Below are 56,446 nucleotides of genomic sequence, written 5' to 3' on the forward strand. Positions count from 1 at the left end.
CCAAGGTGAAGGGCAATCTGGTGGTGCGCCGCGCTCACGATGGCGAGACGCTGCTGGCGCTCGACGGCCGCACCTACACGCTGGATTCGTCGGTCTGCGTGATCGCGGACGATCACGGTGTCGAATCGCTCGCCGGCATCATGGGCGGCGAGTTGTCCGGCTGCTCGTCCGAGACCACCGACGTGCTGATCGAATCGGCGCTGTGGAACGAAATCAATATCGCCCAGTCCGGCCGCAAGCTCGGCATCAACACCGATGCGCGTTATCGCTTCGAGCGCGGCGTCGATCCGGCCTTCATGCTGCCGGGGCTCGAACTGGCCACCAAGCTGGTGATGGAGTTCTGCGGCGGAACGCCGTCGGACGTGGTCGTGGTCGGCAGCGCCTTCGGTGAAGACAAGATCATCGACTTCCCGCTCGCCGAGGTGAAGCGCCTCGCCGGCATCGAAGTGCCGCTGGTCGAGATTCGTCGCATCCTGACCCGCCTCGGTTTCGTCGTCGCCGGCCAGGGGCCGGTGGTGAAGGTCGCGGTGCCGTCGTGGCGCAGCGACGTTCACGGCAAGGCCGATATCGTCGAGGAAGTCGTCCGGATCGTCGGCGTCGACAAGGTGCCGCTGACGCCGTTCGAGCGTGGCGATGACCCGCGCAAGCCGGTGCTCACCCAGATCCAGAACCGCACCCGCCGCGCCAAGCGCGCGCTGGCGGCGCGCGGCCTGACCGAGGCGGTGACCTGGTCGTTCATTTCCAAGCCGTTCGCCGAAGCGTTCGGTGGTGGTCAGCCGGAGCTGGCGCTCGCCAATCCGATCGCATCGGATCTGTCCGACATGCGGCCGAGCCTGTTGCCCGGCCTGATCGCTGCCGCGCAGGCCAACGCCGATCGTGGCTCGCCGGATCTGGCGCTGTTCGAGGTCGGGCAGGTGTTCAAGGGCGACCAGCCGCAGGACCAGTTCATGGCCGCCAGCGGTGTCCGCCGCGGCGTCGCATCTTCGGCCGGCCTCGGACGTCATTGGTCGGGCTCGGCGCAGGCGACCGCGCTCGACGCCAAGGCCGACGCGTTCGCGGTGCTGGCCGCGGCCGGCGCGCCGATGGCGGGGCTGCAGATCGCCACCAACAAGCTGCCGGCCTGGCTGCATCCGGGGCGATCCGGCGCGATCCAGATCGGGCCGCAGAACGTGCTCGGCTGGTTCGGCGAATTACATCCGCGGGTGCTCGAACAGCTCGGTGCCGACGGTCCGCTGGTGGCGTTCGAAGTGATCCTGGAGAAGATCCCCGATCCGAAACAGCGCCCGACCCGCGCCAAGCCGGCGCTGGAATTGTCCGCGTTCCATCCGGTGTCGCGCGACTTCGCCTTCATCGTCGAGCGCAAGGTCGCGGTCGCCGATATCGTCCGTGCCGCGCAGGGCGTCGACAAGAAGCTGATCACCTCGGTGGGCGTGTTCGACGTCTATGAAGGCAAGGGCATCGATCCCGACAAGAAGTCGGTGGCGATCGCCGTGACGCTGCAGCCGCGCGACAAGACCATGACGGATCAGGAGATCGACGCGGTCGCCGCCAAGGTCGTGGCGGAAGTCACCAAGAAGACCGGCGGCAGCTTGCGCGGCTGAGCCGGTTCAGCGCCACCACGACGGAGTGCCGCTCGCCGGTGCCGGCGGGCGCTGTTCGCGCGGTCGCTGCGGCTGGCGCCGCGGCTTCTGCTTTCGCACCGGCTTCTCTGGCGCCGGCGCTTTGACAGGGCCGATCTTCTTCAGCGCGGCTTCGGCAGCCTGTTCACCGGACTCCCAGGCGCCTTGCACCGTGCCGAACAGCGTTTCGTGCGTCGCTTCACCGGCAAAGAACAGATTGCCGAGCGGCTCGCCGAGGACCTTGCGCGAGGGCTGGCCGCCGGGCTCCGCCGCCGACATTGCGCCGAGCACGTAAGGCATCTCGTTCCAGCGCGTCGCCGCCTTGCGCTCGACCGCATTGGCGATGTCGCTGCCGAACAGCTTGCCGAGCCACTCGACGGCGAAATCCTGCATCGCCGCTTCGCCCTGTGCGGCGAGCTGGCGTCCGAACGAGCCGGCGACGTCGACGGTACACAGCGAGGTGCCGCCGACATTGCCCACCAGCGTCGCGGTGCGGATGTCGTCGGCGCGTTCGATGATGGTCTCGTCGCGCGACAGCCCGAGCGGGTTGCCCTTGAACTGCAGCGCGATGCGGTCGGCGCTGCCGAGGCTCAGCCGCGCGGCGGCGTCGAGCTGCCGCTTCGGCAAGTCGGGGGAGAACGCCAGATTGCCCGAGGTCAGCACGCTGGTCGAAGCGGTGACGATGATCGCGCGCGCAGCGATCCGGCCCGCAGCCGTTTCCACCGCGAGGTCGCGACCGCTCCACACGATCCGTTTTACCGGGGTCGACAGCGCGACCGGCAGCGAAGCCGCGAGTTGGGTCAGCAAGCTGCCGACGCCTTGGGGGCAGCCGATCAGCGCGGTGCGGTCCAGCGTCCGCACCGCGTCCATCGCCGACAAGGCGCGAAGATCCTTGCTCGTTGCCGCTGGGCCGAGCACGTAATTGATGGTCGCCGCCCAATCGCCGAGGTCGTTCGGGAGCGCTGCGGCGCAGGAGATGTCGGTCTTGCCGCGCGACGCCTCCACGATCGCGCGGCTGGCGCGGACAAATGTGGCGAGGAAATCTTCGGTCTCGCGTGAGCGGGCGTTGCGGCGGCCGATCCGGATCTTCTGACCCGGCGATACCGGTGTCACCGCGAAGCCGGAGCTGCGGGCCAGCCGGACCAGCGGGTTGCTGTCGGGATTGTGCAGCCAGCGCGCGCCGCGGTCGAACGGGGCTGCGAAGCTGGTGGTATCGGTCACGCAGCGGCCGCCGATCTCCGAAGCAGCCTCGACCACGATCACCTTGCGGCCGGCCGCCACGATCCGCCGTGCCGCGGCGATCCCGGCGGCGCCGGCGCCGACCACAACGATCTCCGCCTCGCGTGGCAAAGCGGCGTTCGCCCGGCCCGCCAGAGTCGGCAGCAAAGCAAGGCCGGCAGTGGCGCCGAGCAGCCCCTCGAGCAGGCTGCGTCGCGAAATCGTCATGGCATGGTTTCCGAAAACTTGAAGGCGGCTGGCACGGTCGACTCGTGCAACCCACAGCGGCCGGCGCGGCGGGTGTCCCGAGAGGCGACGGCAAGGTGACGCGCGACTGTGACCAATGTCTTGAACTCCGTCGCGTTTAGCGTCGTGCGCCGACTGCTTCGATGGTGCCGCACGGCGCAGTCGACCGAGCCAACTTGCCGGAATCGCTCCCGCCCGGCAACCGTTCGTGGTGAACGATGCGTAGCCTTGCGAGGAACCAGATGAACTAAACTGCAACGGCTTTGCTCGACGATCGTCGACGACTGCGATGTGACGATGTCGCAGCAGTGACCCCGCAGGAGCGCAGCAATGGGCGTGGTGCTCAAGACCATCGGCAAGTTGATCGCCAGCTACTTGCAGAAGGAAGAGCCGGGCTACGAGCCGTTCACGCCCAGCGATCCCGATCATCTGCGCACCATCATGCAGCCCGGCGACGTCCTTCTGGTCGAGGGCAACAGCCGGATCGCCGGCATCATCAAGTATCTGACGCAATCGACCTGGTCGCATGCGGCGCTGTATGTCGGGCCGATCGACGGCGTGGCGGAGCCTGATGGCGAGCCGCACGTCCTGGTCGAGGCCAATATCGGCGAGGGCGTCAGTTCGTCGCCGCTGTCACGGCATCTCGCCTATCACACAAGGGTGTGTCGCCCGGTCGGTCTGTCTTACGAGGATCGCCACACGGTCTGCCGCTACGCGATCAACCGGATCGGCTTCGGCTACGACACCAAGAACATCATCGACCTGATGCGCTATCTGGTGCCGCTTCCTTTGCCGCAGCGCTGGCGACGCCGCATGATCGCGCTCGGCTCCGGCGATCCGACCAAGATCATCTGTTCGGCGCTGATCGCCCAGGCGTTCGAGGCGGTGCGCTATCCGATCCTGCCGAAGATCACCAAAGCCGGCAGCCGAGCCGCGCGCCGCGAGATCCTCCAAATCCGGCATTCGTCGCTGTACATGCCGCGCGATTTCGATATCTCGCCCTATTTCGAGGTGGTGAAGCCGACCATCGTCAACGGTTTTGACTACACGGCCTTGCATTGGGCCGACAAACCCAGGCTCGTCCCGGACGGCGATGGGCCGTTCAGGGGCTTTGCCGACGAACTTGAACCGGCCGCTTCGATCGCCGCACCTTCGGTCGCGCCGGAGCCGGCCGAAGCCGAGGCTCTGTGCGAGGGCGGGACGGCGCCGAAGCTCGACGCTGTCGCCTGACGCGGTGCTCAACGCACCTCACACCAGCCGTATCGATGAGCGCCGCCATAGGCGCGGGCGTAGCCGCCGTCCAGCAACGCGCTCGACACATTGGCTGTGCGGCGAGTCGCCACGTCGGCGACGACGCGGCCCTGATACTTGTCGGGGCCGATGTTGTAGATCGCAACCTCGCCCTCGGCGAGCAGCCGGCGCAGCGCCTCGGCAGCTGCTTCGGCCATCCGTAGTTCCCGGGCGCATTGCGCCTTCAGCTCCGGCGCATCGATGCCACGCAGCCGCACCCGCGTGCGCAGCTCCGCCCCGGGCCACAGATGCACCATGGCATCGAAGGTGTCGCCGTCGATCGTGTACAGCACGTCGACTGCATGCCGGGTGGTCGGATTGCCGGCGCGCCGCCACACCGTCTCGCTGTCATTGTCGACAGACTCTGATTCGAACGGCTTCATCCAGGGCAGATGCAGCCAATGCCGTGCTGGTAGCATGGTACCGGCCGCTACGCCGAGCACGAATACCCATGGCCACAGCCGCCTGCGCCAGGGCAGTCGCGAAATCCGGACCGGGTTCGTTCTCGGGTATGGGGACATATTCCTACTGTAGCCCGAGTCGGCCATCGCCGCAATACTCGGGCACAATCAACGGTTGCGCTCCGCCTCTCCGCTCGGCATAGCCTAAAAATCCGAGGCGATGCCTTTGACTTCCCAATCGCCGTAGCGGGTCGGCTCCGGGCCTTTCGGCCCCTGAAACTCCTTGGCGCGCGCTTCGGCGTGGCGTGCGGCTTCGACGCGGCGGGCTTCGGCTTCAGCGAGAGCGCGCTTGGCCGCTTCGGGGAGGTCCTTGTTGGGCGCGGCGACATCCGTCGTGGCGGATTTCGGATCGGGATTTTTCATCGGCGGACGCCTTTCTTCATCGCGCGGGGCGCAGACCATCACCGGCAGGTGCGACGGCGATTCTTATATTTGGCATATTCGAATGCCATCCACGGCAGACCAGCGCGCGGCCTCGCGCGGCGTCTATCCTCCTGCTGTGATACCCTCAATCCATGCCTGCTCCAAGATTCGCCCAAGCTTCCGAGGTGCCCGGCCTCGCTGCACGCCGCATTGCCGCGGATATTCTGGACGGGGTGCTGCAGAAGCGCCGCATGCTCGACGACCAGCTCGAAGGTCCGTCCGCACATCCGGGACTGAAGGCGCTGTCGGATCGCGACCGCGCACTGATGCGCCGGCTGGTTGCGACCATCCTGCGCCGGCTCGGCACGTTGGAAGGTCTGCTGGCGAGGCTGCTCGATCGAGGTGTGCCGACCGATGCGCCGCGCGCCAAGAGCGCGCTCTTGATCGGGGCCGCGCAAATTCTCTGGATGGACGTGCCGGATCACGCCGCAGTCGACCTATCGGTGCGGCTGGTCCAGTCCGACCGCCGCGCAGCCAAATATGCCGGCCTCGTCAACGCTGTGCTGCGGCGCTGCGCGCGTGAAGGCCAGCCGCTGGTCGAGGAACTGTCGGGCGGCACGCCCGACGTGCCGCAATGGCTGCTGGCACGCTGGAGTGCGCACTACGGAGCTGAAACCGCGCACGCGATTGCGCAGGCGATCAGCCACGAACCGTCACTCGACCTGACGGTCAAATCCGACCCGGCGCATTGGGCCGCGCGACTGCATGGCGAAGTGCTGCCGACCGGCACCGTGCGCACCTTGCTGCAGGGCTCGGTGAGGATGCTGCCGGGTTTCGCCGAAGGCGAATGGTGGGTGCAGGATGCCGCTGCCGCATTGCCGGTGCGGCTGTTCGGCGATCTTGAGGGCAAAGCCGTTGCCGATCTTTGTGCCGCCCCGGGCGGCAAGACTGCGCAGCTCGTGTCGGCAGGTGCGCGGGTGAGTGCGATCGATCGTTCGCCGGCGCGCGTTGCGAGGTTGCGTGAAAATCTCGCGCGGCTGTCGCTCGAGGCCGAAACCGGCGTCGCGGACGCGGCCGAATGGCGAGGCGATGCGATCACCGAGTTCGACGCGGTGCTGATCGACGCGCCCTGCGCCTCGACCGGCACGATCCGCCGCCATCCCGACGTCGCCTGGCTGAAGCAGGAGAGCGATATCGGCGCGCTCGCCGCGGTCCAGCACCGGTTGCTGACGAAAGCGGTGTCGCTGCTGCGACCCGGCGGTACGCTAGTATATTGCACCTGTTCGCTGGAGCCCGAGGAGGGTGAGCAGGCGATTGTCTCGCTGCTCGATGCCGAGCCATCGATGCGCCGTCAGCCGATCAATCCGGCGGAAGTCGCCGGACTCTCCGAGATCGTCACCCCCGATGGCGCGCTGCGGACCCTGCCGTGCCACCTCCCGCATGCCGATCCGCGGCTCGCAGGGCTCGACGGCTTTTACGCCGCACGGCTCGTGAAGTCGTTGTAATTTCTCAAGTTTGACGGCTGTCGGGAAGTGGCGCGGCAGCGGCCGTCCACATTCGCCTATCGCCAGGGTGTGTGGAGCCCAAATCCAGATTAAAAGGATTCGCAACGAATTTTCGTTAACTTGAGGTTGGTTTGGTTCCGAACATTCCTTCGTCTCCGCTGCGCGCATGTCTGCAGAGCCGTTTCAGTCGAAGCTGTACCGGACTGGACGATTGTCCGACGTCTTGCGCGACCTGACGTCGGCCGTCCGCAGGGGGCAGCAACGTGATGCGTACCAACGATCCGGGGCTCTAGCGCAGGTGTCCGCCGCGCCCCGCAGACGGATTTCGACGCTGATCATGGGCCGCTTCGCGCGGACCGTGATGGCGCGCGCCTCCAGCGGTTCGGTGGCGATGACCCGGCTGTGGCCCGGCCGCACCGACCGGCTGATCATTGCGCCGCACGATCTGCGCACTGCGGACGCGACCCGCGCTGCCGAGATCTATGCCGGCCGCTTCGTATTCGCCGGCAAGATCGTCACCTGCCACGGCCGCTCGATCTTCGACCTCGAACCGCCTTCCGACGATTGGGAAGCGGCACTGCTCGGCTTCGGCTGGCTGCGCCATCTGCGCGCCGCCGACACCGCGATTACCCGCGCCAACGCCCGCTCGCTGGTCGACGACTGGCTCAGCAATATGTCGCGCACCGGCCCGGTCGGACGGCGGCCGGACGTTTTGGCGCGGCGGGTGATCTCGCTGCTGTCGCAAGCGCCGCTGGTGCTGTCCGACACCGATGGCAAGTTCTATCGGCGCTACCTGCGCGGACTGACCCGCGAAATCCGCGCGCTGCGCTACGCACTGCTCGATGTGCAGGACGGCGTGCCGCGGCTGCAGGTGCTGATCGCGCTGTGCTACGCGTCGCTGTGCCTCGCCAATCAGGCGCGTCAGATCCGCGGCGCGACCAAGAAGCTGTCGGACGAGCTGCAGCGCCAGATCCTCCCGGACGGCGGCCACATCTCGCGCAATCCGGGCGCGCTGATCGAATTGTTGATCGACCTGTTGCCGCTGCGCCAGACCTTCGCGGCCCGCAACATCGCGCCGCCGCCGGCGCTGCTGAACGCGATCGACCGGATGATGCCGATGTTGCGGTTCTTCCGCCACGGCGACGGCAATTTCGCGCTGTTTAACGGCATGAGCGCGACGCCGTCCGATCTGCTCGCGACGCTGCTCGCCTATGACGACAGCCAGGGCACGCCGCTCGCCAGCATGCCGCATTCCGGCTACCAGCGGATCGACGCCGGCACGACGCTGGTGATCGTCGATGCCGGCGCGCCGCCGCCCGCCAATGTCAGCCAGGAGGCGCATGCCGGCTGCCTGTCGTTCGAATTGTCGTCGGGCCCGTGCCGGATCGTGATCAACAGCGGCATGCCGACCACCAATCGCGAGAGCTGGCGCGGGTTTGCCCGTTCGACCGTGGCGCATTCCACCGTCACCTGCCACGACACCTCATCCTGCAGTTTCGTCGAGCGCTCGGCGATGAAGCGCTTTCTGCACGGCGCGCCGGTGGTCGGCGGTCCGCGCCAGGTCGAAAACCGCCGCGAAGACGTCGCCGGCGGCGTGCTGCTGACGACGTCTCACGACGGCTACCGCGACAAATTCGGCGTGCTGCATCGGCGCGTCCTGATGGTGAAGCATGACGGCAGCCGGGTCGACGGTGAGGACAGTCTGTCCCCGGTGCAGGGCGGTCGCCACCGCGCCGCGCAGGCCGATTATGCCGTACGCTTCCATCTGCACCCGCTGGTCAAGGCCAGTCGTCTGCACGATGCGCGCGGCGTGATGCTGGTGCTGCCCAACCGCGAAGTTTGGACCTTCGAGGCGGCCGACGACAAGGTCGATCTCGAAGAGACCGTGTTCCTGGCCGGCAATGACGGGCCGCGGCGCTCGACCCAGATCGTGATCCGCCAGAATTCGATCGAGGCGCCAAACCTGCGCTGGAGCCTGATCCGCTCCAATGCCTCGCCGCAGGCGACCAGCGCCCGTCGCGCCGCCCGCCACGAGCCCGAACTGCCGCTCTGAAGCGCGTTCCTTAGAATATGAAGCTTGCGGCGACCTTGGTCGCCGTTGTCGAGGGCGGTGAAAACTGCTACCGAACCGACGCCTTGCGCGACTGGCGACGTTAGGATGGAGCACCATCGGGAAGCGCGGGACGTATCTGCCGCGCGCCTGGGCATAGCTTTCCTTCCAACAGAAGATCGTGCCCCATGACCCAGAATCCCCGTCGCGTCACCCGTGCCCTGTTGTCCGTCTCCGATAAGACCGGACTGATCGATTTCGCCCGTGCGCTCGCCGGCCACGGCGTCGAGCTCGTCTCGACCGGCGGCACCGCCAAGGCGATCGCTGCGGCCGGCCTGCCGGTCAAGGACGTCTCCGAGCTGACCGGCTTCCCCGAGATGATGGACGGCCGGGTCAAGACCCTGCACCCCAAGGTGCATGGCGGCCTCTTGGCGATCCGCGACAATGACGAGCACAAGCAGGCGATGGCGGCGCACGGCATCCCGCAGATCGACCTGTTGGTGGTGAACCTGTATCCGTTCGAAGCCACCGTCGACAAAGGTGCGTCCTACGAGGACTGCATCGAGAACATCGACATCGGCGGCCCGGCGATGATTCGCGCCGCGGCGAAGAACCACGACGACGTCGCGGTGGTGGTCGAAGCAAACGACTATCAGGCGGTGCTCGATGAGCTCGCAGCCAACAACGGCGCGACCACGCTGAACTTGCGCAAGCGGCTCGCCGCCAAGGCCTACGCGCGCACCGCCGCCTACGATGCGGCGATCTCCAACTGGTTCGCGCTGCAGCTCAAGACCGACGCGCCGGACTTCCGCGCGATCGGTGGGCGGCTGATCCAGAGCCTGCGCTACGGCGAGAACCCGCACCAGACCGCGGCGTTCTACGCCACGCCGGAGAAGCGCCCGGGAGTCGCCACCGCACGCCAGGTGCAGGGCAAGGAGCTGTCCTACAACAACATCAACGACACCGATGCGGCCTATGAGTGTGTCGGGGAATTCGACGCGGCGCGCACCGCTGCCTGCGTCATCGTCAAGCACGCCAATCCGTGTGGCGTCGCCGAGGGCGCGAGTCTGCTCGATGCCTATCGCAAGGCGTTGGCCTGCGACTCGGTGTCGGCGTTCGGCGGCATCGTGGCGCTCAACCGCACCCTCGATGCGGAAGCCGCGCGCGCCATCACCGAGATCTTCACCGAAGTGATCATCGCGCCCGACGCCACCGAGGAAGCGATCGCGATCGTCGCGGCGAAGAAGAATCTGCGGCTGTTGCTGGCGGGCGCACTGCCCGATCCGCGCGCCAACGGCCTGACCTACAAGACCGTCGCCGGCGGCCTTTTGGTGCAGAGCCGCGACAATGCGGTGGTCGACGACATGGCGCTGAAGGTCGTCACCAAGCGGCAGCCGACCGAAGCCGAGCTGCGCGACCTGAAGTTCGCGTTCCGCGTCGGCAAGCACGTCAAGTCGAACACCATCATCTACGCCAAGGACCTCGCCACTGTCGGCATCGGCGCCGGTCAGATGAGCCGCGTCGACTCCGCCCGCATCGCCGCCCGCAAGGCGCAGGATGCGGCGGCTGAGCTGAAGCTCGCGGCGCCGATGACCAAGGGTTCGGTCGTCGCGTCGGATGCGTTCTTCCCGTTCGCCGACGGCATGCTGGCCTGCATCGAGGCCGGCGCCACCGCGGTGATCCAGCCCGGCGGCTCGGTCCGCGACGACGAAGTGATCAAGGCTGCAGACGACGCCGGCATCGCCATGGTGTTCACCGGCACCCGGCACTTCCGGCACTGAGGCGTTTGATAGCTTGAGCTCTGAAGCGTCGGCAACAAACACAGCCTCATGGTGAGGAGGCGCGAAGCGCCGTCTCGAACCATGCGCCGCTGGCAATGCGTGGCCCCATCCTTCGAGACGCCCGGCTTCGCCGGGCTCCTCAGGATGAGGACTCAGTGCACCTTGGATCGTATCGCTTCACTCAAGTCCTGCAGCGTCCTAACAACAGATGCGAAAACGGGGGCAGCGACCCGAGGTCGCTGTCCCGCATTTAGCTGATCAAGCCGCAGCACCTTCCTGCTGAGCGCTACACCGCGCAGCTCGCCGGTTTTCGACCGCAGCGGCCAGCTCGTGCAGCACTGTTTCGGTCGTCGTCCAGTCGATACAGCCGTCGGTGATGCTCTGGCCGTAGCGCAGCGGCTGACCCGGCGCGACGTCCTGCCGCCCGGCCACCAGATTGCTCTCGATCATCACCCCAATGATGCGGGATTCGCCCGCCGCCATCTGGCGCGCGATATCGGCCGTGACCTTCGGCTGGTTGTTCGGCTGCTTGCTGCTGTTGGCGTGGCTGGCATCGATCATCAGCCGCGGCGTCAGGCCGATCTTGCCGAGCACCGCTGCGGCGGCTTCGACGCTTGCGGCGTCGTAGTTCGGCGTGACGCCGCCGCGCAGGATGACGTGACAATCGCCGTTGCCGGTCGTCGCCGCGATGGCGTTTCGCCCACCCTTGGTCACCGCCATGAAATGATGCGGCTGCGCGGCGGATTTCACCGCCTCCGCCGCAATCCGGACGTTGCCGTCGGTGCCATTCTTGAAGCCGATCGGGCACGACAGGCCCGAAGCGAGTTCGCGGTGGATCTGGCTCTCGGTGGTGCGCGCGCCGATCGCGCCCCAGGCGACGAGATCCGCGATGTATTGCGGCGTGATCAGATCGAGGAATTCGGTCGCCGCTGGCAGGCCGAGATTGTTTACGGCCGACAGCACTTCACGCGCCAGCCGTAGCCCCTTGTCGATCCGGAAGCTGCCATCGAGATCGGGGTCGTTGATCAGTCCCTTCCAACCCACCGTGGTGCGCGGCTTTTCGAAATACACCCGCATCACGATCTCGAGCCGGTCGGCCAGGGTCTCGCGCAGCGCCGCCAGACGGCTGGCATAGTCCATGGCCGCGGCCGGATCGTGAATTGAACAGGGGCCGACCACGACGAGGAGCCGGTCGTCGGCCCCCGTGAGGATGGCGTGAATCGCGCTGCGGCTCGCCGCAACGGTGCGTGTCGCGGTCAGCGTGCGCGGAATCTCGCCCATCACCTCGGCAGGCGTACTCAGTTCGGTGATTTTCTGAAGGCGAAGGTCGTCTGTGGTGGTCAACACGGCAGTTTGCTCCTGTTCAGGAGACCTGCCGGCTGAAACAAAAAAGCCGCCAGGTCTGGCGGCTTGTCGGATTTAATGCAGCAATCGTCAGATCGCGCGAAATCCTCCCGCCGCCAGCGAGCTGCTAAAGTAAAAGTACCAATACGAGGCGGTCAGGTGGATCATGCCCGCTCATATAGACCAGGTCGGCGTGTTTGTCCACGCACCGGCGCGATCAGTCCGCCGAGCCCCGAACCTGGGTCAGCAGCGCCAATCCGGCGACGAAGAACAGCACCAGCACGGCCATGCCGGCCTTCTGGCTGCTGGCCAACGCCGTGACGGTCGCGATCAGCAGCGGGCCGATGAACGACGTCACTTTGCCGGTAAGGGCGAACAGGCCGAAATACTGGGCGATCCGGTCCCGTGGGGCGATCCTGATCAGCAGCGTGCGCGATGCGGCCTGCAGCGGTCCGCCGGCGATGCCGATCAGGCAGCCGAGCAGCAGATAAGCGCGCTCCGCCGGTGACGCGAACAATGCGCCTCCCGGTTGCGGCGGAGTCACTTCGATCAACAGAACATGGCTGGGATCGATCAGCAGGATGCCGGCGATTGCGACCAGCAGGAGGAGCAGCGAGCCGGCAATCACCCGTTTGGAACCGAACGCATCGTCGAGGCGGCCTCCGACGAACGCGCCGATGGTGGCTGCGATCGCCAGGATGATGCCGAAGGTGCCGATCTGGATCGTGCTCCAGCCGAAGGTGCCGGTGGCGTAGATGCCGCCGAACGCGAACAGCGACACCAGCCCGTCGGTGTAGATCATGTTGGCGAGCAGGAAGATTGCCAGCGAACGACGACGCGGCAGATCGCGCAGCGTCTCGCGGAGCTCGCGCAATCCTTCGCGGATCGCGGCCCGCGGCGCCAGCTTGGCCGGGAAGTCCGGCGTCAGCAGAAACATCGGCAGCACGAACACCACGAACCACACCGCTGTGAGTGGGCCGCTGATCCGATCGCCTTCGTGCTGCGCCGGATCGAGTCCGAACCACGGTGCGATGCCGAGCAGCGTCTTGCCGGTGTCCGGGCTGGCGGCGAGGAAGCCGAGCACCAGGACGAGCGACAGGATGCCGCCGACATAGCCGGTCGCCCAGCCGGTGCCGGACAGTCGGCCGATCTTCTCCGGCGGCACCAGATTGGGCATCATCGCGTTGTTGAACACGGTGGCGAATTCGACCCCGATGGTGGCGATGGCGTAGGCGATCAGCAGCGGCAGAATCGTATGTGGTTCGCCCGGTTTGCCGAACCACATCAGCATCGATCCGATCACCAGCATGGCGCCGAACAGCGCGATCCAGGGCTTGCGACGGCCGCTGGCATCTGCAATCGCGCCCAGCACCGGCGACGCCAAGGCGATGACGAATCCGCTCGCCGCGGTGGCGAAGCCCCACATCGATTGGCCGGTTGCCGGATCGGGCGCCACGTAGGTGGCAAAATAGGGCGCGAAAATGAAGGTGGTGATCAGCGTGAAGTAAGGCTGCGCCGCCCAGTCGAACAGGATCCAGCCGACGACGGCGCCCTGCGACGGATAGCGGATCGGTTCACGAGTTTGCGCGATGCCTTCCGCAAGCGACGACGACATCTTGTTCCTTCCGCGGGCCGGACCGCGTTTTGCCTCGCGGCTTCGATTGCCTATAGGATTCGTCCGGCGCGTGGCAGCCTGCGCCGCAGAAATCGGAGCCGTTCGATGATCAGACTGCGCATCCCGCATCGCATTTTGATGACGCTGGCCGTGCTGGTGCTGGTGCTGGTGGTGAGTCCGCTTCCCGCGCCGGCCCAGGACATGCGGGGCGGCACGGCGCGCGAGCCGACCCAAGCCGTGGTCGCCAAACACGGCATGGTAGTGGCGCAGGAGCGGCTGGCCGCCGAAATCGGCGCGAGCTTTCTGGCCCGCGGCGGCAACGCGATCGATGCGGCGGTGGCGACCGGCTTCGCCATGGCGGTCACCTATCCGCGCGCCGGCAATCTCGGCGGCGGCGGCTTCATGGTGATCCATTCCGCGGCAAAGAATGAGGACGTGGCGATCGACTACCGCGAGACCGCGCCGCAGGCCGCCACACAGGACATGTTTTTGACCGACGGCAAACCCGACCCGGACAAATCACGCAAATCGGCGCTCGGCATCGGCGTGCCCGGCACCGTGGCCGGGTTGGCGCTGGCGCTGGACACATACGGCTCCGGCAAGTTCAAGCTGGCGGACGTGATCGCGCCGGCAATCGCGCTGGCACGGGACGGCATCGAGGTCGCCGACGACACCGCCGATACGCTGCCGGATTGGCACCGCTGGCTGTCGCGCTGGCCGTCGACACGCAAGGTGTTCGCCCGCTCCGATGGTTCGCCGCTGCAGTCGGGTGACAGGCTGGTACAGCCCGATCTGGCTGCAACGCTCGAGGCGATCGCCAAACAGGGGCCGGACGGGTTCTATCGCGGGCCGGTCGCCGAGAAGCTGTCGCGCGGCGTGCGCGACGCCGGCGGGCTGATCACGCCCGAAGACCTTGCCGGCTATCGGCCGGTGCTGCGCACGCCGCTACGCGGCAGCTATCGCGGCTACGATATCGTGGCGATGCCGCAGCCGTCGTCCGGCGGCGTGGTGCTGATCGAAAGCCTGAACATCCTGGAAGGCTACGCGATGCGCGACCTTGGGCAGGGCACGCCGCCGTCGCTGCATTTGCTAATCGAAGCGATGAAGCGCGCCTATGCGGATCGCGCCCGCTATCTCGGCGATCCGGCATTCAGCGCGGCGCCGGTGGCGAAGCTGCTGTCGAAAGACTACGCGGCTGCCCTGCGGGCCGGGGTCGATCCGGAGCGGGCCACCCCGGTCGCTGAGCCGCTGCCGCAGCCCCGCGAGGGCCAGAACACCACGCACTTCTCGGTCGCCGATGCCGCCGGTAACGCCGTCAGCAACACCTACACGCTGAACTTTTCCTACGGCGTCGGACTGGTGGCGGACGGCACCGGCGTGCTGCTCAACAACGAGCTCGACGATTTCACCGCCGCGCCCGGCGCCTCGAACGCCTATGGTCTGGTCGGATTCGCGGCCAATCTGCCGGCGCCCGGCAAACGCCCGCTGTCGTCGATGTCGCCGACGATTCTGCTCAAGGACGGCAAGCCGGTGCTGGTCACCGGTTCGCCCGGCGGCAGCCGCATCATCTCTGCGGTGCTGCAGGTGATCGTCGATGTGATCGATTACCGGATGAACGTCGCCGACGCCGTGGCGGCGCCGCGGCTGCATCATCAGTGGATGCCGGACGAGGTCCGGGTCGAAGCCGGCTTCCCCGATGCGACGCTCGATGCACTGCGCGCGATGGAGCACCGCATTGTCACCCCGCTCGGCCAGACCTCGGCGAACTCAATCTGGATCGACGGAGACGGCTTCCATGGCGCGCCGGACCCGCGAACACGGGGGGCGACGGCGGCGGGGAATTGATCGTAATGAGTAGTGCAAGGTGTCATTGCCGGGCTTGACCCGGCAATCCATCTTCGTCCGACTTTTTCTTGCGAAGAGGATGGATGCGCGGGTCAAGCCCGCGCATGACGCCAACAGGCGCAACCTCTCGCCGCAAGTTGACCCGGCGGGCGCCTGCTAGCCTTCCGATGACTTCGATTTTCAGAGAACCGGCGCTACCCTCGCGGGAGAACGATCCGGTTTGCACGAGGGAGAGGACGTCAGATGGCACCACTAAAGGGCAAGACGCTGTTCATCACCGGGGCGAGCCGGGGCATTGGGCTCGCGATCGCGCTGCGGGCGGCGCGGGACGGGGCCAATGTGGCGATCGCGGCCAAGACCACCGAGCCGCATCCGAAGCTGAAGGGCACGATCTACACCGCCGCCGAAGAGATCGTCGCGGCCGGCGGCAAGGCGCTGCCGCTGGTCTGCGATATCCGCGACGAAGCGCAGGTGATCGACGCGATCGGCAAGACGGTGGCGGAGTTCGGCGTCATCGACATCTGCGTCAACAATGCCAGCGCGATCAGCCTGACCAATTCGCAGGCGACCGAGATGAAGCGCTACGACCTGATGATGGGGATCAACACCCGCGGCACCTTCATGGTGTCCAAATACTGCATCCCACATCTGAAGAAGGCCGCCAATCCGCACATCCTGATGCTGTCGCCGCCGCTCGACATGAAGGCAAAGTGGTTCGCGGCGTCGACCGCCTACACCATGGCGAAGTTCGGCATGAGCATGGTGGCGCTCGGCCTGTCCGGCGAGCTGAAGCAAGCCGGTGTCGCCGTCAACGCGCTGTGGCCGCGCACCACAATCGCCACGGCGGCGGTCGGCAATCTGCTCGGCGGCGACGCGATGATCCGCACCAGCCGCACGCCGGAGATCATGGGCGACGCCGCCCACGCGATCCTGACGAAGCCGGCACGCGACTTCACCGGCCAGTTCTGCATCGACGACAGCGTGCTGTACGAGGCCGGCGTGCGCGACTTCGAGCCGTACCGGGTCGATCCGAGCGTGCAGCTGATGTCCGACTTCTTCGTCCCCGACGACGACGTTCCCCCGCCCGGCGTGACCGTCGCGCCGCTGCCGATGGGATAGGCTCTCCCCAAGCACAGAGCGCTCCCTCTCCCGCGAGCGGGAGAGGGAGCTGTCGTGCTTGGCGCGTCGATCGTTGTTTTCATCGAAGCTGTTACTTACGCCTTGCCGATCTCGTAAGGCCCGCCTTTTTCCAGCGCGCGGTTGTAGGCGGGGCGGGCGTGGATGCGTTCGAGCCAGGCCAGCGCCTTGGGATAGCGCTGGTCGAGACCGCCGCGTGAGGCGGCGGCTTCCAGCGGGAAACTCATCTGGATGTCGGCGGCGGTGAATTCGTCGCCGGCGAAATACGCGGCCTTGCCGAGTTCGCTCTCCCAATAATCCATATGCAGCTTGAGCTGCGGATCGACGAAGCCGGTCAGCGCGCCGGACGCCACCATCTTCACCAATGGCCGCACCAGCGCCGGCGCGCGCTTCGGCATCATCGAGAACAGCAGCTTCAGCAGCAGCGGCGGCATCGCCGATCCCTCGGCATAGTGCAGCCAGTAGGTGTAGCGCAGCCGTTCCGGAGTGTTTGGCGGCGGGATCAGCCGGCCGTCCCCGTAGGTGCCGACGATATATTCGATGATGGCGCCGGACTCGGCGATGGTGTTGCCGCTGTCGGTAATCACCGGGGACTTGCCGAGCGGATGCACGGCGCGCAGCTCCTTCGGCGCCATCATGTCCGGCTGCCGCTGATAGCGCTTGATCTCGTAAGGGGTGCCGAGCTCCTCCAGGAGCCACAGCACGCGTTGCGAGCGGGAGTTGTTGAGGTGATGGACGGTCAGCATGTCGCGAAGATCCCGGATGTCTGTCAGTGATTGAAGCGGCACCAGCCGTGAGAACGTGCTCCGCCTTAGCAGAGTTTCCGCGGCGCGGGACATCACAGTTCCGAAGATTGCGGACCTCGCCCCCGACCCGGTTGATCGGTCGCGGCAGACGCGCTACGGTCTTCGTAGAATGACGACAATCATATAAGGCGACCCCGCCGCTGCCGGAGGAGACCATGACCCAGCCCGCCCCGCAATTCCTGTTCGACTTCGGCAGCCCCAACGCCTTCCTGGCCCACGAGGCGATCCCGGCGATCGAGCGGCGGATCGGCGCCAAATTCGACTACGTGCCGGTGCTGCTCGGCGGCATCTTCAAGGCCACCAACAACAAGTCCCCGGCGGAGACGCTGGCTGGCATCAAGAACAAGCGCGAATTCCACGCGCTCGAAACCGAGCGCTTCCTGAAGCGCTACGCGGTCAAGCCGTATGTCTGGAATCCGCATTTTCCGGTCAACACGCTCAACCTGATGCGTGCCGCGGTCGCGGCGCAGCTCGAAGGCGTGTTCGAGGCGTATGTGGAGGCCGCGTTCCACCATATGTGGGTCGAGCCGAAGAAGATGGATGATCTCGAAGTCGCCGCGGCAGCGCTGTCGTCCTCCGGGCTCGACGGCAAGGCCCTGCTGACCCGTGCGCAGGAGCCGGAGGTGAAGGCGAAGCTGATCGCCAACACCGAAGACGCCGTGCAGCGCGGCGCGTTCGGCTCGCCGACCTTCTTCGTCGGCAAGGAGATGTTCTTCGGCAAGGAACAGCTTCGCGACGTCGAAGAGATGTACGGCTAGCTTCAATCGAGATCTGCGCTCGCAACGACGGGGACAACGGGAGACGCCAATGCAGCCACGCAACGCCACCGTCGCGGTGATCGGAGCCGGCGATTACATCGGGGCGGAAATCGCCAAGAAGTTTGCTGCCGAGGGCTTCACCGTGTTCGCCGGCCGGCGCAACGGGGAGAAGCTTGCGCCGCTGGTGGCGGAGATCGAGGCGGCCGGCGGCAAGATCGTCGCGCGCTCGCTCGATGCACGCAAAGAAGACGAGGTGACGGCATTCCTCAACGACGCCGACGCCCATGCGCCGCTGGAGGTGACGATCTTCAACGTCGGCGCCAACGTCAATTTCCCGATCCTGGAGACCACCGATCGGGTGTTCCGCAAGGTCTGGGAGATGGCGTGCTGGGCCGGCTTCGTGTCGGGACGGGAGTCGGCGCGGCTGATGCTGGCGCGCGGGCAGGGCAAGATCTTCTTCACTGGCGCGACCGCGTCCCTGCGCGGCGGCTCGGGCTTCGCCGCCTTCGCCTCCGCCAAATTCGGGCTGCGGGCGGTGGCGCAGTCGATGGCGCGTGAGCTGATGCCGAAGAATATCCATGTCGCGCATCTGATCATCGATTCCGGCGTCGACACCGCCTGGGTGCGCGAGCGCCGCGAGCAGATGTTCGGCAAGGACGCCCTCGCCAACCCAGATTTGCTGATGCCGCCGGCAGCCGTCGCCGGCGCCTATTGGCAGCTCTATCAGCAGCCGAAAAGCGCCTGGACCTTCGAGATGGAGATCCGTCCCTACGGCGAGAAGTGGTGAGGGGCATTTCTGCCGCCAGGTGCGCTGGCGCGGCTGCGGCCTGTTGCGTGCCGAGGAGCATGTCGAAGGCGTTCTGGGATCGACCGGTCAGGGGAGGCGAGGCGGCCAAGCCGCCGGTGATCCAGTCGCGAGTAAGGAGTGCCGCCCGGCTCGGTTCCGTGGCTGCGGTTGATCCATACTCGTCTTGAGGCCTGCGCGCTGGACTGCGGCGGAGCGTCAGCGCACCCTCGAATGGGCGAATGAAAGTCATTCGCTGAGTTTTGCCTCATTCTTTGGTCTAGGGCCGTGATCCGGCGCTCCGGCCAACCTCGTGCGCAGCCGAGGGTGACAGACGCAAGTCGTGATGGTTCTTGCAATTTCGAGGCATTTCATCGAAAAGCACGAGGTGTCGATCGCACCGCACAAAACGCCCATTGCAGTGGCGCGAATTTGGGCATTTTGATCTCGATCAAACGTGCGGTCCCGAAACCGGGGATGGTGCAGTCACCTGCCCGCCGAAGAAAAGATTGATCAGATGAATCAAGCCCTGAATTCGAAGCGGATCACCCTTGGCGAGGGTGGTCTCACGGTCGTGTTCGCATTGACCACGGTCCTGTCCATCTACGCGGCGATCTTCGCCAAGGATGCTCCCTTCGCATTTCATGCCGCGCTCGCGGCTGCGTTCAGCGCCTGGGCGGTGTTCGCGATCATCGTTCGGCACCGCAGCCGCTCGGGGCTGCCGCCGCAGGAGATCAACGGGGTTCCGAATTACAACCTCGGACCGATCAAGTTCATGTCCTTCATGGCGATGTTCTGGGGCATCGCCGGCTTCACCGCCGGCCTCTACATCGCTCTGGAACTGGCCTATCCCGGCCTCAACATCGCCCAATGGGTGAATTTCGGGCGGCTGCGGCCGCTGCACACCTCGGCGGTGATCTTCGCCTTCGGCGGCAACGTGCTGCTGGCGACCTCGTTCTACGTCGTCCAGAAGACGACGCGGGCGCGCCTCGCCGGTGACCTCGCCCCCTGGTTCGTCGCCATCGGCTACAACTTCTTCATCGTGATCGCCGGCACCGGCTATCTGCTCGGCGTCACCCAATCGAAAGAATACGCCGAGCCGGAATGGTACGCCGACCTGTGGCTGACCATCGTCTGGGTCACCTATCTGCTGGTGTTCCTGGCGACGCTGATGAAGCGCAAAGAGCCGCACATCTACGTGGCGAACTGGTTCTATCTCGCCTTCATCATCACCATCGCGGTGCTGCATCTCGGCAACAACCCGACGCTGCCGGTCAGCCTGCTCGGCTCGAAGTCCTACATCGCCTGGTCGGGCGTGCAGGACGCGATGTTCCAGTGGTGGTACGGCCACAACGCGGTCGGCTTCTTCCTGACCGCCGGCTTCCTCGGCATCATGTACTACTTCATCCCGAAGCGGGCGGAGCGGCCGGTGTATTCCTATCGGCTGTCGATCATCCACTTTTGGGCGCTGATCTTCCTGTACATCTGGGCCGGTCCGCATCATCTGCACTACACGGCTCTGCCGGATTGGACGCAGACGCTGGGCATGACGTTCTCGATCATGCTGTGGATGCCGTCCTGGGGCGGCATGATCAACGGTCTGATGACGCTGTCGGGCGCGTGGGATAAGCTCCGCACCGACCCCGTGCTGCGCATGATGGTGGTGTCGGTCGCCTTCTACGGCATGTCGACCTTCGAAGGTCCGATGATGGCCATCAAGGCGGTCAACTCGCTCAGCCACTACACCGACTGGACCATCGGACACGTCCACTCCGGCGCGCTCGGCTGGGTCGGCTTCGTGTCGTTCGGCGCGCTGTACTGCCTGGTGCCGTGGATCTGGGGCCGCAAGCAGCTCTACAGCATCCGACTGGTGAACTGGCACTTCTGGATCGCCACCCTCGGCATCGTGCTCTACATCTCGGCGATGTGGGTGTCGGGCATCCTGCAGGGCCTGATGTGGCGAGCCTACACCTCGCTCGGCTTCCTGGAATACTCGTTCATCGAGACCGTCGAAGCCATGCATCCGTTCTACGCCATCCGCGCCGCCGGCGGCGGGTTGTTCCTGATCGGCGCGCTGATCATGGCCTACAATCTCTGGATGACGGTTCGCGTCGGCGAGTCGTCCGAGGCCGAGCCTCGGGTCGCCCTGCAGCCCGCCGAGTAAGGAGAGCAATTCATGTCTATCTGGGCTCGGCACAAAATCTTCGAGACCAACTCCGTCGTTCTGATCGTCGGCATTCTGATCGTCGTCGCGATCGGCGGTCTGGTCGAGATCACGCCGCTTTTCTACCTGAAGAGCACGATCGAAAAGGTGGACGGGATGCGTCCCTACACCCCGCTCGAGCTCGCCGGGCGCAACGTCTACATCCGCGAGGGGTGCTATCTGTGCCACTCGCAGATGATCCGTCCGCTGCGCGACGAAATCGAGCGCTACGGCCACTACTCGCTGGCCGCGGAATCGATGTACGATCATCCGTTCCAGTGGGGCTCCAAGCGCACCGGTCCGGACCTCGCGCGGGTCGGCGGCAAGTACTCCGACGACTGGCACGTGGCGCATCTGAAGAATCCGCGCTCGATCGTGCCGCAGTCGGTGATGCCGAACTACGCCTTCCTGGCCGACAGCAAGGTCGATCTCGCGAGCCTCGCCGATCACCTCAAGACCAACCGCACCCTCGGCGTTCCCTATACCGACGAGGACATCGCCAAGGCGGCGTCCGACGCCAAGGCGCAGCTCGATCCCGAGGGCGCCGAAGCGGCGGACCTGATGAAGCGCTACCCGAAGGCTGTGGTGCGCAATTTCGACGGTCAGTCCGGCGATCCGACGGAGCTCGACGCGCTGGTCGCCTACCTGCAGATGCTCGGCACCCTGGTCGACTTCAAGCTGTACGACGAAAAAGCCAACCTTCGCTGAGGCGGCGACATGAAAGCGATCATCTACTTCGACAATATCGCGTCCAGTCTGGTCACGAGCTGGTGGACGCCGCTGTTCATGGCCATCTTCGTCGCCATCGTGGTGTATGCGCTCTGGCCGAAAAACCAGAAGGCGTTCGACGAGGCCGCCCGGATGCCGCTGCGAGAGGACTGAGACGTCATGGCTGACCACGCACACCACGCCGAAATCGACAAGGTTACCGGCACCGCCACCACCGGCCACGAATGGGACGGTATCAAGGAACTGAACACGCCGCTGCCGCGGTGGTGGATCTGGACCTTCTACGCCACCATCATCTGGTCGATCGGCTACTTCATCGTCTATCCGGCCTGGCCGATGATGAATGGCTATACCCGCGGCCTGTTCGGCTACTCGTCGCGCGCGGAGCTCGATGTCGATCTGGCCAAGCTGAATCAGGTTCGCGGTGAGAAGATGGCGGCGCTGTCGACCGCCTCGCTCGAGGAGATCGAGAAGAACCCCGCGCTGCTGGCGCTGGCTCGTGCCAAGGGCAAGGTGGTGTTCGGCGATAATTGCGCGCCGTGCCACGGCTCCGGTGCCGCCGGCGGCAAGGGGTTCCCGAACCTGAACGACGACGATTGGCTCTGGGGCGGCTCGCTCGAGCAGATCGAGAAGACCATCAAGTACGGCGCCCGCTCCGGCAACGACGATGGCCACATGGGCAACATGCTGGCGTTCGGCAAGGACGGCGTGCTGACCAAGGAGCAGATCGTCGAGGTCGCCAACTACGTTCGTTCGCTGTCCGGTCTGTCGACCCGGCCGGGTGTCGATCTCGCCGCCGGCAAGCAGGTCTTCGCCGACAATTGCGTCGCCTGTCACGGCGAGGACGCCAAGGGCAATCAGGAGCTCGGCGCGCCGAACCTGACCGACCGGATCTGGCTGTACGGCAGCGACGAGGCGACGATCATCGAAACCGTCACCAACGGCCGTGCCGGCGTGATGCCGGCGTGGATCGGACGTCTCGATCCGACGACCATCAAGGCGATGGCGGTCTACGTCCACTCGCTCGGCGGCGGCAAATAGCCGCCGCTCCGACGGGCGCGCGGGACCTGCGTGTTGGGGGGCACGCGAGGATTTGATCCGCGCGCTCGGAATAGAGCTTGCGCTCGACGCTGGAAGGGAAAAGAACCCTCGCTATGAACAAGCCCCTGCGCGCGGCCGATCTGCAGCCCGACGACGATGGTCCGCTGTACACGGCACAGAAGAAAATCTTCCCGCAAAGCGTCTCCGGTCCGTTCCGGCGGATCAAATGGATCCTGATGGCGGTCTGCCTCGGGATCTATTACTTTTTGCCGTTCGTGCGCTGGAACCGCGGTCTGGGCGCGCCCGATCAGGCGGTGCTGATCGACCTCGCCAACAACCGGTTCTATTTCTTCGCCATCGAGCTGTGGCCGCAGGAAATCTATTATTTCACCGGCCTGCTGATCGTCGCCGCCATCGTGCTGTTCCTGATGAATGCGCTCGGCGGCCGGGTGTGGTGCGGCTATCTCTGCCCGCAGACGGTGTGGACCGACCTGTTCTACGCGGTCGAACGGTTCGTCGAGGGCGACCGCCGCGAGCGGATGCGTAAAGCCGGCGAAGGCTTCAAGCTGCAGCGCGCCGCTGAAGTGGCGCTCAAGCACTCGATTTGGCTGATGATCGCCTGGTGGACCGGCGGCGCCTGGGTGTTGTACTTCGCCGATGCGCCGACCCTGATCAAGGAACTGGTCACCTTCGACGCGCCGATGGTGGCATATATCTGGATCGGCATCCTTACCTTCACGACCTACACGCTGGCCGGCTTCATGCGGGAGCAGGTCTGCGTCTACATGTGCCCGTGGCCGCGAATCCAAGCGGCGCTCACCGACGAATGGGCGCTCAACGTCACCTACAAATACGACCGCGGCGAAAAACGCTCGTCGCTGAAGAAGGCGGCGCAGCTGCGCGCGCTCGGGGAGCCGGTCGGCGATTGCGTCGACTGCAACCAGTGCGTCGCGGTGTGTCCGACCGGGATCGACATCCGCAACGGGCCGCAGCTCGACTGCATCCAGTGCGGCCTGTGCATCGATGCCTGCGACAACGTGATGAAGAAGATCGGCCGCCCGACCCGGCTGATCGGCTACGACAACGACATCAACATCCATCGCAGGATGGAAGGCAAGCCGGAGATCTTCAAGCCGATCCGCGCCCGCACGGTGGTTTACACGCTGATCATCGTCGCGATCGGCGGCGCCATGCTGTACAAGCTGGCGAACCGCACCCTGCTCGACGTCAACGTTCTGCACGACCGCAACCCGGTCGCGGTGCGGCTGTCCGATGGCTCGGTCCGAAACGGCTACACCATCCGCTTCCTGAACAAGCGCGGATTCGATCGCGTCGTCGCGGTCGACGTCGAGGGGCCGCCGAACGCGGTGATCCACGTGGTCGGTGCGGACTCGATCACCCCGGATCGGCCGATGATCGTGCTCGGGCGCGACACCACCACCGAACTGCGGGTGCTGGTCGACTCCAATACCAATGCCAATGACGACGTGCCGCAGTCGGTACCGGTGACGTTCCACGTCACCGATATCGGACTCGGCGAGGTCGCCTCCACCAAGGATGTGTTCGTCACGCCCTGATTCGAAGTCGGAGCCGTCTCATGAACCGATCGGAACCATCGCCTCGTCCTCTCACCGGCAAGGTCGTCCTGGCGCTGCTCGTCGCCTTCTTCGGCATCGTGTTCGGCGTCAACGGACTGATGATGGCGCTGGCGATCAAGACGCTGCCGGGCACCGAGGTCGACAGCGCTTACGCCGCCAGTCTGGCTTACGAACGCGAGATCATCGCCGCGCGCGACCAGGATCGGCGCGGCTGGAAGGTCGACGCCAAGGTCGAGCGCAAACCGAACGGCGCCGCGGTGCTTCAGGTCGAGGCGCGCGACAAGGCCGGCCTGCCACTGGCCGGTCTGAGCTTCTTCGGCCGTCTGGAGCGGCCGTCCGACAAGCGGTTCGACCGCGAGGTGACGTTGGCGGAAGTCGGCGGCGGGATCTATCGCGGCAACGCCGATAGTGTGCTGCCCGGGCGCTGGGATCTGGTGCTGGAAGGGGATCAAGGCGGCATCCGCATGTTCCTCTCCAAGAACAAGCTGTTGCTGAACTGACGCCGATCCGGCAGGCGTGACGAGGATCGCCGAATGCTGCAGACGCGGGATTTCTCTCATTACGTGAAGGATGTCGACGGCCGGATCGCGCATCTCGACCTCGCGGTAGAAGGCGTGCACTGCGCGAGCTGTATGGCCAAGATCGAGCGCGGGTTGCAATCGATTCCGGACGTGACTCTCGCCCGCGTCAATCTCACCGATCGCCGTCTCGCGGTGGAGTGGAACAAGGGCAGCGCGCTGGAGCCGGGCCAGTTCATCGATCGCCTCGCCGAACTCGGCTACAAGGCCTATCCCTACGAACCTGTGCGGGCCGAGGTCGAAGAGGCCGAGCGCAGCAAGTACTTGCTGCGCTGCCTCGGCGTCGCAGCCTTCGCCACCATGAACGTGATGATGCTGTCGGTGCCGGTGTGGTACGGCGGCGATCTGAGCCCCGAGGCGCGCGACTTCTTCCATTGGCTGTCGGCGCTGGTGGCGCTGCCCTGCGCCGCTTATGCGGGTCAGCCGTTCTTCCAGTCGGCGTTCCGCGCGCTCAAGGCCAAGAGCGTCAACATGGACGTGCCGATCACGATCGGCATCACGCTGGCGCTCGGCATGTCGCTGGTCGAGACCATCAATCACGCCGAGCACGCGTATTTCGACGCCGCCGTGATGCTGATCGCCTTCCTGCTGGCGGGTCGTTTCCTCGACCAGAAGATGCGGCAGAGGACACGCGCGGTCGCCGGCAATCTGGCCGCGCTGAAGGCCGAGACTGCGACCAAATTCGTCGGCCCCGACGAAATCGCGGAGGTGCCGATCGCCGCGGTGCGGTCCGGCGACATCGTGCTGCTGCGGCCGGGAGAGCGCTGCGCGGTCGACGGCACCGTGGTCGACGGCCGATCCGAAATCGACCAGAGCCTGATCACCGGCGAGACGCTGCATGTGCCGGCCGAGCGCGGCACCCAGGTCTATGCCGGTACGCTCAATATTTCCGGAACGCTTCGGGTCCGGGTGGCCGCGGCCGCGGAAGGCACCCTGCTGTCCGAGATCACCCGGTTGCTCGACCATGCGCTGCAGGCCCGCTCGCGCTATGTCCAGCTGGCCGACCGTGCCTCCCGACTGTATGCACCGGTGGTGCACGCCACCGCGCTGCTCACTATCATCGGCTGGATGTTGGCCGGTGCGAGCTGGCACGATGCGATCGTGATCGGCATCGCAGTCCTGATCATCACCTGTCCCTGTGCGCTCGGCCTGGCAATTCCGGCGGTGCAGACGGTCGCCTCCGGCGCTATGTTCCGGGCCGGGGTGCTGCTCAATGCCGGTGACGCGATCGAGCGAGCCGCAGCCGTCGACACCATCGTGTTCGACAAGACCGGCACGCTGACGCTGCCTGAGCTCGATGTCGTCAACGCGGCCAGCGTGCCGCCGGACGTGTTCGACCTCGCCGGCCGACTGGCGCTCGCCAGCCACCATCCGGTCGCCGCCGCGGTGGCCCGCGCAGCGCAAGCCAAGTCGCCGCTGGCCGGCGTGGTGGAAGAGCCGGGCCGTGGTGTCCGCGCCTTGTTCGGCGGTGAGGAACTGCGACTGGGCAGCCCGTCGTTCTGTGGCGCGGATGCCGAGGCCAACAAGATCCTCAGCGAAGACCCGGAAGTTTCGGTGGTGGCGTTCAGTCGCGGCGAACACAGGGTAGTGTTCGCGGTCCGGCAGCTGCTGCGGCCCGATGCCGCCAAGACGATCGACGCGCTGACCAACCGCGGGATCGCCGTCGAGCTGTTGTCCGGCGATCGCGAACCGGCGGTGCGCCACGCCGCTGACGCGCTCGGGGTGTCCGCCTGGCGCGCCGGGGTCACGCCCGCTGAGAAGATCGCCCACATCGAGGCGCTGAAGAAACAGGGCCGGACCGTGATGATGGTCGGCGACGGCATGAACGACGCGCCCTCGCTCGCCGCCGCCCATGTGTCGATGTCGCCGATCAGCGCCACGCATCTCAGCCAGGCCACCGCCGATCTGGTGTTCCTCGGCAAGGAGCTGGCGCCGGTGCTTGCGGCGGTGGATTATTCGCGCAAGGCGATGGCGGTGATGCGCGAGAACCTCGGTCTTGCCATAGGCTACAACGTGCTGGCGGTGCCGATCGCGATCGCCGGTTACGCCACCCCGCTGATCGCTGCGCTGGCAATGTCCGGATCGTCGCTGCTGGTGATGCTGAATGCGATGCGGGCGCGCCGTGTCCGCCAGGGAGGCGCACCATGGAAGTGATGGTGATCCTGGTCCCGCTGGCGCTCGGGCTCGGCCTGCTCGGACTGATCGGGTTTCTGTGGTCGCTGAAGAGCGGCCAATTCGAAGATCTCGACGGAGCCGCCTGGCGAGCCATCGCCGACGACGATCCGCCTTTGCCGCCGCCGGCCGAATCGCCGGCAGAAAAGCGAGGCTGACATGGCGATGCTCGCCTATGACGACCTGCCACGGGTCGCCCCCATGGTCGCCCCCGTGGAACGCGCCGCCGGCCCCGTGGAGCTATCTCCGCCTGCCGAACCCGAATTGTCGATCGAACCCGATGACGACGTGCAGGAACGCTGGCTGCAGGCGCAGCCGTGGCCGCGCCGCTGGTTTGCACGGTTCTACCGGGCGCTACGCAAGCTGCAGCCGGCGTTTCCGCCGATGTCCTGCTGCTGACCGGCCGGTTCCCTCCGCCTCGACACATCGTCGCAGGATCAAAGCTTTAAGCGGGTTTCATTCGGCTGAAACAGTGCGGGGCTATCAGGCCGGCGTACCGCTCGATCGGGCGAGTCGCCGACCAAAGAAGTGCCGCCATGTCCCATGCCTTCATTATCGAAGTCGATTCACGCGCCGCAGGTATCGTGGTGCGTGACGGCCGCAGCTTCCGTTTCCATTCCGCGTGCGACGACTTCTCCGGACTCGAGGGGCAGGGCTTCCGCTCGCCTGGCGACGCCCAGAAAGCGGCGGTCCGCCATCTCGAGACATCCCCTCGGAGCCGCGGCCCCAAGCTCCAGGTCGCCTGAGCGGCAGCAAATCGCCCTGCTGCAAGACGGTCCGGGAAGCCCTGCTCCCGGAACTTGCAACTTGCGGGAAATTTTCTTCCACTTATGATGCTACGAAACATCATCTTTGGAAGAAAGTTCTCCATCAAATGGCTGAGACCGAAAGCAGTGCCGCCGAGCCAATTCGACGGCTTGATGCCATCGACCGCAAGATCCTGGCGGTGCTGCAGCAGGACGCCTCGTTGTCAGTGGCCGAAATCGGCGACCGGGTGGGCTTATCCTCGACGCCGTGCTGGAAGCGCATCCAGCGGCTCGAAGCCGATGGCGTGATCACCAAAAGGGTGGCGCTGGTCGACCAGGACAAGATCGGGCTGGGGTTGTCGGTGTTCGTCTCGATCGAGAGCGGCGATCACTCCGACGCTTGGCTCGAGGCCTTCGCCGACGCCGTCAGCGCGATGCCCGAGGTGATCGAATTCTATCGGATGGCTGGAGACGTCGACTACATGCTGCGTGTCGTCGTCGCCGACATGCGCGCCTACGACCAGTTCTACAAGAAGCTGATTGGCACCGTGCCGCTGAAGAACGTCACGTCGCGTTTCGCCATGGAGAAGATCAAGTCGGTGACGGCGCTGCCGGTGCCGCCGCCGGGTGCTGGTTAGGGCGCCGGAACACCGGTTCGCAGGCACGATCGGCGCCGCCGTTCGCGAGCGCGATCCCGACGATGGTCTGCTGGCGACGTTGCAAGGCCGCTCAGGCTGTGAGCTGGCCCTCAGCTTCCGCGATCATTGCCCGCAACTCTTCGGGCACGCGAACCGTCGCGTGTGTGGTCTGGTCGGTGTACACCCACACGATCTCGCCAATGGCGTAAAGCCTGTCGTCGCCTTTACCGAAGATCGCCAGATCGAAGCTCAGGCTGGAATTGCCGATCCGCCCGACCCGCACCCCGACCTCGATCTCCTGATCGAAACGGATCGGCGCCTTGTACTCGACGAGCGATTTCACGGTGTGGAAATCGACACCGGTGGTGTTCACGGCGGCGACGTAGTCGTAGCCGAGCCGGCGGAAGAATTCGGTGATCGACGTGTCGTAATACGTCAAATAATGCGCGTTGAAGACTACCCCCTGGCCGTCCACCTCGGAGTATCTGACCCGGAACGGAAAGAAGAACCCGAAATCCCCGCGTTGCATGTTGCCCCCTTGCGCATTGCGTACAGTGTCTCACACCGCCGCGATAAGGCGCAAGCAGCGCGGCCGCGGGCCGCATCAAATGGGGTCGCTTGCAGGTTCGTGGTCCGTCGGGATGTTCGCCAGCTCTGCGGGCCGGTCGTAGCCCGCCGATCTCGCCGCGGGAGTCAGGTAGCGTCGACACCTGATGATCGTCGCCGTAACGCAAGAGTCGCGAAATCGTTCCGCGCCGGAGGCTCAGGATTTTCGCTTCGCGTGCTCTAGGCAGCGAGTTCCTGTTCTCTTACAACTCGGAAAACGAACCTGTGTTGTGATGGCTGACGGCATATCCAAATCCCTGACGGGGATCGAAGGTTTCGACGATCTCACCCTCGGCGGCTTACCCTCCGGGCGGCCGAGTCTGGTCTGCGGCTCGGCCGGCTGCGGCAAGACGCTGTTCGCCTCGACCTTTCTGATCAACGGCGCCCGGCTGTATGGCGAGCCCGGCGTGTTCGTGACCTTCGAAGAGCGTCCGGTCGACATCGTCGACAACGTCGCATCACTCGGGTTCGATCTGCAGGGGCTGATCGAGCAAGAGCGGGTTCTGATCGAGCATATCGCGCTCGATCCGACCGAGGTCGCCGAGGTCGGCGATTACGACCTGGAAGCACTGTTTCTGCGGCTCGAATTCGCGGTCGATCAAATCGGCGCCAAGCGGATCGTGCTCGATACCATCGAGAGCCTGTTCTCGGCCTTTCAAAATCCGGCCGTACTGCGCGCCGAAATCCGTAGGCTGTTCGATTGGCTGAAGCAGAAGGGGCTGACCGCGGTCATCACCGGCGAGCGCGGCGACGGCACGCTGACCAGGCAGGGCCTCGAAGAATATGTCTCGGACTGCGTCATCCTGCTCGATCACCGCGTCGACAATCAGATTTCCACTCGCCGGCTGCGCATCGTCAAATATCGCGGGACCGCGCATGGCACCAACGAGTACCCGTTTCTGATCGACGAAGACGGCTTCAGCGTGCTGCCGGTGTCGTCGCTCGGCCTGTCGCACAAGGTCTATCAGGACCGGATTTCGACCGGCGTCGACGACCTCGACGCGATGATGTCCGGCGGAGGTTTCTTTCGCGGAACCAGCGTCCTGATCAGCGGCGTCGCAGGCTCGGGCAAGAGTTCGCTGGCCTGCATGATGGTCGATGCCGCCTGCCGCCGCGGCGACAGGGCGCTGTATCTGTCCTTCGAGGAATCGGAAGCTCAGACCGTCCGCAACATGAGGTCGGTCGGCACCGATCTCGAACGTTGGCTGCAGGGCGGCAAGCTCCGCTACATCGCGGCCCGCCCGACCTTCTACAGCCTGGAAATGCATCTGGCGGTGATGCTGCGCGAGGTCGCGCGCTTCAAGCCGGACATCGTGGTGCTCGATCCGATCTCCGCATTCACCGAAAGCGGGCAGATCGGCGAAGTGCAGGCGATGCTGCTGCGCATGGTCGACTATTTGAAATCCAAAGGCATTACCGGCGTGTTCACCCATCTGGCGCACGGCGCTCAGACCGAGACCGATGCCGGTCTGTCGTCGCTGATGGACGCCTGGATCCTGCTGCTGAATCGTGAGGCGCATGGCGAATTCAATCGCGAGCTTTATCTGCTGAAGGCGCGCGGCATCGCGCACTCCAATCAGGTGCGCGAATTTGTGATGTCCAATGACGGTATTCATCTGCTGCCGCCGTATCTCGGCGACGGGGGCGCAGTGACCGGATCGGCACGCCGAGCCGAAGAGGCCAAGGCAAGACGCGCCGAGAACGAGCGGCGCACCGAGGTGGCGCGTCTGCAGGATCAGATCGAGCAGCGCCGCCGCCGTGCACTCGCGCAGATCGACGCGTTGCAGGCGGATCTCGCGGTGGACGAAGCCGAGTTGCGCCGGCTGACGCAGGCCGAAGCCAGTTTCCGCGCGCAGAGCGAACGCGATGCGTCCGAGATGGCGCTGAGCCGGGGCTTCGCCGGGTCGGCCGGCGGTACGGAGTAAGGGACGACGATGGCCGATCCGATCAAACTTGTGCTGTATGTCGCGGGCGAGACACCCAAATCGCTGGCCGCGATCCGTAATCTCGAAAAGATCTGTGCCGAGCACCTGGCCGGCAAGTACCGGGTCGAGGTGATCGATCTGAAGAAGTCACCTCAGCTCGCCCGCGAGCACGGCATCGTCGCGATCCCGACCCTGGTGAAGGAGCTGCCGGTGCCGATCCGCAAGATCATCGGCGACCTGTCCGACACGCCGAAAGTGCTGGTCCATCTTGCGGTGGAGGAATCGTCCTCGTGACATCGGCGGTCGCGGCGCTGAGCAGGGCGGAGTTGGAGGCTCGGCTGGAAGAGGCCGAGGAAACGCTGCGGGCGATCCGTGACGGCGAAATCGATGCGGTCGTGGTACGCGGCGCCGACGCCGAGCAGGTGTTCACGCTCGAAGGCGGTGGCCAGTCCTATCGCACCTTCATGGAGGCGATGGATGTCGGCGCCGCGGCGTTCGATCAGGACGGGCAGCTGCTTTACGCCAACCAGGCGCTGTGCGCGTTGCTGGATTGCGCGCACGGTTCGCTCACCGCGCCAGCGCTCATTGCCCTGCTGGATCCGGTCAACCAGGCGGCGTTCCGAGGTCTGCAGGCGCAGGCGCAGCGCGAGCGGCAGTCGGCCGAGATCCATCTGCGGGTCGGCGATGCCGAGCGCAGCATGTTGCTCACCGGCACCCCGCTGGAGTTCGGCGTGGTCCGCGGGGCCGCGATCACCTTCACGGATATCAGCGAACGCGAGCAGGCCGCCGCGGCCCGGGAGTCGGAGCGGCTGGCGCGCGCGATCCTCGCCTCCGCCAATGAGGCGGTGATCGTCTGCGACCGGGCCGGCCGCGTCACCCACCTCAATGGCGCGGCAACGCGGATCTGTGCGGAGGCCCCGGTCGGCAAGACCTTTGCGGAGGCGATCGCGCTCGGCTTTCCCGAAGCGTCCGAGCTGATGAGCAGCGATGATATCGTCGCGATGGCGACCGCGGGTCTTCCGGTGCAGGGATTGGAAGCGGCGGTCCGCACGCCGTCGGCGACGATTACCGATGTGATGATCAGCGCGGCGCCGCTGATGGTGTCCGGCGAGCGCACTCAGGGCTGCGTCGTCACGCTGATCGATCTGTCGCAGCGCAAGGCCGCCGAGCGGCACCAGGCGCTGCTGATGGGCGAGCTCGACCACCGCGTCAAGAACACGCTGACGATGGTGATGGCGATCTGCGCGCGGACCGCCGCGCACGAGCGCACCATCGAGGACTTCCAGAAATCCTTCACCGGCCGGATCCAGGCGCTGGCGGCCACGCACACGCTGCTGTCGAACGCCTCGTGGCAGAGCCTGCAGATCAGGGACCTGCTCGCTGCCGAACTGGCGCCGTTCGCGTCGCTGTCCGGCGGCCGGATCGTCACCGAGGGGCTCGACATCGCGGTGGAGGCGAGGACCGCGGTCTCGCTGGGACTGGTGTTTCACGAGCTCACCACCAACGCTGTCAAATACGGCGCGCTGTCTGTCCCGTCCGGAAGGATATCGGTGCGCCGGGTCGAGACCGGCGACGAGTCGCTGACCATCGAGTGGCAGGAACATGACGGACCGCCGGTCGCGCCGCCGCAAAGCTCAGGTTTCGGGCAAACGTTGATCTCGCGCAGCCTCGGCAGCGGCGGGGCGACCTTGGAATTCCGCCCTGCCGGGGTGGTCTGCCGCATCTCGATCCCACGGAGCTGATCGACGACGGCCCCGGCGGGGGTGATCAGTCTCCAGGGAGCGCCGGGCGAATCAACCGTTCGCGAGCTGCTTCAGCGGCAGCCGCGCGCTATCCTTGAGGCGGTCGAGCACGATCGACGAGCGCACATGCGCGACGCTCTGGTGCGGCATCAGCACGTTGTTGACCAGGTCGGACAAGCCCTTGAGGTCGCGCAGCACGGCCTTGAGCACGTAGTCCGCGTCGCCGGTCAGGGAGTAGGCCTCCTGGACTGCATCGATGCGGCCGACCAGTGACCGGAACCGCTCGGCATTGTCCGGTGAGTGGGTCGCCAGCGTGATCTGGATGAAGGCGACCACACCGAAGCCGAGCGCGTCGCTCGCCAGCTCGGCCCGATAGCCGGTGATGACGTTGTCCTGCTCCAGCCGCATCCGTCGCCGCGAGCATTGCGACGGCGACAGCTGCACGCGGTCGGCCAGCTCCTGGTTGGTGAGGCGGCCGTCGTCCTGCAGCGCGCTCAGAATTTTCAGATCGAAGGCATCGACCGATATCATGCGCAGAAGCCATCCTTGATGCATGGATCGTGCACAAGCTAGCGCGAACGGCTAGCATTTGCACGCTCCTTGCGTGTCGTGCGGATCATACTACCGGCTAAAGAACCAACCTGGAGGAGCCGCCGATGGGACCATTTCCGCACGATGCGCAGCCGGCCACGATCAGCGCCGACAATCCGATGGGCACAGATGGGTTCGAGTTCGTCGAATTCGCCCATCCTGATCCGGCGCAGCTCCATGGCTTGTTCGAGCTGATGGGCTTCAGTCTGGTGGCGAAGCATCGCGCCAAGGCGATCTCGGTCTATCGCCAGGGCGACGTCAACTATCTGGTCAACGAGCAGCCCGGCACCCACGGCACCGACTTCGTCACCGCGCACGGCCCGTGCGCACCGTCGATGGCGTTTCGCGTGGTCGATGCGAAACGGGCTTACGAACGCGCGATCGCACTCGGCGCCGAACCGGCGGGTGTCACGCCTGCGCAGGCGACGATCGACGTGCCGGCGATCAAGGGCATCGGCGGCAGTCTGCTGTATTTCGTCGACCGCTATGGCGCCAAGGGCTCTGCCTACGACACCGAGTTCGACTGGCTCGGCGCCCGCGATGCTCGGCCCGCCGGCGCCGGGCTCTACTACATCGATCATCTGACCCATAACGTGCACCGCGGCCGGATGGACGTGTGGACCGGGTTTTACGCCAAGCTGTTCAATTTCCGGCAAATCCGCTTCTTCGACATCGAAGGCCGCGCCTCCGGCCTGTTCTCGCGCGCGCTGACCAGCCCGGACGGCAAGATCCGGATTCCGATCAACGAGGACGCCGGCGACTCCGGCCAGATCGAAGAATATCTGACGCTGTATCGCGGTGAGGGCATCCAGCACATCGCCTGCGGCTGCCGCGACATCTATCGCACCGTCGAGGACCTGCGTGCCAGCGGCCTGCCGTTCATGCCGTCGCCGCCCGAGACCTATTTCGAGCGCGTTGATGCTCGGCTGCCGAACCACGGCGAGGACGTCGCCCGGCTGCAGCAGAACGGCATCCTGATCGATGGCGAAGGCGTGGTGAACGGCGGCCAGACCAAGGTGCTGCTGCAGATCTTCTCGGCCAATGCGATCGGCCCGATCTTCTTCGAGTTCATCCAGCGCAAGGGCGACGACGGCTTCGGCGAAGGGAACTTCAAGGCGCTGTTCGAATCAATCGAAGAAGACCAGATCCGCCGCGGCGTTCTGAAAGCGGAACGGGCGGCGTAGCTTCGCGAAGCGCGACGCCGATCGAACGGTCCTAAGTGTTTTCGCGTCATGGCCGGGACGAGCCCGGCCATGACGGGTCAAACGTAGCGACGTTCCAAGCGCAAGACCTGCGCACTCGAGGCTCGTGTCGAGCCTCGAGGATGCGAACCGTCTACACGTCCACCGTCGCGCTTAGCGAGTTCTCCTGGATGAACTCGCGGCGCGGTTCGACGACGTCGCCCATCAGTTTGGTGAAGATGTCATCGGCTTCGTCGACCTCGCGCACCTTCACCTGCAGCAGCGAGCGAGCGTTGGTGTCGAGCGTGGTCTCCCAGAGCTGATCCGGATTCATCTCGCCGAGGCCTTTGTAGCGCTGCAGCGTCACACCCTTGCGGCCGGCGTCGGTCACCGCCTCGAACAGGCTGACCGGACCGTGGATCGCGGTTTCGGCGTCCTTGCGACGCAGCACGCCGGGGCGCGGGTAGATTTCCTGCAGGATGGCCGCGTATTCGTCGAGCTTGCGCGCGTCTGCGGAGCCGAGCAGCGCGTCGTCGATCATTGCGACTTCCTTGACGCCGCGGACCGTGCGTTCAAACTGAAAGCCTTCGCCTTCGACGAAACGGCCGACCCAGCCGCGTTCGACTTCGTCGGCCAGGGCGTCGAGCCGCCGCGCGATGTAGGCGGCGGCCTCGTTGGCGGTAGCAATGTCCCCGGTGATGCGTGGGCTGAGTACGCCGGCGATCGCCGCCTGCTCGACGACGCTGCGATTGTAGCGGCTGTGCAGATTGTGCAGCGTGGAGCGGATCACGCGCGCGTCTTCGACCAGCTTCAGCAGATCGCGGCGGCCGCGCTCCTCGCCGCTCGCCAGCTTGAACACGCAATCGTCGAGGCCGGTGGCGATCAGATAGTCTTCGAGTGCGCGTTCGTCCTTCAGATATTGCTCGGACTTGCCGCGCGTCACTTTGTAAAGCGGCGGCTGCGCGATGTAGAGATAGCCGCCTTCGATCAGCGCCGGCATCTGCCGGAAGAAGAACGTCAGCAGCAGAGTCCGGATGTGCGCGCCGTCGACGTCGGCGTCGGTCATCAGGATGATCTTGTGGTAGCGCAGCTTCGACAGGTCGAAGTCTTCGCGGCCGATGCCGGTGCCGAGCGCGGTGATCAGCGTGCCGATCTGCTCGGACGACAGCATCTTGTCGAAGCGCGCGCGTTCGACGTTCAGGATCTTGCCCCGCAGCGGCAACACGGCCTGGAATTCGCGGTTGCGGCCCTGCTTGGCGGAACCGCCTGCCGAGTCACCCTCGACGATGAACAGTTCGGATTTGGCCGGATCGCGTTCCTGGCAATCGGCGAGCTTTCCGGGGAGCGAGGCGATGTCGAGCGCACCCTTGCGCCGCGTCAGTTCGCGCGCCTTGCGGGCGGCCTCGCGGGCCGCGGCGGCTTCGACCACCTTGCCGATCACAGTCTTGGCCTCGGCCGGATGTTCTTCCAGCCACGCCGCGAGCGCTTCGTTGATGACGTTCTCGACCACCGGCCGCACTTCCGAGGACACCAACTTGTCCTTGGTCTGCGACGAGAACTTCGGATCCGGCACCTTCACCGACAGCACAGCGGTGAGGCCTTCGCGGCAGTCGTCGCCGGTCAGCGCCACCTTCTCCTTCTTGGAGCCGGCCTCGGCATAGCCGGTAATCTGCCGCGTCAGTGCGGCGCGAAAGCCGGCCAGATGCGTGCCGCCGTCGCGCTGCGGGATGTTATTGGTGAAGCAAAGCACGTTCTCATGATACGTGTCGTTCCACCACAGCGCGGCTTCGACCGTGATGCCGTTCAACTCGGCGCCGATCACGACCGGCACGGGTACGATCGGCTTCTTGTTGCGGTCGAGATACTTGACGAATTCGGTGACGCCGCCCTCGTAGCGCATCTCCTCGCGCTTCTCGACCGCGTGGCGCATGTCGGACAGCACGATGTAGACGCCGGAATTGAGGAAGGCGAGTTCGCGCAGCCGGTGCTCCAGCGTGGCGAAATCATACTCGATGTGGGTGAAGGTTTCGGCCGATGCGTAGAACGTCACCTCGGTGCCGCGCTTGCCGCCTGCGTCGCCGACCACCTTGAGCGGCGCAACGGCGTCGCCATGGGCGAATTCGATGTAGTGCTCCTTGTCGTTGCGCCACACCCGCAAGATCAGCTTGCTCGATAGCGCGTTCACCACCGAGACGCCGACGCCGTGCAGGCCGCCCGACACCTTGTAGGAGTTCTGGTCGAATTTTCCGCCGGCGTGGAGCTGGGTCATGATGACCTCGGCCGCCGACACGCCTTCGCCCTTGTGGATGTCGACCGGAATGCCGCGGCCGTCGTCACGCACCGTCACCGAACCGTCGGCATTCAAGATGACTTCGACGCGGCTGGCATGGCCGGCGAGCGCCTCGTCGATGGCGTTGTCGACGACTTCGTACACCATATGGTGCAGGCCGGAGCCATCGTCGGTGTCGCCGATATACATGCCCGGCCGCTTGCGAACGGCATCGAGGCCCTTCAGCACCCGGATCGATTCCGCGCCATATTCGGCCGGCGCGGGATGCACGGATTCGGCAGAGGGCTGCCGGGCAGGTTCAGTCATGCAGGGACCTTCAGAATTGCGATCGAATCGGCGTGCGCCATTCGGAGCGAAGCGCTCTTTTGTGCCACGAAAGGAGAGGCGTCACCAGTGCAAAGTCGTGGCATTCAAACCTTTGAAGATATAAGGTTTTTTGTCGTCGACGCAAGGTGCTCCAAGGCCGATTCGGCGTCCGCAGCGCACAGCGGCGAAGCGGCCGCTTGTGCGCGGCTCGAACGCTCATCCGCGCGGCGTGATTCGGCTGTTCTCGACGTCGAAAATCGCCGCCGCCGGCCCGATCTCGGCGAACGCCAAAGGGTCCGCGCCGGTCATCCAGACCTGCGCGCCGAGCTTGCCGAGCTCGGCGAACAGCGCTTTTCGGCGGTCGGGGTCGAGATGCGCCACCACTTCGTCGAGCAGCAGCAGCGGGATGATCGAGGTGGTCTCGGCGACGAGCTGGGCGTGCGCCAACACCAGGCCGATCAGCAGCGCCTTCTGCTCGCCGGTGGAAGCGTCGCGCGCCGGCATCGCCTTGGGCGCATAGACGACTTCGAGATCGGTCAGATGCGGTCCGTTCAGTGTGCGGCCGGCGGCGGCGTCGCGGCCGCGGTTGTCGCGGAGGATGGCACGATAGCGGTCTTCGACAGTGGTGGCCGGTTCGGAGGCCAGGGCATTTTCCATCCATCCGTCCAGCATGATCCTGGCTGATGGGAATGCCGACGTGGCGCCGCGGGCGTCGAGCATCGCGGTGAGCTTGAGTGCAGTCTGGCCGCGCTGCGCCGCGACTGCAATCGCGAGTTCCGCAGTTTCACGCTCGATGGCGTCGAGCCAGTGCGAGTCGGCATTGCGGATGTCTTCCAACAGGCGGTTGCGCGACCGCAGGCTGCGGTCGAGCGCGGAGACCCGGGCCGAATGACCGCTGTCGATCGCCAGTACCAGGCGATCGAAGAACCGCCGCCTCTCGGAGGCAGCGCCCACGAACAGCCCGTCCATTGCCGGTGTCAGCCACACCATGCGCAGATGATCACCGAAGGCGGCGGCAGAGCCGACCGGCTCGCGGTCGATGCGGCAGCGCCGCGCCGTCGCCGTCTCGCCGCGCGGCGGCTCGATCCCGGTGCCGAGAGTCGCCAGCCCGAGCGCACCCTCGACCTCCGCCGACACCGCCCACGAGCCGTCGCCCTCGTGATCTGCGACGTCTTCCAGTCTGGCCCGGCGCAAGCCGCGGCCCGGCGACAGAAAAGAGATCGCCTCCAGGCAGTTGGTCTTGCCGGCCCCGTTCGGCCCGACCAGCACCACCTGGTCGCGCTGCGTCGTCAGCGATGCAGCGCGATAGCTCCGAAAATGCGTCAGCGTCAGGCGTGTGATGCGGGCGGCGATCATGATGAGGGTGTCATTGCCGGGCTTGACCCGGCAATCCAGCGTCCGCGCCAGCGGACAAAATTATCGTCGAGATCCTGCGACGTCTCGCTCGCCGCAACGCTTGGGCCACACGAAGAAGATGGATTGCCGGATCAAGCCCGGCAATGACGAATTCGGCTGCAACCGGGCGATGACGATGGTGCTATTGAAGCGGCTCGTATTACACCCGCATCGGCATCAGCACGTACAGGGCGCTCTTGGAATCGCGGTCCTGGATCAGGGTCGGCGAGCCCGGGTCGGCGAGCTTCAGCACCGCGACTTCGCCTTCGATCTGTGCGGCGATGTCGAGCAGATAGCGGGAATTGAAGCCGATATCGATCGGATCGGAAGCGTATTCGACCTCGAGCTCTTCGGTGGCGCTCCCGGAATCCGGATTGGTCACCGACAGCACCAGCTTTCCGGCCGACAGCGCCAGCTTCACCGCGCGGCCGCGCTCCGAGGAAATCGTCGAGACACGGTCGACCGCGGCCTCGAAGTCCTTCTTGTCGACCAGCAGTTCCTTGTCGTTGTTCTGCGGGATCACCCGGCCGTAGTCCGGAAAGGTGCCGTCGATCAGCTTGGAGGTCAGCACCACGTTGCCGAGCGTGAAGCGGATCTTGCCGGTCGACAGCTCGATGCCGATTTCGGCTTCGGTGTCTTCGATCAGTCGTTGCACTTCGCCCACGGTCTTGCGCGGCACGATCACGCCCGGCATGCCGCCCGCTCCGCTCGGCAGGGCCAGATCGAGCTGCGCCAGGCGGTGTCCGTCGGTGGCGACCGCCCGCAGTGTCGAAGCAGTGGCGGTGCCGGCGGCGTGCAGATAGATGCCGTTGAGATAGTAGCGGGTCTCTTCGGTCGAGATCGCGAACTGGGTGCGATCGATCAGCCGCTTGACGTCAGACGCCGGCAGCCGGAAGGCGTGGCTCATCTCGCCGGCGGCGAGATCCGGGAAATCACTCTCCGGCAGCGTCTGCAGCGTGAACCGTGAGCGGCCGGCGCGGATCGCCAGCACCGATCGGTCGCCGTCGCTCTCCAATACGATCTGCGAACCGTCCGGCAGCTTGCGGACGATGTCGTAGAACATGTGAGCCGGCACCGTCGTCGAGCCGGCTGTCGCGGTTTCGGCCGGCAAGGTTTCGGTGACCTCGAGGTCGAGATCGGTCGCCTTCAGCGCGAGCTGCGCGTTTTCGGCGCGCACCAGCACGTTGCCGAGGATCGGGATGGTGTTGCGGCGCTCGACCACGCGATGCACGTGGCTCAGCGACTTCAACAGTTGCGCGCGTTCGACCGTGACCTTCATTGCAAAACCCGCCTGCTCCGCGCCCGCATCGTGTGATGAAGCTGCCGGATATGATGGAGGGGCCTGGCAGCCGGATGCGGCGCCAAGGCCATTGGCACCCGCTGAGGTCGCCCGGACCCGCGAGGGGTCCGCAGGGTGGCGTGGTTGTGCGATCGGCGCAAGAGCACGGGACCGCCGCCGGCGCAAATTTCCCCGAGATTCGGCTGAAAGTGACGCCGACTGCTGCGGAGTGCCGAAGAGCCTACTCCTGAAGCTGGCGCTTCAGGGATTCGACTTCATCGGACAGTGTGGTGTCCTTGGACACCAGGCCTTCGATCTTGCGCACGGCGTGCAGCACCGTGGTGTGGTCGCGGCCGCCGAACCGCCGACCGATCTCCGGCAGCGAACGCAGCGTCAGCGTCTTGGCCAGATACATCGCGACCTGACGCGGCCGCACCACATTGGCAGTCCGGCGCGACGACAGCAGATCGGAGCGGCTGACATTGTACTGCCGCGCGACGATGCGCTGGATGTCTTCGATCTTGATGCGCTTCGGCTCGGAGGGGCGGATCAGGTCGCGCACCTCGTGCTCGGCCATCTCCAGCGTCACCGGCTGATTGTTCAGCTTGGAATGCGCCAGCAGGCGATTGATCGCGCCTTCGAGATCGCGGCCGTTATGGGTGATGCTGCGGGCGAGATATTCGAGCACCGGCTGCGGCACGTCGAAGCTGGCGTGATGGGCGCGCGCTGCGACCACGCGCGAGCGCAGGATGCCGAGGCGCAGATCTTCGCCGAGCGGCGCCATTTCGACGACGAGACCACCGGCGAGCCGCGAGCGTACCCGCTCGTCGAGGCTTTCCAGATCGGCCGGTGGTCGGTCGGCGGCCACGACCACTTGGCGGCCGGCGTCGATCAGCGCGTTCAGGGTGTGGCAGAACTCGGCCTGGGTGGTCTTGCCCTGCAGGAACTGCAAATCGTCGATCACTAGCACGTCGATGCCGCGCAGCGCTTCCTTGAAGGCGAGCGAGGTCTGCGTCTTCAGCGCCGCGACGAAGCCGTACATGAACTTCTCGGCGGTGAGATACAGCACCTTGCGTTCGGTGCCGGCATTGCCGGCCCAGGTGACGGCCTGCAGCAGATGGGTTTTGCCGAGGCCGACGCCGGAGTGGATGTACAGCGGGTTGAACATCACCGGGTCGCCGCGGCGGCCTTCGGCCACCTGCTTGGCGGCGGCGTGCGCCAGGGTATTGGAACGGCCGACCACGAAGCTGGCGAATGTCAGTCGCGGATCGAGCGGCGAGCCGCCGAGCGCATCGTGATTGGATGTCGCCGGTGCCGCACCATTGCTGCGCTCGGTGGCGGGCCGCGGCTCGTCACGGCGACCATCGGCGGCTGCCGGCATTTCCTTGGCCGGCGTGGAGCATCGCACCGGAGAGCGCACGGTGACGTCGATGCGATTCACCTCCGGCAGTTCGGCCTGCCAACACGACAGCACCTTGTCGGAGTAGTGCGTCTGGATCCAGCTCTTCAGAAATCGGGTCGGGACCGACAGGTGCACGCTTTCGTCTTGAACACTCTCGAGGTCCATCCGCGCAAACCAGCTCGAATACACGTCCTCGCCGACGCTCGAGCGCAAACGGCCTTTCACGCGAGACCAGCGATCCTGTTCCATGTTGGACATTTCAGCAACTTTTCAGTTTCAGAGTTTCGGGCCGTCGCCGCGGCGAAGTCATGAGGACTCACGCCATCGCTGCGACTAGCGAGTTGGTTTCGGCCATGGCTCCGCCATTCGGCTGGATCAGCCGACGTCAGATCTGGACCGACACGAGGTGAAAAGGGTCAGCTCAGCGGAGGACTCGACGGATAGACCGGAGTGTGAGCGCTGCAATGAAAGATCGAAAAGACATGATCGGCGAACGCGAAAAACTCAACCGCAGGATCGGCAGGCTCGAATGATACGTCGGATACGGTGCTCATGAAACCTCCCCCTCTCGTCGCGCTGACGCGCGACCAGACGTCGCCAAAACCAAAAACCCCGTTGCTGCTTTTCCTCAGCCGATCACTGCAAGTTCAGCGGATCGCCGATGTCGCCATTCGCTCAGACGCTACTTCGCTGTGACGAAGGCATCCACATGAATTCGGACAAGGCTTCGCCATCCCCATATTGCTATGAGTTGCAGGTCGACCGTCATTTGGAAAAGCCGCCAACATGCATACCGCCGCCGATCTGCATGTCCGCCCTTGGTTCTCAAACCGCGCTGATCTGAAGAGCCGCGGGCGTCGCGGGTGGACTATGAAAACCACGACGGCTCTTCGGCTGCAATGGATATGATTCCGAGGGGACGGCGCGGATTTCGCCTCGAGCGCCGTCGGAACAGGCAACTAATCGTCTCCGCAGCGACAAGATTTTGAATCTGTGCACAGAATCGAAGTGTGCCGGCGGCGTGACATTTTGGCCGCGCGCCCAAAAGAACTTCATGAATCCTTTACCTTTGACCGTCGGGCGGGCGGCTTTTCCAAACGCTCTCCCGCGCTTTGTCGATAAGTGGTTCGCTCGCCGCGGATTTTCGTGAGCGCTCGGACAGGGTAACCCTTGTCACCAACAAACGCGTAGTTGCACGAGGAAAGGCATTCGGAGAGTCAAGCGAGCGGCGCAAGGGCAACAGTTCCCGCTGTGCCGCAGCGGTTTCTTAAGGCGCGCGTCAAGCCTGATTGACGCTTCCCGGTGAAGTGTTCCGGAACGGGGCAGGTGGTGCCGAAAACGCGTCGCGCGATTCAAATTATGAGCGAGCGCGTACAGCAATCGAGTGAGCAACTACATGCGCCGGCCGTGAAGGTACACCGTGCCTGCGGGCGGTCGCTGAAAAAGAAAATGCCCGGCAAGGCCGGGCATTGAAACCATCCGAGATGATGAAGCGAATTACTGTGCCAGCTTGGCGATGCTGTGCGTCAGGCGCGACACCTTCCGGCTCGCAGCGTTCCGGTGAATGATGTTGCGCTGCGCAGCGCGCATCAGTTCCGGCTCGGCGCGGGCCATCGCCTTCAACGCTGCCTCGCGGTCGCCGTTGGCGATCGCCTCTTCGACGGTCCGGACAGACCCACGCATCTGAGTCCGGCGTGACTTGTTCACCGCGGTGCGCCGGGCGATCTTGCGGGTCGCTTTCTTGGCGGAAGACGTATTGGCCATGGTCTCTCAAATCCTGCAGCGGCCTCTGCTCGAGCGGCCGGGCTGAATGGCGAAGCCGCTTGATCGCGACGCGCCGTGTGTTCCGGATGTTGCTGAAGATGCTCCCGGAGCCGACACGGCCGCAGTCCGCGGCGCCGCCCAAAGAACAGCGGCGGCAGGATCGCCCCCACCGCCATCGGCCGCCTTATAAGGGCAGTACTCGGAGGCGTCAACGGGCACGAGCGCGGGGAGGGCGGCGGCCCGGCAGGCCGGCCGCCCCTCGACCCTCGGGTCAATGTCCAAGTAGCTGGCGAGGTTGAATTTTGTTGCTTTGCCCGGTAAGCCCGCCTGGGGCAGAAGCGAAATCTGATCGGGGTGGTTAAGATGATCCGCGGCTTTTTTCGGCTGATCGGCCTGCTGTTCTTGACCGGAGGGTTCATTTTCCTGGTCTATGACGGCGCCCGATCGGTCGCCGACAACGCGCTGCAGTGGACCAAGCTGGGGGATTTCTGGAACGACGTCCACCAGGCGAGCCAGCAGGCGTTCCGCGACTGGCTGGAACAGACCGCGCCCTGGCTTTGGACCCACGTTGCCAAGTTCGTGCTGGCACAGCCCACCTTTGCGGTGCTGGGCGTGATCGGAGTGGCGCTGATGCTGCTGTTCCGCCCGCGCAAGCCGCTGATCGGGTACGCCCGCGACTGAGGTGTAACAATCTCGTCGCCGCAGCGAAGATACCTATATCCTGAAATTGAGTTGAGAGCCGATTGCACCAGCGTCATGCTGGGTTCCGCTATCGCCAACATGCGTGCGCGCTCGAGCGGCGATCTGCCGTCGTCGGCCGCGCCGGGAGGTTGTTCGATGTTCTTCATGCGCAAATCGACCGCGATGCCGAGTGCCGCCGAGGCGTTGCCGGGGCGGCCGACGCCGATCCCGACGGCGCGGACCCATTTCGTCAACGGCCACCGATTGCAGCCGCCGTTTCCGGAAGGTCTGCAGCAGGCGGTGTTCGGGCTCGGCTGTTTCTGGGGGGCCGAGCGCAAGTTCTGGCAGCTCGGCGACGGCGTGTACTCGACCGCGGTCGGCTACGCCGGCGGCTTCACGCCGAATCCGACCTACGAGGAGGTTTGTTCGGGCCGCACCGGCCACACCGAAGTGGTGCTGGTGGTGTTCGATCCGGCCAAGATCTCCTACGACGAGCTGCTCAAGACGTTCTGGGAGAGCCACGATCCGACCCAGGGGATGCGGCAGGGCAACGACGTCGGCTCGCAATATCGCTCGGCGATCTACAGCTTCGGCGACGATCAGAAGCGCGCAGCGGAGGCGTCGCGCGACACCTATGCCGACGCTTTGAAGGCCAAGGGCTATGGGCCGATCACCACCGAGATCGCGCCGTCAGGCGCCTTCTATTACGCCGAGGACTACCACCAGCAATATCTCGCCAAGAATCCCGGCGGCTATTGCGGGCTTGGCGGCACCGGTGTGTCGTGCCCGGTCGGGGTCGGCGTCGGCGTCACCGCCTGACGATCGCTTCGTCCGCCGCCGGGATGCGGCGGACGATCCTCGCTGCCTTACGAGGATGCGCGCCGAGCCAAAACCGTTTGTTAACCCTAACGGGGCATAAACGAAGCCGTCTCCGTGGCGAGGATGGCTCCAGTGCGTGTCGTAAGCGCGTTTCAAGTATCGATGATCATCGTGGCGACCGCGCTCGCACTCGGCGGCTGCATGCGCCGGCCAGGCCCGGTCGCGATGGTGCAGCCACAGAACAGCCTCGACGCCATTGCCTATGGCGGACGCACGGCGCCGCCGCCGATGGTTGCGGCCTATGCGGCGCCGGGCGGTGCGGAGCCGGCCTATCGGCTCGACGCCGGCGATCGGCTGCGGGTCGTCGTGTACGGTCAGGAAGGCCTGACCAATACCTATTCGATCGACGCGGCGGGCTCGATCACCATGCCGCTGATCGGCGCGGTGCCGGCGCGCGGCCGCACGCCCGCCGGACTGGCCGCCGAGATCACCGCGCGGCTGCGCCGCGGCTTCATCCGCGAACCTTCAGTCGCGGTCGAAGTGGAGTCGTATCGGCCGTTCTTCATCCTCGGCGAGGTCACTGCGCCCGGCCAATACCCCTACGTGCCGCATATGAGCGTGGAAAGCGCCGTGGCGATCGCCGGCGGCTTCACGCCGCGGGCGCAGCGCGATCGGGTGACCGTGACGCATCCGGAAGGGGGCGGCATGGTGCGCGAGGTGGTGCCGCTCGGCACCCCGCTCAGCCCCGGCGACACTGTCTATGTCGGCGAACGCTGGTTCTGACCGGAGGCCGGCTTCGCTTCCCGATCGCTATTTCAGATAGGTGGCGAAGAACGCCAGGCTGCGCTGCCAAGCGAGGTCTGAACTCGGCTTGTCGTAGCTCGCCCGCTCGTCGCAGCCGAAGCCGTGTTGCGCGCCCGGATAGACGAATATCTCGACTTCCGGCCGCTTGGCCCGGATGGTGTCGACGTCGCTGAGCGGAATTCCGGAATCCTTTTCGCCGAAATGCAATTGTGTCGGCACCGCCGGCGTGTCGTCGGCGAAACGGACGATGGCGCCGCCGTAATAGCCCACCGCCCCTTTCAGCCCGTGAAGCTTGGTCGCCGCCGCATAGGCGACGCTGCCGCCGAGGCAAAAACCGATGATGCCGACCGGGCCGATCCCCTGCGCCGCGTCGATCGCCGCCTGGGTGTCGCGCAGCATCGCCGGCCAATCCGGATCGGCGACGAATTTGCGTGCTACGGCGATCTCCTCCGCAGAATAGCCGCTCCGGAAGTTGCGTTCGGTGCGATCGAAGATCGACGGCGCGAGCACAACGTAGCCTACCGCTGCGAGGCGATCGCAGACGTTGCGGATGTGATGGTTGACGCCGAAGATCTCCTGGATCACCACGATCGCGGCCTTCGGCGTGCCTGTGGGATCGACCCGATAGCCGCCGAGTTCGAAGCCGTCGGCAGCCTTCAGCGTGATGTCGTGTCCCACGGGCGATCCTTTGCGAAGAGTGGCAGCGGTTCGGTCGAGCGGATAGCGGCGCTATTGCCACATCCAGTTGCGGCCCCAGTCGCCCTTCCAGCCGGCCAGCCGGCCGTGACGGAACTGCAGATACAGCCGGTCGCGGCGGTCGAAGAAGCCGGTGCCGCCCTCGGTGCGGATCACCAGGAAGATCTCGTCGCCGGGCTTTCCGCTGACATAGTTGAGCGGCATGCCGAGCACGGCCGCCGCCTCGTGGGCATCCATGCCGAACACCAGCGGCGTGGTGTTCGACAGCGTCGCAACAAACGGCGGCGGGGCCGTCACTGCGGGTTGCTGAGCGAAGCACGGTGCGGCCGACAGCAGCACGACCATCACTGCAGTCACGCCGCGCCGCGCCGCCATCGCAGATGATGTCGCTGTCATCGGTCCCCGCTCCGCGTTGGTTTCATTGCAGTCGGGCACGCATCATAACGCTGCCGCGGGCGAGCGCGAGTCCTGGCGTATTCACGGTTTTGACATTGTATCAAATGTGCTTCGCTTCGGTTACGGGGCATTAACAACGCCCATTAATCTCAGGGAACCGATTTCTCGTTAGTGTAAGGACATTACCTGCCCACGGTAGCAATCCGGTGACCTTCATGAATGCACTAGCCCGACAACCAGCGTCCAACCCTGCGACGCGCCGGCGTTTGTTGCTGGCGTCCGATCGTCGCGATCGCAGCGTCGACATTGCGGGCATTCTGTCGAGTGTGGCGGAGGTCGAGACCGTACCGACAGCTCACCTGCCGGACGCGCCGGCGCGCGATCTGTCGGGGATCGTGGTCGACATCAATCTGCGGTCGGCCGACAGCGTGCAACTTGTGCGGCGCAAGCTGCTCGGCGGCGCCTATCAGCCGATGCCGCGGCTGTTCGTGCTCGCCGACGAGTTGCATCACGGTTCGATGCAGGCGTGGGCACTCGGTGCCACCGACACGATCGCCCGCCCGTTCGATCCGCGCGACCTGTTGCAGCGCGTTCGCTCGGCGTTTCCGGATCCTTCCGAAGACACCGCGACGGCCCGCGCCGAAGCGCTCAGCGACGGTGTCACGGCCGCCCACAAGGTGCTGGTCAAGATGTTCGAGCGGCTGCACGGCAAGCCGCTGACGTTTCAGGACGTGATGCAGGCGGAGGGTCCGATCCTGAAGGCGATCAGGCGCTCGTCGCTGCGCGAGTGGCTCGCCACCGTCGGCCGTCATCACGACGAGAGTTACCGACTCTGCCTGTTCGCGACGGGCTTTGCGGTGGCGTTCGCGCAGCATCTCGGCATGCGCGAGGAGGATCAGCGCAGGCTGACCCGTGCGGCTCTGTTGTACGATGTCGGCAAAGCCTATGTGGACGTCTCGGCGCTCGACAACCTCGACAATCTAATCGGCGATACGCTGCGCAAATATCGCGAGCATCCGCGGCTCGGCTACGAGGCGCTGGTCGCCGAAGGAAGCTTCCCGCGCGAGACGCTCGATGTCGTGCTGCACCATCACGAACTGCTCGATGGGTCGGGCTATCCGGACGGGCTGCACGGCGATCAGGTGGCCGACATCGTCCGGATCACCACCATCGTCGACATCTTCGCGTCGCTGGTCGCGCCACGCAAGAACCACACCCCGAAGACACCGCTGCAGGCGTTCATCGCGATGGAGAACATGGGCGACAAGATCGATCAGCGCCTGCTGCAGGCGTTCCGTCCTGTGGCGATGGGCGGCTGATCGGGCTCTGTCAATTCCAGGACGCGCGAAGCGGATCGGAATCGCTGCGTCCCGAACCTCGAGATTCCGGGTTCGCGCCTCGCGGCGCGCCCCGGAATGACGTAAGTGACGATTACTCAGTCAGCATTTTGCGGAGTTCGGCCTTCGCCACTTTCTCCAGCGTGGAGCGCGGCATGTCGTCGACCAAGCGCACTTCGCGCGGTCGCTTGAAGTCGGCGAGCGACGCCGCGCAGGCAGCCGTGATGCGATCGGCGAAATCCGGCGGCGCCGCGGCGACGCCTCCTTGCGGGATCACGAACACCACCGGCACCTCGTCGAGCATCGGGTGCTTCTTGGCCACCACCGCCGCCTCGCGCACGCCCGGCACGGTGATCACCACCTGCTCGATCTCGGAGGCCGCGACGTTCTCGCCGCCGACCTTGAGCATGTCCTTGGCGCGGTCGCCGAACCGGATCGCGCCGTGCTCGAGCAGCGTGACGCGGTCGCCGGTGACGAAGTAACCGAATTCGTCGAAGCTGTCGCGCGTCGCGGATTCGTTGTGGAGATACTCTTTGAACAGCGACAGCCCCGGCACGCCCTTGATCAGCAGATTGCCGGTGTCACCGACCTTGGTCGGGGTGCCGTCGTCGCCGACGATGCGAATTGCGTATTCGGGCGCGGCGCGGCCGATCGACATCGGCGCGTTGGGCTGGTCGGCCTCGGCGATGATGCCGTGGGTGATGGTTTCGGTCATGCCCCACCAGCCGATGGTCTTGATGCCGAACGAGGCGAACACCGGAGGATCCGCCACTGCGGTGCCCCACATCCGGAACCGATGCGCGGCCGGCCGCTCCTGGTCGAGCAGCGCCTTCAGGCAGAAGGCGATCGTCGAGTTCCAGGTGCAGCCGTGCTCGGTTGCGACCATCCAGTAGCGGCTCGCCGAGAATCGCGGCTGTACCACCACGGAGCCGCCGACCCACAGCGTCGACAGCATCGAATAGGCCAGCGCGTTGGTGTGGAACAGCGGCAGATACAGAAGGTGCACATCGTCGGCGCGCAGCGTCTGATGCGCGGCGTTGATCTTGGCGCCCCACAGCGCATTGGCATGGGTCCACAGCACCGCCTTCGGCCGCGACGTGGTGCCCGAGGTGTACTGCACGCTGCACGGTGCCAGCGGATCGGTGGCGCGGCGCGGCCGGTCGGCACTGTCGCCGAACAGGCTGTCGAAGGAATCCGCCTTGGCGGCCGGCTGCGCAGCGATCGCCGCGCCTGGATCGTGTCCGATCACCGCGATCCATTTCAGGTTCTTGCAGTTGGCGGCCACGAGATCGGCATAGGCCGGCTGGGTGATGGCGGCGACCGCGCCGCAATGCGCGGCGAAATACTCGATCTCGGCCGCAGCCGAGCGAGTGTTGGTGGTGACCGCGATCGCACCGAGCTCGGTGCAGGCGAACCAGGCGAGCAGAAATTCGACGCAATTGTCGAGGTGGATCAGAAGGTAGTCGCCCGGCCTGACGCCGCGCTTGACGAGGCCGGCGGCGAGCGCACCGACGCGGTCGTGGAATTCGCCGTAGCTCCAGCTTCGAGACGGGGCGTCGAACGGCGCCCAGATCACGAACGGATGATCGCGCCGCGCTTCGGCATGCAGCTTCAGCAGCCACGGCACATCCATCCCATCGAACGGCGTCACCACACCCGGTGCGTCACCATGCAGCGGCATATTCCCTCCCCTATACGATTCTGTCGGCGCATTCGCGCTGTTGTTGTCGCTTGGCAGGCGGCGGATCTGCCGCTTGCGTCGTGTTGTCGCGATGTTTGCCACTCGGAGGCCGCCTGCGCAATCGACCAGGGCGCGCGGCGCGATGCGTCACGCGCAAGGCTCGAAGACTTCAGCGCGATCGGCTGCGTCGCAACGCCTCAGTGAAGGATTTGTGAATCGATATCCGGAACGTCGCCGCGCTGCACTCGTTCATCCGCATATCGACCACGACAGAGGAGAACGAGATGCGATATTTGGCAATGGCGGCAATCGCGGTCGGCGCGCTGGGCGCGTCGCAACTGATCGACGCTAAGCCGGCGCAGGCGACGGTGAACTATCCGTACTGCATGCAGGGCGCGCTGCAGGGCTATCCTGGTGACTGCAACTACTCGACCTTTGCATCGTGCCGCTACACCGCGAACGGCACTGGTGGCAACTGTGTCGCGAATCCGCGCTACAGCGCATGGGATCGCGGCTACGACAGCTACGGCTATGCGCCGGCCAATGATTATCCGGTCTATTGATCGGTTCGCGGAGACTTAGCAGGAGCGCGGTGACTAAAGGCCGCGCTCCTTGCGGCTGAAGTTCGACAAATGCCCCTCGCGCGCCGCTTGGGCGCGTGCGGCTTTGATCAGACCCTTGCTCTTGCCGGGCGGGGCCGGGCGCGACACCAGCCGCTCCATCCGCCGGCTGCCGCAGGCCGGGCAGGGCGGCTTGTCGTCGAACCCGACCAGCAATTCGCAGTCCTTGTCGCATTGCTTACAATGGAAGCCGTAAAGCGGCATCGCGACACCTCCTGAACTCCGTCAGGAGAGGCTTTGCAGGATCCGGACCAGTTCCTTGCAAAGGCGCCGGCTAGCGCCGCTCCCCGATCACCGCGAGCAACTCGGCCCCGTAGTGCTCAAGCTTCTTGTCGCCAATCCCCGGGATGCCGCGCAGTTCGTCCAGAGTCCGCGGCTTGGCGGCCGCAAGACCGTCGAGGGTGGCATCGTGCAGCACCACATAGGCCGGGACACCGCGTTGGCGCGCTACCCCGGCGCGCCAGGCTTTCAGAGCCGCGAACAACTCCGGATCGCCGCTGGTTTCGCGCGGCGCGCCGCCAGCCAGATCGCCGCGGCGGGATTTCGCTCGCGGCGGACGGCCGGTCTGTTCGCGCAGCATCACCTGGGTTTCGCCCTTGAGCACCGCCCGTGAGGTCTCGGTCAGCTTCAAGGCGCCGAATGCCTCGCTGTCCGGCACCAGATGGCCGAGCGACACCAGTTGGCGGATCACCGCGCGCCATTGTTTCTCGTTGAACTCGCCGCCGATGCCGAAAACCGACAGTTTGTCGTGGCCGAATTGAGCGACGCGATCAGTCAGCCGGCCGAGCAGCACGTCGATCAGGTGCTGGGCGCCGAACCGCTGCCCGGTGCGATAGGCGCAGGACAAAAGCTTCTGCGCCGGCACGGTGCCGTCGATCACCTTCGGCGGGGTGAGGCAGTTGTCGCAATTGCCGCAGCTCTCGTGTTGCGCCGTCTCGCCGAAATAGCCGAGCAGCCGGGTGCGGCGGCAGCCGGTGGATTCGCACAGGCCGACCAGGGCGTCGAGCTTGCCCATCGAGACCCGCTTGAACGCGTCGGAGCCAGAGCTTTCGTCGATCATCCGGCGCTGCTGGACGATGTCGGACAGCCCATAGGCCATCCAGGCATCGGACGGCTTGCCGTCGCGGCCGGCGCGTCCGGTTTCCTGGTAATACGCCTCGATGCTCTTGGGCAGGTCGAGATGGGCGACGAAGCGGACGTCCGGCTTGTCGATCCCCATGCCGAACGCGATGGTAGCGACGATCACGATGCCGTCCTCGTTGAGGAAGCGGTCCTGATTGCGCGCGCGAATGTCGGCCGGTAGCCCGGCGTGATACGGCAGCGCGGTGAGCCCGGACCTGCTCAGCGTCTCGGCGATGTCCTCGACCTTGGCGCGCGACAGGCAATACACCACGCCGGATTGGCCGCGGTGGCGTTCGTCGATGAAGGCTTTGAGCTGGGCCGGTGCGTTCTGCTTGTCGACGATGCTGTAGCGGATGTTCGGCCGGTCGAAGCTCGACACGAAGCACGGCGCATCGGTCAGCGCCAGCCGCTCTGCGATCTCGCGGCGGGTCAGCGCATCGGCGGTCGCGGTCAGCGCGATCCGCGGCACATTCGGAAATTTCTCGGCGATCGCCGAGAGGCCGACATATTCGGGCCGGAAGTCGTGGCCCCATTGCGACACGCAATGCGCCTCGTCGATCGCGAACAGCGCGATCTTCGCCCGCGCCAGCAGGCCGAGGCAGCGCGGCGTCAGCAGCCGCTCCGGCGCGACATAGAGCAGGTCGAGCTCGCCTTTCAGCAGTTGCTGCTCGATCGCATTCGCCTCGTCGTAGGACAATGCCGAATTCAGCGCCGCGGCGCGCACGCCGCTCTCCAGCAGCCCGGCCACTTGGTCGCGCATCAACGCGATCAGCGGCGACACCACCACGCCGCAGCCGTCGCGCAGCAGCGCCGGCAACTGATAGCACAGCGACTTACCGCCGCCGGTCGGCATCAGCACCAGCGCATCGCCGCCATCGGCGACATGCCGCACGATCGCCTCCTGCTGGCCGCGGAACGACGACATGCCGAACACATGGTTCAGCGTCGACAGCATCCGAGCGTCGAGTTCGTCGTCGGTTTCGCGGGGCGCGGTGCGGGTCATCGGAGCGGGCGGGGGAGCGGGGACATGAGGTCCCTATAGCCCATTCTCACCGATTCTGCCCATGAGGCAGCGACTCTCCCCCGGCACAGCGCGCCCCCGCTCCCACAAGCGGGAGAGGCAGTGCGCCGTGCTGCGACGCTCCGCCTCAAACGATTCGACTGTTCTTGTTACCCCAATATTTGTCGCGCAGCAGGCGCTTGTAGAGTTTGCCGGTGGGCAGGCGCGGCATTTCGTCGGTGAAGTCGATCGAGCGCGGTACTTTCTGGCGCGACAGCGATTGGGCGCAGAACGCCAGCAGTTCCTGCTCCAGCTCGGCACCGGCGGCCACACCCTCGACCGGCTGCACCACCGCTTTCACCTCCTCACCGAGATCTTCGTTCGGCACGCCGAACACCGCGGCGTCCGCCACTTTGGGGTGGGTGATCAGGAGGTTCTCGCACTCCTGCGGATAGATGTTCACGCCGCCGGAGATGATCATGAAGGTGGCGCGGTCGGTGAGGTGCAGATAGCCGTCATCGTCGACATAGCCGACGTCGCCGACGGTGCTCATGCTGCCGTCTTGGGATCGGGCTTCCTGGGTCTTCTTCGGGTCGTTGAAATACTCGAACGGCGTCGCGGTCTTGAACCAGATCTGGCCGGGCGTGCCTTTCGGGCACGGCTTCATGCCGTCGTCGAGAATATGCAGGTCGCCGAACATCACCTTGCCGACGGTGCCGCGATGCGCCAGCCATTCGGCGCTGTTGCAGGCGGTGAAGCCGAGGCCTTCGGTGGCGCCGTAATATTCGTGGATGATCGGCCCCCACCATTCGATCATCTGTTCCTTCACCTGCGGCGGGCAGGGCGCCGCGGCATGGATCGCGACCTCCAGGGTGGACAGACCGTAGCGCTTGCGGACCTCCTCGGGCAGCTTCAGCATCCGCGAGAACATCGTCGGCACGAGCTGGCTGTGCGTCACCTTGTACTTCTCGATCAGCGCCAGATACTGCTCCGGATCGAAATGCTCCATGATGACCACGGTGCCGCCCACCCGGATGGTGAGGCCGACCGCCGCCTGCGGCGCCGAGTGATACAGCGGCGCCGGCGACAGGTAGATCATGCCGTCGCGATACTTCCACAGCATGTTGAGGAAGTGGAACAGCGGCAGCGGCTCGGACGGCGGCTGCTCCGGCAGCGGCCGCAGGATGCCCTTCGGCCGGCCGGTGGTGCCGGACGAATACAGCATCGCGGTGCCGAGGCTTTCGTCGGCGATCGGCGTGCCCGGCAGATCCTTGGTCGCTTCGGCGAGCCCGACGATCCGTTCGCTCTCGCCGTCGCCGTCGACGACCACGCACAGCGTGACGTTGGGACATTCCTTCAGGGCCTCGCGGGCGACGTCGAGCTTGGCCTTCGAGGTGATTAGCGCGCGGGATTCGCTGTTGGTCAGGATGTAGGCGAGCTCGGCCGGCGTCAGATAGGAATTGACGCAGGTGTAGTAACAGCCGCTGCGCTCGCCGGCGCCGCACGCCTCGATGTAGCGATTGTTGTTCTCCATGAAGATCGAATAATGGTCGAGCCGCCGCAGGCCATGATTGCGCAGCAGATGCGCCAGACGGTTGCTGCGGGCTTCGAGCTCCGCATAGCTCACGGTCTCGCCGGTCGAGGCCATGATGAAGGCGGGATGGTCGGGACGGGTCTTCGCGAACTGGCCGGGATACATCGTTCTCCTCGTGCTGATGCGTGCCTGAGTTTCTGGTTTTTTGAACGGTTCAGTCATTCGCCGCCGTCATTGCGAGGAGGCGAAGCCGACGAAGCAACCCAGCTCGGTGCACCGGGCTTCTGGATTGCTTCGCTGCACTCGCAATGCCGGCCCCCTCTTGGTGGATGCGGTGACTACGCTGCCATCTCCAAAATCTCTCGCACCTGCGCCGGCCCTTCGATGGTGCGCGGATTGCGCGGCACCCAGGGCGTGCCCATCGCCTGGGTGGCGATCCGCTCGAAATGTTCGGGGCCGACATTCACCTCGCGCAAGCTGCGCGGCATGCCGAGCACCCGGATCAGCGCATCGAGCACGTCGCCGGCGTCTTCGCCGGCATGGCCCATCGCGGCGGCGACCAGCGCCTGACGGTCGTGATTGGCGGCCTTGTTCCAGCGCATCACCGCCGGCAGCATGATGCAGGAGGTGTGGCCGTGTGGCACGTCGAACACAGCGCCGAGCACGTAGCCGATGCCGTGGCTGGCGCCCATTGGAACGCCGGCCGACAGCGCGCCCATCGACAGCCAGGTGCCGATCTGACAGTCGAGCCGGGCGTCGAGATCGGTCGGGTCGGCCTTCACCCGCGGCAGCCCGGCTGCCAGCATCGCGAGGCCGCGCAGCGCCTGGGCGTCGCCGTAAGGATGCGCCTCGCGCGAGCAGATCGCCTCGACGCAGTGATCGACCGCGCGGATGCCGGTCGACAGAAACAGCCATTCCGGCGTGTGCAGCGTAATCGTCGGATCGAGGATCGCGGCGCGCGGCATCACCAGCGGATGGGCGAACTTCTCCTTGACCCGCGTCGCCTCGTTGGTAACGCCGGCTATCGCGCTGAACTCGCCGCCCGAGATCGTGGTCGGCACGCTGATCTGCCGCACTTTCGGCGCGACCGGCGATGCCTGATTGGCGACGCGGTCCATGTCGGCGGTGGTTCTGATGTCGTTGGCGAGGCAGATCTGCACCGCTTTGGCGCCGTCGGTGATCGAGCCGCCGCCGATGGTGACGACGAGGTCGGCCTGGATGGCGCGGGCCTGTTCGGTGGCGGCGATCACTGCTGCGCGCGGCGTATGCGCCGGCATCGCGTCGAACACCCCGGCGCAACGGCCGCCGAGCGCGTCCTTGATCTTGGCGATTTCGTCGGTGGTGCGGTTCAGCGTGCCCGACACCATCAGCAGCGCGCGCTGCGCGCCGATCCGGTCGAGCTGTTCGGTGACGGCGGCCGCAGCCGGCTGGCCGTAGACGACCTCCTCCATGGCGCCGAACACGACGCGTCCCGTGATCACGTTGTTTCACTCCCGGTTGGCCGCTTTTGCGTGGCCTTAGCGATGATCCTAATCCGATCGTCGCAGCTTCGGGAACAGGAAAATTCGTCGCGGCGGCGCCCCATGTCGGTTCGCAGTGGGGGGCGGCCAGCGCGGTAAGATAAGACGTTTGGCTGATCCGCCGTCGTAAGGGGTTGTCGCTGCCCCGCCCGCATGTTGAATGCGGCGGCAGAATTTGTTGTGACGCGTTTTCTTCACGCGAACCGGTGACCATTTCGCGCGGAAACGCTGTCGTCGGGGAGACAATCCATGACCAAGGCCGTGCTCGGCATTATCGGCGGCTCCGGAATCTACGATTTGCCGGGGCTGGAAGACGTCCGTGAGGAAGCGATCGCGAGCCCGTGGGGCGAGCCGTCTTCCGCGGTGCGGCGCGGCAATATCGCCGGTCTGCCGATCGTGTTCATGCCGCGCCACGACAAGGGCCACCGGCTGTCGCCCTCCGACATCAACTACCGTGCCAATATCGACGTGCTGAAACGCGCCGGGGTCACCGACCTGATCTCGCTGTCGGCCTGCGGCTCGTTCAAGGAAGAACTGCCGCCCGGCACCTTCGTGCTGGTCGATCAGTTCGTCGACCGCACCTACAAGCGCGAAAGCTCGTTCTTCGGCAAAGGCTGCGTCGCCCACGTGTCGATGGCGCACCCGGTGAGCCCGCGGCTGCGCATCCATCTTGCGGCCGCCGCGGACGCGGAGGGCATTCCGGTGGCGCGCGGCGGCACTTATCTCTGCATGGAAGGGCCGCAGTTCTCCAGCTATGCGGAGAGCATGACCTACAAGCAGCTTGGCTATTCGGTGATCGGCATGACCAACATGCCGGAGGCCAAGCTCGCCCGCGAGGCGGAAATCTGCTACGCGACGGTGGCGATGGTCACCGATTTCGACTGCTGGCACCCGGACCACGACGCCGTCACGGTGCAGGACATCGTCCGGGTTCTGACCTCCAACGCCGAGAAGGCCAAGAGCCTGGTGGCGCGGCTGGCACAGGACTTCCCGCGCGAGCACGAGGAATGCCCGATCGGCTCCGACCGCGCCCTCGACGCCGCCTTCATCACCGCGCCAGAAGCGCGCGATCCGGAACTGCTGAAGAAGCTCGACGCGGTGGCCGGGCGGGTTCTGAAGGCGTAAACCGCGTCATGGCGAGGAGCGGAAGCGACGAAGCAATCCAGTGCTCGTGCGTGAACTTCTGGATTGCTTCGCTTCGCTCGCAATGACGGATTCGATGTTAGCG

50 protein-coding genes and 1 riboswitch (1 of these 51 running past the window's edge) are annotated in these 56,446 nt (G+C 65.5%); of the genes, 30 read left to right on the forward strand and 20 right to left on the reverse strand.

Features of this window, described 5'->3' with window-relative positions:
* Positions 1-1,601, forward strand: partial view of a phenylalanine--tRNA ligase subunit beta gene (gene pheT, locus DWA33_RS03205; protein ID WP_114356653.1) — the 3' portion only. 811 nt of this gene lie to the left of the window's left edge; only the last 1,601 of its 2,412 coding nucleotides appear in the window; the start codon falls outside the window, past its left edge; its stop codon occupies positions 1,599-1,601.
* A 6-nt stretch (positions 1,602-1,607) separates the two neighbouring features.
* On the opposite strand, the gene DWA33_RS03210 is transcribed toward pheT, so the two are convergent.
* Positions 1,608-3,065, reverse strand: a complete 1,458-nt coding sequence (locus DWA33_RS03210) for a flavin monoamine oxidase family protein (protein WP_114356654.1) — start codon at positions 3,063-3,065, stop codon at positions 1,608-1,610.
* Between the two features lie 348 nt (positions 3,066-3,413).
* On the opposite strand from DWA33_RS03210, the gene DWA33_RS03215 reads away from it, so the two are divergent.
* Positions 3,414-4,313 (forward strand): YiiX/YebB-like N1pC/P60 family cysteine hydrolase, encoded by a 900-nt coding sequence (locus DWA33_RS03215; protein WP_114356655.1) that lies wholly within the window; start codon positions 3,414-3,416, stop codon positions 4,311-4,313.
* An 8-nt stretch (positions 4,314-4,321) separates the two neighbouring features.
* On the opposite strand, the gene DWA33_RS03220 is transcribed toward DWA33_RS03215, so the two are convergent.
* Positions 4,322-4,894, reverse strand: coding sequence for a thermonuclease family protein (locus DWA33_RS03220; RefSeq protein ID WP_114356656.1), 573 nt, complete (start codon positions 4,892-4,894; stop codon positions 4,322-4,324).
* Positions 4,895-4,978: 84 nt separating this feature from the next.
* A complete protein-coding gene (locus tag DWA33_RS03225) occupies positions 4,979-5,197 on the reverse strand; it encodes a DUF1674 domain-containing protein (protein ID WP_114356828.1) in 219 nt (72 codons plus the stop codon).
* 152 nt (positions 5,198-5,349) lie between these two features.
* Between DWA33_RS03225 and DWA33_RS03230 the strand changes: the two genes are divergently transcribed.
* The 3 genes from DWA33_RS03230 to purH all read left to right on the forward strand — a co-directional run bounded on the left by DWA33_RS03230 (position 5,350) and on the right by purH (position 10,533).
* The gene (locus tag DWA33_RS03230) at positions 5,350-6,702 is read left to right on the forward strand and encodes an RsmB/NOP family class I SAM-dependent RNA methyltransferase (protein WP_114356657.1); all 1,353 of its coding nucleotides are present in this window, start codon (positions 5,350-5,352) and stop codon (positions 6,700-6,702) included.
* Positions 6,703-7,039: 337 nt separating this feature from the next.
* Complete coding sequence (locus DWA33_RS03235; RefSeq protein WP_167443114.1) at positions 7,040-8,755, forward strand: heparinase II/III family protein; 1,716 nt, start codon at positions 7,040-7,042, stop codon at positions 8,753-8,755.
* A 77-nt stretch (positions 8,756-8,832) separates the two neighbouring features.
* A riboswitch (ZMP/ZTP riboswitch) is annotated at positions 8,833-8,915 on the forward strand.
* Between the two features lie 25 nt (positions 8,916-8,940).
* A complete protein-coding gene (gene purH / locus DWA33_RS03240; protein ID WP_114356659.1) occupies positions 8,941-10,533 on the forward strand; it encodes a bifunctional phosphoribosylaminoimidazolecarboxamide formyltransferase/IMP cyclohydrolase in 1,593 nt (530 codons plus the stop codon).
* Positions 10,534-10,791: 258 nt separating this feature from the next.
* Here purH and DWA33_RS03245 read toward each other — a convergent pair whose 3' ends face one another.
* Both DWA33_RS03245 and DWA33_RS03250 read right to left on the reverse strand, forming a co-directional pair.
* Positions 10,792-11,880, reverse strand: coding sequence for a 3-deoxy-7-phosphoheptulonate synthase (locus tag DWA33_RS03245; RefSeq protein ID WP_114356660.1), 1,089 nt, complete (start codon positions 11,878-11,880; stop codon positions 10,792-10,794).
* Between the two features lie 214 nt (positions 11,881-12,094).
* A complete protein-coding gene (locus DWA33_RS03250) occupies positions 12,095-13,492 on the reverse strand; it encodes an MFS transporter (RefSeq protein ID WP_114356661.1) in 1,398 nt (465 codons plus the stop codon).
* Positions 13,493-13,597: 105 nt separating this feature from the next.
* On the opposite strand from DWA33_RS03250, the gene ggt reads away from it, so the two are divergent.
* Together ggt and DWA33_RS03260 are read left to right on the forward strand one after the other, a co-directional pair.
* Positions 13,598-15,337, forward strand: coding sequence for a gamma-glutamyltransferase (ggt, locus tag DWA33_RS03255; RefSeq protein WP_114356662.1), 1,740 nt, complete (start codon positions 13,598-13,600; stop codon positions 15,335-15,337).
* Positions 15,338-15,580: 243 nt separating this feature from the next.
* Positions 15,581-16,456, forward strand: coding sequence for an SDR family oxidoreductase (locus DWA33_RS03260; protein WP_114356663.1), 876 nt, complete (start codon positions 15,581-15,583; stop codon positions 16,454-16,456).
* Between the two features lie 95 nt (positions 16,457-16,551).
* Here DWA33_RS03260 and DWA33_RS03265 read toward each other — a convergent pair whose 3' ends face one another.
* Positions 16,552-17,220, reverse strand: coding sequence for a glutathione S-transferase (locus DWA33_RS03265; RefSeq protein ID WP_114356664.1), 669 nt, complete (start codon positions 17,218-17,220; stop codon positions 16,552-16,554).
* 215 nt (positions 17,221-17,435) lie between these two features.
* On the opposite strand from DWA33_RS03265, the gene DWA33_RS03270 reads away from it, so the two are divergent.
* The 13 genes from DWA33_RS03270 to DWA33_RS03330 all read left to right on the forward strand — a co-directional run bounded on the left by DWA33_RS03270 (position 17,436) and on the right by DWA33_RS03330 (position 28,527).
* Positions 17,436-18,038 carry a 2-hydroxychromene-2-carboxylate isomerase gene (locus DWA33_RS03270; RefSeq protein WP_114356665.1) on the forward strand — a complete coding sequence of 201 codons (603 nt, stop codon included), beginning with the start codon at positions 17,436-17,438 and terminating at the stop codon, positions 18,036-18,038.
* 49 nt (positions 18,039-18,087) lie between these two features.
* Positions 18,088-18,825 carry an SDR family oxidoreductase gene (locus DWA33_RS03275; protein ID WP_114356666.1) on the forward strand — a complete coding sequence of 246 codons (738 nt, stop codon included), beginning with the start codon at positions 18,088-18,090 and terminating at the stop codon, positions 18,823-18,825.
* A 514-nt stretch (positions 18,826-19,339) separates the two neighbouring features.
* On the forward strand, positions 19,340-20,986 hold the full coding sequence (gene ccoN / locus DWA33_RS03280; protein WP_114356667.1) for a cytochrome-c oxidase, cbb3-type subunit I: 1,647 nt from the start codon (positions 19,340-19,342) through the stop codon (positions 20,984-20,986).
* A gap of 12 nt (positions 20,987-20,998) precedes the next feature.
* Entirely contained in the window at positions 20,999-21,733 is a 735-nt protein-coding gene (gene ccoO / locus DWA33_RS03285) for a cytochrome-c oxidase, cbb3-type subunit II (protein ID WP_114356668.1), read from the forward strand.
* Between the two features lie 9 nt (positions 21,734-21,742).
* Positions 21,743-21,907 carry a cbb3-type cytochrome oxidase subunit 3 gene (locus DWA33_RS03290; protein WP_114356669.1) on the forward strand — a complete coding sequence of 55 codons (165 nt, stop codon included), beginning with the start codon at positions 21,743-21,745 and terminating at the stop codon, positions 21,905-21,907.
* A gap of 6 nt (positions 21,908-21,913) precedes the next feature.
* Positions 21,914-22,795, forward strand: coding sequence for a cytochrome-c oxidase, cbb3-type subunit III (gene ccoP / locus DWA33_RS03295; RefSeq protein ID WP_114356670.1), 882 nt, complete (start codon positions 21,914-21,916; stop codon positions 22,793-22,795).
* Between the two features lie 113 nt (positions 22,796-22,908).
* The gene (ccoG, locus tag DWA33_RS03300; protein ID WP_114356671.1) at positions 22,909-24,372 is read left to right on the forward strand and encodes a cytochrome c oxidase accessory protein CcoG; all 1,464 of its coding nucleotides are present in this window, start codon (positions 22,909-22,911) and stop codon (positions 24,370-24,372) included.
* 20 nt (positions 24,373-24,392) lie between these two features.
* Positions 24,393-24,893 carry a FixH family protein gene (locus DWA33_RS03305; protein WP_114356672.1) on the forward strand — a complete coding sequence of 167 codons (501 nt, stop codon included), beginning with the start codon at positions 24,393-24,395 and terminating at the stop codon, positions 24,891-24,893.
* A gap of 33 nt (positions 24,894-24,926) precedes the next feature.
* Positions 24,927-27,125, forward strand: coding sequence for a heavy metal translocating P-type ATPase (locus DWA33_RS03310; RefSeq protein ID WP_114356673.1), 2,199 nt, complete (start codon positions 24,927-24,929; stop codon positions 27,123-27,125).
* Complete coding sequence (ccoS, locus tag DWA33_RS03315; protein ID WP_114356674.1) at positions 27,116-27,301, forward strand: cbb3-type cytochrome oxidase assembly protein CcoS; 186 nt, start codon at positions 27,116-27,118, stop codon at positions 27,299-27,301. The genes DWA33_RS03310 and ccoS overlap by 10 nt, the downstream gene beginning before the upstream one ends.
* 1 nt (position 27,302) lies before the next feature.
* On the forward strand, positions 27,303-27,542 hold the full coding sequence (locus tag DWA33_RS03320; RefSeq protein WP_114356675.1) for a hypothetical protein: 240 nt from the start codon (positions 27,303-27,305) through the stop codon (positions 27,540-27,542).
* A 137-nt stretch (positions 27,543-27,679) separates the two neighbouring features.
* Positions 27,680-27,889 carry a hypothetical protein gene (locus DWA33_RS03325; RefSeq protein WP_114356676.1) on the forward strand — a complete coding sequence of 70 codons (210 nt, stop codon included), beginning with the start codon at positions 27,680-27,682 and terminating at the stop codon, positions 27,887-27,889.
* A gap of 128 nt (positions 27,890-28,017) precedes the next feature.
* Positions 28,018-28,527, forward strand: a complete 510-nt coding sequence (locus tag DWA33_RS03330) for an Lrp/AsnC family transcriptional regulator (RefSeq protein WP_114356677.1) — start codon at positions 28,018-28,020, stop codon at positions 28,525-28,527.
* Positions 28,528-28,618: 91 nt separating this feature from the next.
* Here the strand turns inward: DWA33_RS03330 and DWA33_RS03335 are convergent, their stop codons facing one another.
* Positions 28,619-29,056 (reverse strand): acyl-CoA thioesterase, encoded by a 438-nt coding sequence (locus tag DWA33_RS03335; RefSeq protein ID WP_114356678.1) that lies wholly within the window; start codon positions 29,054-29,056, stop codon positions 28,619-28,621.
* A gap of 310 nt (positions 29,057-29,366) precedes the next feature.
* Between DWA33_RS03335 and kaiC the strand changes: the two genes are divergently transcribed.
* The 3 genes from kaiC to DWA33_RS03350 are packed head-to-tail and all read left to right on the forward strand — an operon-like array spanning position 29,367 to position 32,800.
* Complete coding sequence (kaiC, locus tag DWA33_RS03340; protein WP_114356679.1) at positions 29,367-31,058, forward strand: circadian clock protein KaiC; 1,692 nt, start codon at positions 29,367-29,369, stop codon at positions 31,056-31,058.
* Positions 31,059-31,067: 9 nt separating this feature from the next.
* On the forward strand, positions 31,068-31,352 hold the full coding sequence (locus DWA33_RS03345) for a circadian clock KaiB family protein (RefSeq protein ID WP_114356680.1): 285 nt from the start codon (positions 31,068-31,070) through the stop codon (positions 31,350-31,352).
* Positions 31,349-32,800, forward strand: a complete 1,452-nt coding sequence (locus tag DWA33_RS03350) for a PAS domain-containing sensor histidine kinase (protein WP_114356681.1) — start codon at positions 31,349-31,351, stop codon at positions 32,798-32,800. Before DWA33_RS03345 ends, DWA33_RS03350 begins: the two co-directional genes overlap by 4 nt.
* Before the next feature lie 51 nt (positions 32,801-32,851).
* On the opposite strand, the gene DWA33_RS03355 is transcribed toward DWA33_RS03350, so the two are convergent.
* Complete coding sequence (locus DWA33_RS03355; RefSeq protein ID WP_114356829.1) at positions 32,852-33,331, reverse strand: Lrp/AsnC family transcriptional regulator; 480 nt, start codon at positions 33,329-33,331, stop codon at positions 32,852-32,854.
* A gap of 125 nt (positions 33,332-33,456) precedes the next feature.
* Between DWA33_RS03355 and hppD the strand changes: the two genes are divergently transcribed.
* Positions 33,457-34,575, forward strand: coding sequence for a 4-hydroxyphenylpyruvate dioxygenase (gene hppD / locus DWA33_RS03360; protein WP_114356682.1), 1,119 nt, complete (start codon positions 33,457-33,459; stop codon positions 34,573-34,575).
* A 151-nt stretch (positions 34,576-34,726) separates the two neighbouring features.
* On the opposite strand, the gene gyrB is transcribed toward hppD, so the two are convergent.
* From gyrB to rpsT, 5 genes are all read right to left on the reverse strand, one after another.
* A complete protein-coding gene (gene gyrB, locus DWA33_RS03365) occupies positions 34,727-37,168 on the reverse strand; it encodes a DNA topoisomerase (ATP-hydrolyzing) subunit B (RefSeq protein ID WP_114356683.1) in 2,442 nt (813 codons plus the stop codon).
* Between the two features lie 216 nt (positions 37,169-37,384).
* On the reverse strand, positions 37,385-38,524 hold the full coding sequence (recF, locus tag DWA33_RS03370) for a DNA replication/repair protein RecF (protein WP_114356684.1): 1,140 nt from the start codon (positions 38,522-38,524) through the stop codon (positions 37,385-37,387).
* 199 nt (positions 38,525-38,723) lie between these two features.
* On the reverse strand, positions 38,724-39,842 hold the full coding sequence (gene dnaN, locus DWA33_RS03375; protein ID WP_114356685.1) for a DNA polymerase III subunit beta: 1,119 nt from the start codon (positions 39,840-39,842) through the stop codon (positions 38,724-38,726).
* A 241-nt stretch (positions 39,843-40,083) separates the two neighbouring features.
* Positions 40,084-41,502, reverse strand: a complete 1,419-nt coding sequence (gene dnaA / locus DWA33_RS03380; protein WP_114356686.1) for a chromosomal replication initiator protein DnaA — start codon at positions 41,500-41,502, stop codon at positions 40,084-40,086.
* Positions 41,503-42,741: 1,239 nt separating this feature from the next.
* The gene (gene rpsT / locus DWA33_RS03385; RefSeq protein ID WP_114356687.1) at positions 42,742-43,008 is read right to left on the reverse strand and encodes a 30S ribosomal protein S20; all 267 of its coding nucleotides are present in this window, start codon (positions 43,006-43,008) and stop codon (positions 42,742-42,744) included.
* A gap of 363 nt (positions 43,009-43,371) precedes the next feature.
* On the opposite strand from rpsT, the gene DWA33_RS03390 reads away from it, so the two are divergent.
* From DWA33_RS03390 to DWA33_RS03400, 3 genes are all read left to right on the forward strand, one after another.
* On the forward strand, positions 43,372-43,689 hold the full coding sequence (locus tag DWA33_RS03390) for a hypothetical protein (RefSeq protein WP_114356688.1): 318 nt from the start codon (positions 43,372-43,374) through the stop codon (positions 43,687-43,689).
* A gap of 156 nt (positions 43,690-43,845) precedes the next feature.
* Complete coding sequence (msrA, locus tag DWA33_RS03395) at positions 43,846-44,508, forward strand: peptide-methionine (S)-S-oxide reductase MsrA (protein ID WP_114356830.1); 663 nt, start codon at positions 43,846-43,848, stop codon at positions 44,506-44,508.
* Positions 44,509-44,640: 132 nt separating this feature from the next.
* Entirely contained in the window at positions 44,641-45,291 is a 651-nt protein-coding gene (locus DWA33_RS03400; RefSeq protein WP_114356689.1) for a polysaccharide biosynthesis/export family protein, read from the forward strand.
* A 27-nt stretch (positions 45,292-45,318) separates the two neighbouring features.
* Here the strand turns inward: DWA33_RS03400 and DWA33_RS03405 are convergent, their stop codons facing one another.
* A complete protein-coding gene (locus DWA33_RS03405) occupies positions 45,319-45,990 on the reverse strand; it encodes a dienelactone hydrolase family protein (protein WP_114356690.1) in 672 nt (223 codons plus the stop codon).
* A 51-nt stretch (positions 45,991-46,041) separates the two neighbouring features.
* Positions 46,042-46,404 carry a hypothetical protein gene (locus tag DWA33_RS03410; RefSeq protein WP_114356691.1) on the reverse strand — a complete coding sequence of 121 codons (363 nt, stop codon included), beginning with the start codon at positions 46,402-46,404 and terminating at the stop codon, positions 46,042-46,044.
* 215 nt (positions 46,405-46,619) lie between these two features.
* Between DWA33_RS03410 and DWA33_RS03415 the strand changes: the two genes are divergently transcribed.
* On the forward strand, positions 46,620-47,723 hold the full coding sequence (locus tag DWA33_RS03415; RefSeq protein ID WP_114356831.1) for an HD domain-containing protein: 1,104 nt from the start codon (positions 46,620-46,622) through the stop codon (positions 47,721-47,723).
* Positions 47,724-47,835: 112 nt separating this feature from the next.
* Here DWA33_RS03415 and DWA33_RS03420 read toward each other — a convergent pair whose 3' ends face one another.
* Positions 47,836-49,422, reverse strand: a complete 1,587-nt coding sequence (locus DWA33_RS03420; protein ID WP_114356692.1) for an AMP-binding protein — start codon at positions 49,420-49,422, stop codon at positions 47,836-47,838.
* A gap of 284 nt (positions 49,423-49,706) precedes the next feature.
* On the opposite strand from DWA33_RS03420, the gene DWA33_RS03425 reads away from it, so the two are divergent.
* Positions 49,707-49,985 (forward strand): DUF3551 domain-containing protein, encoded by a 279-nt coding sequence (locus DWA33_RS03425; RefSeq protein WP_114356693.1) that lies wholly within the window; start codon positions 49,707-49,709, stop codon positions 49,983-49,985.
* A gap of 33 nt (positions 49,986-50,018) precedes the next feature.
* Here the strand turns inward: DWA33_RS03425 and DWA33_RS03430 are convergent, their stop codons facing one another.
* The 4 genes from DWA33_RS03430 to DWA33_RS03445 all read right to left on the reverse strand — a co-directional run bounded on the left by DWA33_RS03430 (position 50,019) and on the right by DWA33_RS03445 (position 55,149).
* The gene (locus tag DWA33_RS03430) at positions 50,019-50,246 is read right to left on the reverse strand and encodes an FmdB family zinc ribbon protein (protein WP_114356694.1); all 228 of its coding nucleotides are present in this window, start codon (positions 50,244-50,246) and stop codon (positions 50,019-50,021) included.
* A gap of 70 nt (positions 50,247-50,316) precedes the next feature.
* Entirely contained in the window at positions 50,317-52,167 is a 1,851-nt protein-coding gene (gene recQ / locus DWA33_RS03435) for a DNA helicase RecQ (RefSeq protein WP_114356695.1), read from the reverse strand.
* Positions 52,168-52,312: 145 nt separating this feature from the next.
* Entirely contained in the window at positions 52,313-53,863 is a 1,551-nt protein-coding gene (locus tag DWA33_RS03440; protein ID WP_114356696.1) for an AMP-binding protein, read from the reverse strand.
* Between the two features lie 173 nt (positions 53,864-54,036).
* Complete coding sequence (locus tag DWA33_RS03445) at positions 54,037-55,149, reverse strand: iron-containing alcohol dehydrogenase (protein ID WP_430707858.1); 1,113 nt, start codon at positions 55,147-55,149, stop codon at positions 54,037-54,039.
* Between the two features lie 318 nt (positions 55,150-55,467).
* Here DWA33_RS03445 and DWA33_RS03450 point away from each other — a divergent pair, with 318 nt between their 5' ends.
* Entirely contained in the window at positions 55,468-56,343 is an 876-nt protein-coding gene (locus DWA33_RS03450; protein WP_114356697.1) for an S-methyl-5'-thioadenosine phosphorylase, read from the forward strand.
* Positions 56,344-56,446: the final 103 nt, after the last annotated feature.

The sequence above is a fragment of the Rhodopseudomonas pentothenatexigens genome, from assembly GCF_900218015.1.
Taxonomy (GTDB): Bacteria; Pseudomonadota; Alphaproteobacteria; order Rhizobiales; family Xanthobacteraceae; genus Rhodopseudomonas; species Rhodopseudomonas pentothenatexigens.

What these genes read in the sequence shown, in the direction of transcription:
- recQ (WP_114356695.1), bottom strand. Translation starts at nt 52,167, where the DNA reads ATGACCCGCACCGCGCCCCGCGAAACCGACGACGAACTCGACGCTCGG.
- DWA33_RS03310 (WP_114356673.1), top strand. Translation starts at nt 24,927, where the DNA reads ATGCTGCAGACGCGGGATTTCTCTCATTACGTGAAGGATGTCGACGGC.
- DWA33_RS03425 (WP_114356693.1), top strand. Translation starts at nt 49,707, where the DNA reads ATGCGATATTTGGCAATGGCGGCAATCGCGGTCGGCGCGCTGGGCGCG.
- DWA33_RS03320 (WP_114356675.1), top strand. Translation starts at nt 27,303, where the DNA reads ATGGCGATGCTCGCCTATGACGACCTGCCACGGGTCGCCCCCATGGTC.
- DWA33_RS03225 (WP_114356828.1), bottom strand. Translation starts at nt 5,197, where the DNA reads ATGAAAAATCCCGATCCGAAATCCGCCACGACGGATGTCGCCGCGCCC.
- msrA (WP_114356830.1), top strand. Translation starts at nt 43,846, where the DNA reads ATGTTCTTCATGCGCAAATCGACCGCGATGCCGAGTGCCGCCGAGGCG.
- DWA33_RS03265 (WP_114356664.1), bottom strand. Translation starts at nt 17,220, where the DNA reads ATGCTGACCGTCCATCACCTCAACAACTCCCGCTCGCAACGCGTGCTG.
- DWA33_RS03345 (WP_114356680.1), top strand. Translation starts at nt 31,068, where the DNA reads ATGGCCGATCCGATCAAACTTGTGCTGTATGTCGCGGGCGAGACACCC.
- DWA33_RS03390 (WP_114356688.1), top strand. Translation starts at nt 43,372, where the DNA reads ATGATCCGCGGCTTTTTTCGGCTGATCGGCCTGCTGTTCTTGACCGGA.
- ccoO (WP_114356668.1), top strand. Translation starts at nt 20,999, where the DNA reads ATGTCTATCTGGGCTCGGCACAAAATCTTCGAGACCAACTCCGTCGTT.
- DWA33_RS03250 (WP_114356661.1), bottom strand. Translation starts at nt 13,492, where the DNA reads ATGTCGTCGTCGCTTGCGGAAGGCATCGCGCAAACTCGTGAACCGATC.
- DWA33_RS03445 (WP_430707858.1), bottom strand. Translation starts at nt 55,149, where the DNA reads ATGGAGGAGGTCGTCTACGGCCAGCCGGCTGCGGCCGCCGTCACCGAA.
- ggt (WP_114356662.1), top strand. Translation starts at nt 13,598, where the DNA reads ATGATCAGACTGCGCATCCCGCATCGCATTTTGATGACGCTGGCCGTG.
- DWA33_RS03450 (WP_114356697.1), top strand. Translation starts at nt 55,468, where the DNA reads ATGACCAAGGCCGTGCTCGGCATTATCGGCGGCTCCGGAATCTACGAT.
- ccoN (WP_114356667.1), top strand. Translation starts at nt 19,340, where the DNA reads ATGAATCAAGCCCTGAATTCGAAGCGGATCACCCTTGGCGAGGGTGGT.
- DWA33_RS03290 (WP_114356669.1), top strand. Translation starts at nt 21,743, where the DNA reads ATGAAAGCGATCATCTACTTCGACAATATCGCGTCCAGTCTGGTCACG.
- DWA33_RS03330 (WP_114356677.1), top strand. Translation starts at nt 28,018, where the DNA reads ATGGCTGAGACCGAAAGCAGTGCCGCCGAGCCAATTCGACGGCTTGAT.
- DWA33_RS03215 (WP_114356655.1), top strand. Translation starts at nt 3,414, where the DNA reads ATGGGCGTGGTGCTCAAGACCATCGGCAAGTTGATCGCCAGCTACTTG.
- DWA33_RS03235 (WP_167443114.1), top strand. Translation starts at nt 7,040, where the DNA reads ATGGGCCGCTTCGCGCGGACCGTGATGGCGCGCGCCTCCAGCGGTTCG.
- DWA33_RS03305 (WP_114356672.1), top strand. Translation starts at nt 24,393, where the DNA reads ATGAACCGATCGGAACCATCGCCTCGTCCTCTCACCGGCAAGGTCGTC.
- DWA33_RS03410 (WP_114356691.1), bottom strand. Translation starts at nt 46,404, where the DNA reads ATGACAGCGACATCATCTGCGATGGCGGCGCGGCGCGGCGTGACTGCA.
- DWA33_RS03325 (WP_114356676.1), top strand. Translation starts at nt 27,680, where the DNA reads ATGTCCCATGCCTTCATTATCGAAGTCGATTCACGCGCCGCAGGTATC.
- ccoP (WP_114356670.1), top strand. Translation starts at nt 21,914, where the DNA reads ATGGCTGACCACGCACACCACGCCGAAATCGACAAGGTTACCGGCACC.
- dnaA (WP_114356686.1), bottom strand. Translation starts at nt 41,502, where the DNA reads ATGTCCAACATGGAACAGGATCGCTGGTCTCGCGTGAAAGGCCGTTTG.
- purH (WP_114356659.1), top strand. Translation starts at nt 8,941, where the DNA reads ATGACCCAGAATCCCCGTCGCGTCACCCGTGCCCTGTTGTCCGTCTCC.
- DWA33_RS03270 (WP_114356665.1), top strand. Translation starts at nt 17,436, where the DNA reads ATGACCCAGCCCGCCCCGCAATTCCTGTTCGACTTCGGCAGCCCCAAC.
- DWA33_RS03275 (WP_114356666.1), top strand. Translation starts at nt 18,088, where the DNA reads ATGCAGCCACGCAACGCCACCGTCGCGGTGATCGGAGCCGGCGATTAC.
- DWA33_RS03260 (WP_114356663.1), top strand. Translation starts at nt 15,581, where the DNA reads ATGGCACCACTAAAGGGCAAGACGCTGTTCATCACCGGGGCGAGCCGG.
- ccoS (WP_114356674.1), top strand. Translation starts at nt 27,116, where the DNA reads ATGGAAGTGATGGTGATCCTGGTCCCGCTGGCGCTCGGGCTCGGCCTG.
- DWA33_RS03230 (WP_114356657.1), top strand. Translation starts at nt 5,350, where the DNA reads ATGCCTGCTCCAAGATTCGCCCAAGCTTCCGAGGTGCCCGGCCTCGCT.
- ccoG (WP_114356671.1), top strand. Translation starts at nt 22,909, where the DNA reads ATGAACAAGCCCCTGCGCGCGGCCGATCTGCAGCCCGACGACGATGGT.
- DWA33_RS03210 (WP_114356654.1), bottom strand. Translation starts at nt 3,065, where the DNA reads ATGACGATTTCGCGACGCAGCCTGCTCGAGGGGCTGCTCGGCGCCACT.
- DWA33_RS03355 (WP_114356829.1), bottom strand. Translation starts at nt 33,331, where the DNA reads ATGATATCGGTCGATGCCTTCGATCTGAAAATTCTGAGCGCGCTGCAG.
- DWA33_RS03335 (WP_114356678.1), bottom strand. Translation starts at nt 29,056, where the DNA reads ATGCAACGCGGGGATTTCGGGTTCTTCTTTCCGTTCCGGGTCAGATAC.
- gyrB (WP_114356683.1), bottom strand. Translation starts at nt 37,168, where the DNA reads ATGACTGAACCTGCCCGGCAGCCCTCTGCCGAATCCGTGCATCCCGCG.
- recF (WP_114356684.1), bottom strand. Translation starts at nt 38,524, where the DNA reads ATGATCGCCGCCCGCATCACACGCCTGACGCTGACGCATTTTCGGAGC.
- hppD (WP_114356682.1), top strand. Translation starts at nt 33,457, where the DNA reads ATGGGACCATTTCCGCACGATGCGCAGCCGGCCACGATCAGCGCCGAC.
- DWA33_RS03430 (WP_114356694.1), bottom strand. Translation starts at nt 50,246, where the DNA reads ATGCCGCTTTACGGCTTCCATTGTAAGCAATGCGACAAGGACTGCGAA.
- kaiC (WP_114356679.1), top strand. Translation starts at nt 29,367, where the DNA reads ATGGCTGACGGCATATCCAAATCCCTGACGGGGATCGAAGGTTTCGAC.
- DWA33_RS03415 (WP_114356831.1), top strand. Translation starts at nt 46,620, where the DNA reads ATGAATGCACTAGCCCGACAACCAGCGTCCAACCCTGCGACGCGCCGG.
- dnaN (WP_114356685.1), bottom strand. Translation starts at nt 39,842, where the DNA reads ATGAAGGTCACGGTCGAACGCGCGCAACTGTTGAAGTCGCTGAGCCAC.
- DWA33_RS03420 (WP_114356692.1), bottom strand. Translation starts at nt 49,422, where the DNA reads ATGCCGCTGCATGGTGACGCACCGGGTGTGGTGACGCCGTTCGATGGG.
- DWA33_RS03220 (WP_114356656.1), bottom strand. Translation starts at nt 4,894, where the DNA reads ATGTCCCCATACCCGAGAACGAACCCGGTCCGGATTTCGCGACTGCCC.
- DWA33_RS03440 (WP_114356696.1), bottom strand. Translation starts at nt 53,863, where the DNA reads ATGTATCCCGGCCAGTTCGCGAAGACCCGTCCCGACCATCCCGCCTTC.
- rpsT (WP_114356687.1), bottom strand. Translation starts at nt 43,008, where the DNA reads ATGGCCAATACGTCTTCCGCCAAGAAAGCGACCCGCAAGATCGCCCGG.